The organism is Caulobacter sp. ALps2 (genome assembly GCF_058681635.1).
Genome location: NZ_CM178743.1, coordinates 4259507 through 4315857, shown reverse-complemented (window position 1 = coordinate 4315857; position 56351 = coordinate 4259507). Strand labels below are relative to the sequence as shown.

Sequence of the window (56351 nt, the reverse complement as noted above, 5' to 3'; positions counted from 1 at the left end):
AAGGGGTATGCTAGCAGGCGAGCATGGGTATCGGGACACCCTTCGTGATCGCGTTCGCGACGGCGCTGGCCGTGGCCGCGCCCGCCTGCGCGGAACTCATCCAGAAGCCGGCCATGTCGGTTTCGGCCCACGAAGGCCGTTTCGCCGGCTATTCGGCGGCGCTGCCGCTGGATCTTTCCACCGACACCGAGAAGGTCGCCCTGACGGTCAGATCCTCGGGCATGCTGGACAACCCGACCTACGACTTCGACCTGAACCTGTCGAAGAAGCCCGACGCCGACCGTGTGGGCGAGCGGTCCATGGCCCTGGGCGCCTCGTGGAACCAGGACGAGGCCAGGCTGCGCTCGTCGATGTCGAAGATGTTCGGCTTTGGTCTGCTGCCGCGCGCCAACTATGTCCGGGTGTCGATGGACATGGACGCCAGCCAGGCCATCGCCGTGCCGGGCAAGATCCCAGTGGCGCGCGCCAACATCCGCTCATCCCTGACCCTGGACGGCCGGCCGATCGGCTCGATCGCCTTCGGTGGCGGCTCCCAGGGCGAGGAGGGCGTCGACTTCAGCATCACGCGCCCGTTCGACATTCCCGCCGAGCTCACGGTCAGCTTGCGGGGCGTCAACAACGAGCGCGAGGCCTGGCGGCTGCAGGACGCCCGCGCCATGGTCAAGCTGGTGAAGGCGAGCTGGTAGCGTCCAGCTTCCGGTCCTTGCTCCCTTTGCCTCTTTTGGCCGTCACGGCGGCGAAGCGCTCCAGATACTCGGGGTGCTCGGTGCCCATCAGCCTGTCCCACCAGGTGAAATAGAGGCCATAGTTCCAACCCGCCTGGGCGTGGTGCAGGTCATGGTGGGTCACGGTCGTCACGAATGGAATCAGAGGGCGGCCGTCCTTGCGGGCGGGGAACAGCTCATAACCCGCGTGGCCGATCGTGTTGCGGACGATCTGGTGCAGCATGAACAGCCCCACGACTGGCCACTGGGTCGGGACCAGGATCATCCACAGCGGCACGAACACGCCGTTGATGAAGGCCTCGCCTAGGTCGAAGCTGTAGGCGGTGAACGGCGAGGGATTGTTCGAGCGGTGATGCCGCCGGTGGAAACGCCGGAACAGGCGGCGGTCGTGGATCAAGCGGTGGGTCCAGTAGAACCAGGCGTCGTGGGCGACGATCATCAGCGCCAGGCTGGTCCAGAACCACACCGGTCCCCAGCCTTTGGCGATGTAGGGGCCAGCCAGCCAGCCAGCGCGGAACAGGCCGAAGGTCAGCAGGCCCAGGGTCGAGAAGATCATGATCGAGCGGATCGAGGTCAGAAACTCGATCAGCAACTGGCGCGCGGCCGGGCGGCTGTCGCGAATCTTGCGGCCGGCCAGCGGGACCGCCAGCACCACCCACAGGGCCAGCCAGACGCCAACCGAGAAGATCACGTATCGGGTGACGTCGACCTGCATGGAGGCCAGCCAGTTGCGGGTGAAGGGGAGGAGGGCGTCGAGCACGTCGTTGGGCTCCAGGACGGTGAGAGACGCCTCCAGGGAAGCGGCCGGCGCCTCGACCGTCGCGCCGAACTCGAAATCAGGCCCGCTTGTCGGTTTTCGAGGAGGCTTCGCCGATTTCGACCAGCCGCAGGTGCGGGATCACCGGGGTGACGTCCTGGCGCCAGGCGGTCGGGGTGACGCCGGTGGCGGCGCGGAAGGCGCGGTTGAACGGACCCAGCGAGGCGAAGCCCAGGTCGTAGGCGATGGTCGAGACCGACTTCAGCGCTTGTTCGGGGTCGGAGAGCACGATCTTGGCGGCCGCGATCCGCCGGCCATTGACGTAGTCGGCGAAGTTGCGATGGCCCAGCGTGCCGTTGATCAGTTTGCGCAGACGATGCTCGGGCGCGCCGACCAGGGCCGCCAGCGCGCCGATCGACAGGTCCTCGCCGCGCCAGACCTCGTTCTCGTTCATGGCCTTGTCCAGGCGGGCCAGCACCAGGCGATCGGCGGGGGTGAGGTCGAGCGCCTCGGCGGGTTTGACGATCGGCGCTTCGCCGGCGGCCGGCGAGGCCTGGACAAGCACCGGCTCGGCGCGCAGCAGGGCCAAGGCCGAGCCTATGCCCAAGGCGGCCAGGGCCAAGGCCTGGACCAGGCTGGGCAGCACCGGCCCTTGCCGGAAGCCGAAGTCGCACAGGGTCTGGATGAACATGTAGCTCGCGGCGGCCCCGGCGATCGGCGCGCGCAGGTGGCGGCGGCGCTCGACCAGATCGATCCGCCAGCCACGCCAGGCCATCACCAGGATGTGGACGTGCAGCGCGATCGAGGTGGCCGCGAAGAACCACCACATCGCCGCGCGCAAGGGGATGTCGGGCAGGAAGGCGCCGCCCAGCCACTGGACGAACACGCCGGCGGGGATGGCGAAGCGCCAGGGTGGGATCTTCGCCTCGTCCTCGAACAACACCGAGCAGAACAGCCAGAAGACCGCTGCCTCCATGGCCCCGAGGCACCAGGTCACCAGGCTAAAGTGGCGATGCTGCGTGTAGTAAAGCTGGCTCTCGAGAGCGTGGGCGATGGCGCAGACCATCACCAGGACGCCAATCCAGCGTGTCGGCGTCATCTTGCGGCTGGCGGCCAGCGCGGCGCCGGTGGCGGCGAAGGCGCCGATCGCGATGCTGCGCGCCGCCAGTTCGAATTGGGCGGGATCGGTCATGGAACGATCATGAACGCCGGCGCGCGCGAGCCTCAACCCGCGCGGCTGGCCGGAACCTGAAAAGCCTCGCCTACTTCTTCTTGTAGGCCTTCACCGCGTCCATGGTCTGGGTGACGTGGCCGGCGAAGTTGCCGTCGGTGTACGACATCAGGATCTTGCCGTCCGGCGCGATCACGTAGGACGTACGGTTCGACCAGTCGGGCTTCACCATCATCGCCACGTCGTAGCTTTTGATCAGCGCCTTGTCGGCGGCGGCCACCGCGAACTTGTCGCGGCAATGCTCCTTGGAGAAGTCCTTGATGCGGTCGACATTGCCGGCCGTGACGCCGATCACCGTGGCGCCCAGCTTTTCGAATTCGGGCGTGGCCTCGGCGAACTCGTGAGCTTCGGCGGTGCAGCCCGAGGTGTAGGCGGCCGGGAAGAAGTACAGGACCACCGGGCCCTTCTTCAACGCCTTGGCCAGCTTGAAGTCGAAGTCCTTGCCGGCCAGCGCGGCCTTGGCGGTGAAGTCGGGCGCCTTGTCGCCGACCTTGAGGGCGGCCAGGGCGGGGGAGGCGGCGGCCACGGCGAGGGCGGCGGCGGCGATACCGGCGAGCAGACGGGACATCGGAAGCTCCAGGGGGAGGCGGTTAACGGTCACGCCTTGGATAACCCCATTCTCCCGTCTTCCAAACCGCTACCTTCGTCGTTACCTGCGTTGGGCCAAGCGGGGAGAAACACGTGACTGCGGATGAGACCCAGGTTCCGACCTTGGCCGAATGGGCCGGTGGTCCAGAGCGGTTGAAGGTGTTGTTCGAGGCCTTCTACGCCAAGGTCCCCAACGACCCGATGCTGGCTCCGGTCTTCGCCCACATGGACCCCGCCCATGCCGCCCATGTGGCTGCCTTCGTCGGCGAGGTGTTCGGCGGCCCCAAGGCCTATACCGAGACCGGCGGGGGCCATGCCGCGATGATCCGCAAACACATGGGCCGCCATCTGACGCAGGAGCAGCGGCGGGCCTGGGTGGCGCTGATGCTCGAAACCGCCGACGCCGTGGGCCTGCCCGACGATCCGGAGTTCCGCGCCGCCTTCGTGGGATATCTGGAGTGGGGCACGCGCCTGGCGGTGATCAATTCGGCCGAAGGCGTACCCGAGCCGGACGGCGAACCGCCCATGCCAGTCTGGGGATGGGGCCCGCCGGGAGGCCCCTGGCTGGGGTGACCGCGTTCGCCTGACTTGCCGCCCGGCGGCCTTTGGCCTAACCCTCCCGGCCTTGAATCTCTAAAGGACGGAGCGGGCTTCCATGAGCATCGCCTTCATTTTCCCCGGCCAGGGCAGCCAGTCGGTCGGCATGGGCGTCGATCTCGCCGAGGCCTTCGCCAGCGCCCGCGAGGTCTTCCAGGAAGTCGACGACGCCCTGGGTCAGAAGCTGTTCGCCCTGATGAAGGAAGGTCCCGAAGGCGACCTGACCCTGACCGAGAACGCCCAACCGGCCCTGATGGCCGTCAGCCTGGCCGTGACCCGGACCCTGGAGAAGGAGTTCGGCATCGGGATCGACAAGGCGGCTTTCGTCGCCGGTCACAGCCTGGGTGAATATTCGGCCCTGGCCGCCGCCGGCGCCATCAGCCTGGCCGACACCGCGCTTCTGCTGAAGCTGCGCGGCCAGGCCATGCAGCGCGCCGTGCCGGTGGGCGAGGGCGCGATGGCCTCCTTGATTGGTCCGAAGACGGATCTCGCCCTGGCTGAAGCCGCCGCCGCCGCCGGCTCGGAAGTCGGCGTCTGCGTCGTGGCCAACGACAACAACAACGGCAATGTCGTGATCTCCGGCTCGAAAGCGGCCGTCGACAAGGCCATCGAGAAGGCCAAGGAGCTGGGCGCGCGGGCCATTCCGCTGAACGTCTCGGCGCCGTTCCACTGCCCGCTGATGCGGCCGGCCGCCGACGAGATGGCCGAAGCCCTCTCGAAGACGACCATCATCGCCCCGCGCACGCCGCTGGTCGCCAACATCACCGCCGCCCCGGTCCACGACCCGGACGTCATCCGCAAGTTGCTGGTCGAGCAGGTCACTGGCCGTGTCCGCTGGCGCGAGAGCATGACCTGGCTGGCCACGGATGGCGGCGTCACGCGTTTCGCCGAAGCCGGCGCTGGCAAGGTGCTTTCGGGCATGGCCAAGCGCATCGCCCCGGACGCCGAGGCGACCCCGCTGAACACGCCCGCCGATCTCGAAGCCTTCGCCCAATCTCTCTGAGATAGAGCCGCTGTAACTAAAAGGAAGACCGACAAATGTTCGATCTGACCGGCAAGACCGCTCTCGTCACCGGCGCCACCGGCGGCATCGGCGGCGCCATCGCCAAGGCCCTGCATGAACAGGGCGCGCACGTGGTCCTCTCCGGCACCCGCGAATCGGCCCTCTCGGAACTGGCCGCCCAGTTCGGCGAACGCGTGTCGTTCGTCGCGGCGAATCTCTCCGACTCAGGCGCTGTCGACGGTCTGGTCGCCAAGGCCGAGGAAGCCGCCGGCGCGCCGCTGGACATCGTGATCGCCAATGCCGGCGTCACTCGCGACGGCCTGCTCGTCCGCATGAAGGACGAGGACTGGGAGACCGTGATCAAGGTCAATCTGGAAGGCTACTTCCGCCTGGCCCGCGCGGCCGCCAAGGGCATGATGAAGCGCCGCGCCGGTCGCATCATCGGCATCACCTCGGTCGTCGGCGTCACCGGCAACCCCGGCCAGACCAACTACGCGGCCTCCAAGGCTGGCATGATCGGCTTTTCCAAGGCCTTGGCCCAGGAACTGGCCAGCCGAGGCGTGACCGTGAACTGCGTGGCCCCCGGCTTCATCGCCAGCCCGATGACCGACGCCCTGAACGAGCAGCAGAAGGCCGGCATCCTGTCGACCATTCCCGCCGGCAAGCTGGGCGAGGGGAGCGATATCGCGGCTGCGTGCGTTTTCCTGGCCAGCGACCAGGCTGGCTACGTCACCGGCCAGACCTTGCACGTCAACGGCGGCATGGCCATGATCTAAAACCGCTGCTCGTTCCTTCGGTCTGCCGCTAGCAAGCCGAAAAGGAACGTGATAGGCGGAGCCCGACAATTCCTGCGAATAGCGTGGTCTTCGCCTCGCTGTTCATGGGCCGAAATTTTCTCAACGAGGGACTAACAGAATGTCCGACATTCTCGAGCGCGTGCGTAAGATCGTCATCGAACACCTGGATGCCGATCCCGAGAAGGTCACCGAGAAGGCTTCCTTCATCGACGACCTGGGCGCCGACAGCCTCGACAACGTCGAGCTGGTGATGGCGTTCGAAGAAGAGTTCGACATCGAAATCCCGGACGACGCCGCCGAGCACATCCAGACGGTTGGCGACGCCGTGAAGTTCATCACGGAAAAGACCGCCTAATAGGCGGTCGAGTTCGCTAGTCGAACCTGACCATTTCCGCCGCGTCGCACGGGCTCTTGCCATCGTGCGCGCGGCGGTTTTCGTTTGAGGCCCTAAATACTGGCCAGGGATTCGCGGCTGGCGCGCCTGGGGGTAACGCCCCAAATGCTACATCCCGCATCGAAGGTTTGGGAGTGATCCATGCGTAGAGTTGTCGTCACGGGTATCGGCCTGCTGACCCCTCTGGGCCACGGTGTTGACGTGACCTGGAAGAACATCCTCGCCGGCAAGTCCGGCGCCAACCGCATCACGGCCTTCGATCCGACGGACTATGCCTGCAAGGTCGCCTGCGAGGTTCCGCGCGTCGATGGCCGCGGCGGCGGCGGCCCGGACGTCGAGGGTTCGTTCGATCCCGACCAGACCATGAGCCCGCGCGACCAGAAGCGCGTGGACGACTTCATTCTCTACGGCATCGCGGCGGCCGACGAGGCCATCAAGGACTCGGGCTGGGTTCCCGAGACCGACGAGGACAAGTGGCGCACCGGCGTCATCCTGGGCTCGGGCATCGGCGGCCTGTCGACGATCGCCGACACCGCGCTCGAGCTGGAGGCCAAGGGCCCCCGCCGCGTCAGCCCGTTCTTCATCTCCTCGGCCCTGATCAATCTCATTTCGGGGCAGGTCTCGATCAAGTACGGCTTCAAGGGCCCCAACCACGCGGTCGTGACGGCCTGCGCCACCGGCGCCCACGCCATCGGCGACGCCATGCGCCTGATCAAGTACGGCGACGCCGACGTGATGGTGGCCGGCGGGGCCGAAGCGGCCATCTGCAAGGTCGGCATCGCCGGCTTCATCGCCTGCCGGGCCGTCTCCACCGACTGGAACGACACGCCCGAGAAGGCCTCGCGCCCCTATGACAAGGACCGCGACGGCTTCGTGATGGGCGAGGGCGCCGGCGCGCTGGTGCTGGAGGAGTACGAACACGCCAAGGCGCGCGGGGCCAAGATCTACGCCGAAGTCGTGGGCTACGGCCTGTCGGGCGACGCGCACCACATCACCGCCCCGTCGGAAGACGGCGAAGGCGGCGGCCGCGCCCTGGCCTCGGCCATGAAGGACGCGGGCCTGAAGCCCTCGGACATCGACTACATCAACGCCCACGGCACCTCGACCATGGCCGACGGCCTGGAAGCCGGCGCCGTCGAGCGCTTCCTGGGCGACCACGCCAAGAACGTCGTCATGTCCTCGACCAAGTCGATGACCGGCCACCTGCTGGGCGCGGCCGGCGCGATCGAGGGGATCTTCTCGATCCTGGCGATCCGTGACCAGATCGCCCCGCCGACCATCAACCTCGACAATCCCGATGTTCACGTCGCCATGAACCTGGCGCCGAACAAGGCCGTGCCGATGAAGATCGACGTGGCCGTGTCCAACAGCTTCGGCTTCGGCGGCACCAACGCCACGGTCGTGTTCAAGAAGGTCTCGTGAGCAAGAAGCCGTCGCCCCCCCGCAAAGCCCCCGCGCGCACCGGTCGCCGGGAAACCGCCTCGGTGGGACGGCGGCTGATCCGCGCCCTGTTCGGCGCCTTCACGACCCTGGTCGTGATCGGGATGGTCGCCATCCTGGGCGCGGCCTTCGTCTATAACGGTCCCGGTCCGGCCGCGAAGACCGGCGACAAGACGACCGTCATCCTGCGCAAGGGCGCCAGCCTGCCCGAGATCGCCTCCAGCCTGGAGCGCGGCGGGGTGATCCGCTCGTCGTCGATCTTCATGACCGCCGCCAAGGTCACCGGCGCGGCCCGCACGCTGAAGGCTGGCGAGTACGAGTTCGCCTCGCGCGCCTCGATGGCCCAGGTGCTGGACGTCGTCCGCCGCGGCCGCATCGTTCGCCATTGGATCACCATCCCCGAGGGCCGCACCTCGGACATGGTCATGGACATCCTCAACGCTTCCGACGTGCTGGTCGGCAGCGCCGCGACCCCGCCGGAGGGCGCCATCCTGCCCGAGACCTACGAGGTCCAGCGCGGTGAGGATCGCGCCGCCGTCCTGCAACGCATGATGGACGACCGCGACGACCTGCTGAACAAGCTCTGGGCCCAGCGCCAGCAAGGCCTGCCGTTCCAGACCAAGGAGGAGGCCGTCACCCTGGCCTCGATCGTCGAGAAGGAAACCGGTCTGGCCGCCGAGCGCCCCAAGGTCGCGGCGGTGTTCGTGAACCGCCTGCGCACCGGCATGCGGCTGGGCTCGGACCCGACGATCATCTACGGCATCTCGCGCGGTCGCCCGCTGGGCCGTGGCATCCGCCTGTCGGAGCTGCAGCGCCTGACGCCGTACAACACCTATCTGATCGACGGCCTGCCGCCGACGCCGATCGCCAATCCGGGCCGCGCGGCCCTGGCGGCGGTGCTGGATCCGCCCAAGACCGGCGACCTCTATTTCGTCGCGGACGGCACCGGCGGCCACGTGTTCGCCTCCACCCTGGAGCAGCACAACGCCAACGTCGCCAAGTGGCGCCAGATCGAGCGTGATCGCGCCGGCGAAGCTGTTCCGCTCGTGCCGGCCAAGCCGGCGGGGAACTAGGGCCATGCCAATCTCCGGGATGACGGGCTTCGCCCGGGTCGAAGGCGCTCACGGGGCCTGGACCTGGGCGGTCGAGGCGCGCAGCGTCAACGGCCGCAACCTCGAGACCCGCTTCCGTGGCCCGCCCGGCTTCGAGAGCCTGGAACGCGCCGCCCGGGAAGGCTCGCAAGGCCGCTTCCAGCGCGGCCAGCTGACTGTCAACGTCCAGGCCAAGCGCGCCGAGACCTCGGGCGAGACGCAGGTCAATGTCGCGACGCTGGAGCGCTATCTGCGGGCCGGCGATCCCTATGTCGCCACCGGCATGGTCGCCAAGCCCACGCTTGACGGCCTGCTGGCCCTGAAGGGCGTCATCGAGGCCCGCGAGGACGAGGACGACGCCGAGACCCGCGCCGCCGTCGAGGCCGCCATGGCCGCGTCGATCGCCCTGGCCCTGGACGGGTTGAAGACCGCCAGGCTGGAGGAGGGCGCGTCCCTGGATCCGGTGCTGAACGGCCTAGTCGACAAGATCGAGGACCTGACCGGCCAGGCCGAGCGCGAGGCCGGCGGCCAGCCGGCCGTGCTGAAGGAGCGCTTCGCCCGCCGCATGGCCGAACTGGTCGGCGAGGCGGCCAGCGAGGAGCGTATCGTCCAGGAAGCCGCCGCCCAGGCCGTGAAGGCGGACGTGCGCGAGGAACTGGACCGCCTGGCCAGCCACGTCGTGGCGGCGCGCGGTCTGCTGTCGGGCGAGGGCGCATCGGGCCGCCGGCTCGACTTCCTCTCCCAGGAATTCATGCGAGAATCCAATACCCTCTGCTCGAAATCGGCCCTGACCGCCCTGACCGCGATCGGTCTGGAGCTGAAAGCCGTGATCGAGCAGTTCCGCGAGCAGGTCCAGAACGTTGAATAAGCCCCATCACCCTCATCGCGGTCTGCTGCTGATGGTCGTCGCCCCGTCGGGCGTCGGCAAGACGTCGTTGACCCGCCGCCTGGTGGCCGACCACAACGACCTGCATTTATCGATCAGCTACACGACGCGCGAGCCGCGCCCGGGCGAGCACGACGGTCGCGACTATCACTTCACGACGCGTGAAGCGTTCCAGGAGATGATCGACCAGAACGCCTTCCTCGAGTGGGCCGAGGTCTACGGAAATTTCTACGGCAGCCCCAAGCCGCCGATCATGCAGGCCCTGGAACGGGGCGAGAGCGCGTTGTTCGACATCGACTTCCAGGGCGCCATGAAGGTCCACGCCCAGGCCGAACGGGACAGCGTGCTGGTCTACATCTTGCCGCCGTCGCTGGCCGAGATGAGCCGCCGCCTGCACGCGCGCAGCCAGGACAGCGAGGAGGTCATTCACCGCCGCCTCTCACGCGCCAAGGACGAGGTCGCCGCCTGGGAGCAGTTCGACTACGTCATTCTCAATGATGATTTCGACCGCGCCTACGCGGATCTGGCCCACATCTATCACGCCGAACGTCTCAAGCGGGCTCGCAACCCGTGGATCGGCAATCTGGTGGGCGATCTCCTCAAGGAAGAGATCTAGAACGCTAGCGGCGGGCCCAGAGCCCGCCGCCGCGGGCCTCGACGCTTAGAGCGCGCGACGGCCGAAGATCAGGTGGTACAGCGCCAAGATGACGACGGCGCCGATGGTGGCCACCAGCAGGCTGTAGAGGTTGAAGCCGGACACACCGGCGTTGCCGAACTGGTTGAACAGCCAGCCGCCGACGAACGCGCCGACGATGCCGAGCACGATATCCAGCAGAACGCCGCTGCCGGAACGGTTGACGAGCTTGCTGGCGATAAAGCCGGCGATCAGGCCCAGAAGGAGCCAGGCGAGAATGGACATCGTAGGGACTCCGTGAGCGGCCGCCCTGCGCGGCCTTGCCCAATCAAGTCCCGGATGGTCACGTTAGTTCCCCGAAGGGGCTAGCGTTTGATGCGTTCCTGCACCAAGGCGATCAGCTTCTCGGCCGGCGGCCGGCCGAACGCGATGAACAGGCCCGAGCCCAGAACGGCTCCGATCAGGAAGGTCAGGTCCATAACGCAAAAATCCCCTACGACATGGGGAACCTATTGCAGACGCTCCGTGGCCAAGCCAAGGCGACATCAGGGCGCTGCGACGATCGGTCGTTCAGGACACCCCCGTGCTTTCACGAGACCATGGGTGGCGCGATAATGGTCATCACACAGGTCAGGCCGCTCGGCGCGTAGTCGGTCTCCACCGAGCCAGCCAGATCACCCTTCAGGCTGGCGGCGATCAGGCGCGAGCCGAAGCCGGTGCGCTTGGGCGGCGAGACGGGGGGGCCGCCAGTCTCGCGCCAGGTCAGGATCAGGCGCGTGCGGCCGTCCAGATGCCAGGCCACCGCCACGCGGCCGGCCTCGGTCGACAGGGCCCCGTACTTGGAGGCGTTGGTGGCCAGTTCGTGGAAGATCATGGCCAGGGCCACCGCGGCGTTGGGCGCCAAGGGCAGGGGTGGGCCGTCCAGGGAGGTCTGGTTGGCGTAGGGCTGCAGGGTCTCGGCCAGGAGTTCCCCCAGGTCCGCGCCTTCCCAGTTGCGGCGGGTCAAGAGGTCGTGGGCCGTGGCCAGGGCGTGGATGCGGTCATTGAACTGGGTCAGGCCCGTCTCGCCGCCCTCCCGCAGGCTGTGGCGGGCCAGTGACTGCACCACGACCAGGGTGTTCTTCACCCGATGGTTCAGCTCATTGATCATCAGCTGCTGACGCTCCGCGGCCTGGCGAGCCTCGGCCTCGCGAGCCCGCAGGGTGTCGGCGGCGGCCTGCAGGGAGCCGCGCACCTCGGCGATCTCCTGCAGGTGCGAGGGGGCGGGATCCAGCGGCGCCCCGGCCGCCAGGGCCTCGGCCTCGCCGACCAGGCCGCGCACATCGCGCGAGATGGGCCGGGCGAAGGCGAGGGCGGCGATGACGCCCAGGGCGATCAACAGGGCCGCGGCCGCGACCGCCGGGCCCAGGGAAGCCAGGACGGTCCGGTTCAGCTCCTCGCGCGGCACCCCGACGATGAAGGTCCAGCCATAGGTCGGCGAGCGGCTGAAGGCCGACAGGGTCTGGACGCCGTCCAGGGTGTGGGTTCGCACGACGCCATCGTTGGCGCGGGCGATGGCCTTCCGCATGTCCGGGCTCGCGCGCCGGCCCAGCATCTTCTCCTGGTCACGCGAGCGGGCCACCAGGGCGGCGTCGCGATCGACGATGCTGGCGGTCCAGGTGTCGGGAAAGGCCTGACCGGTCATCAGGGCGTGGAAGGCGGCCGGGTGCTGCATATAGGCCAGGACCAGCAGCTTCCCCCTGACCAGGACCGGCACGTTGGTGCCGATCAGCGGGCCGGCCCCGTGGCGGGGGATCAGGTTGCTGACGTTGGACTTGCCCGTGGTCATCTCGCGCCACGACTTCGGCGTGACGGGAGCGATAGGCGTGCGCGCACCCGGCGGGATCCTGGTGTTGATCAGCTGCCGATCCATGGTCATCAGCACGATCCAGCCCTCGCGGCCCTTCACCGCCTCGCGGGCCTGCTTTTCGAAGGTCGCCAGGTCGCCCTCGGCCAGGGCGGGCGAGACCGCCAGACCCTGCAGCACGCTCTGGCCCTGGCCGATCTGACGATCGGCGGCCAGGGACAGGGCGCGGGTCATGGCGACAAGCTGGGTGGCGAAACGGCGCTGGCCTTCGCCATACTGCACGGCCACCAGGGCGCCCATCAGCAGGATAGCCGGGGCGGCCAGGGTCAAGGCCATGAAGAGAAGGCGCCGCGCGACCGTGGAAGGCGCCTTCGCCGCACTAATGGTGGTCACGTTCGCCCCGCTCAGCCCGAGGTTAGGCTGGAGAGCGCGAGGCTTAGCGTCAATAGCTTTTGACGCAAGAGATTACGCGTGTCGGCCCGCCAGCATCCAGATCGCCATGGCGATCATGAACAGGTTCTCTGTCAGGGATACGAAGCCCAGCGGAACGTTGCTGTCGCCGCCCACGCAGGCGCATTTGAGCTCACGTTTGTCGACATAGACGGCCTTGAAAACCGACACGGCGCCGATGCCGCCGATGAGGAGGCCCAGCGGCGCGGCGAACCAGGTCAGGACGCCGGCGGCCATCAGTACGCCCGCCGTCAACTCGGCGAACGGATAGACGTAGCCGTACGGGACCCAGCGACGGGCCAGGAGGTCGTAGTTCAGGAACATGGTCGAGAAGGTCTCGACGTCGCGCAGCTTCAGCATCGCCAGCAGGCTCATGGAGAAGGCCACGAACCATTCGGCCGCGCGAACGGTCAGCGGCGCGCCGAAGGCCGCCTGGCTGGCCGCCAGCGCGATCAGGGCGGCGACGGCGAAGACGACCAGCACCGGCGTATAGGTCAGGGCCTTGGGATCGCGGACCTTTTGCCCGAAATGCTCGCGCAGGTCGTCGTAGCCGCCGATCCGCGTGTCGTCGATGAAGGCCTGGGGAGTGGTCTTGACCCCATGCTCGGCCTTGAACGCGTCGGTCTCCTCGCGGGTCTTCAGCCAATGGTCTTCGACCGCGTAGCCCTTGGATTTCAGCAGGTGCAACGCCTTGAGGCCGTAGGGGCAGAGGTGCTCGGGCATGACCATGCGGTACAGCACGGCGGTCTTGCCTAAGCCGTTCTCGGTGGGACTCATCGCTTCACTCCTTGGCTCGCGGCTCTTGCTCGCGATGGGACCCTTCCCATGTAGGTTCCGTACCATGGTACGGAGTCAAGGCATGGCTGGCACGATCGCGAACTTGGCCCGCGAAGGGGGCGTCGGCGTCGAGACGGTGCGTTACTACCAGCGTCGCGGACTCCTTCGAACGCCCCGGAAGTCCGGCGGTTCGGCGATCTCGGGCGGGATCCGACGCTACGACGCCGAGGACGTTCGGCGCTTGCGGTTCATCCGCCAGGCCCAGGCGGCGGGTTTCACCCTTGAGCAGATTGGCGAGTTGCTCGAGCTGGACGCCGGCCAGGATCGCGCGCGGGCCAGGGCTCTGGCGGCGGAGCGGATCGCGGCCCTGGACGCCAAGATCGCCGAGCTGCGGGCGGCGAGGACGTCGCTGGCCAGGTTGGCGCGGGCCTGCGCGGCGTCCGAGGCTGGCCCGTGTCCGATCATCGAAGCCTTCGAGAGGGCCTAGACGAGAATAGCCAGGGCCGAGAAGCCGAGCAGGGCGCAGGCGATGGACAGGCGGACGATCATGGAAGCCTCCCTGGCGGTGTATCGCCAGGAAGCGCCGCGCCAGATGAACGTAAGCTGAAGCTTAGTCCAGCGTCGCCCGCGCCAGCGCCAGGAACCCCGCCAGGTCGATGACCTCGGCTCGGGCGTCGGGACTGATCCCGGCTTTCTCGCACAGCGCGCCGCCGCCCAGGCCCTTGAGGCTGGAGCGCAGCATCTTGCGGCGTTGGCCGAAGGCGGCGGCGGTGACGCGCTCCAGGGCGGCCACGAGGTCGGCGGGGGGCGGATCGGCCTTGGGAACCAGACGGACCACGGCCGAGGCGACCTTGGGCGGCGGGGTGAAGGCCTTGGCCGGCAGGTCCATGACCGTCTTGACGTCGCATAGCACCTGGGAGATCACGGCCAGGCGCCCGTAGGCGTCATCGTCCGTACCGGCGACGATCCGCTCGGCGACTTCCTTCTGGAACATCAGGGTCATCGACAGCGGCTTGAAGGGCCCGGTCAGCCAGTTGATCAGCAGCTGGGTGCCGACGTTGTAGGGCAGGTTTGACACCACGTGGGCCGGGACGTCGCCGGCGGCCTTGGCGCCGTCGACCTTCAGGGCGTCGCCCTCGACCAGCTCCAGGCGACCGTCGGCGGCCTCTGACAGCTCGGCCAGCAGGGGCAGGAAGCGGCTGTCCTTCTCGATCGCCACGACGCGGGCGCCGGTCTCCAGCAGGGCGCGGGTCAGGCCGCCGGGGCCAGGACCGACCTCGACCACGGTGTCGCCCTCATGGACGTCAGCCAGGCGGGCGATCTTGCGCGTGATGTTCAGGTCCAGCAGGAAGTGCTGGCCGAAGCTCTTGCGCGCCATCAGGTCGTGGCGCTCCAAGGCCTCGCGCAGGGGCGGCAGGTCGGCCAGGCTCATTGTCTCAATCTTTCAGGCGCCGCGACGGGCGGCGATGTCGGCCGCCAGCTTGATGGCGGCGATCAGGCTATCGGGACGGGCCAGGCCGCGTCCAGCGATGTCGAAGCCCGTGCCATGGTCGGGCGAGGTGCGCACGATCGGCAGGCCCAGGGTGATGTTCACGCCGCCCCAGAAGTCCAGCATCTTGACCGGGATCAGGGCCTGGTCGTGGTACATGCACAGCACCCCGTCGTATCGGACGCGGGCTTCCGGATGGAACAGGGTGTCGGCCGGGGCGGGGCCGAAGCAGTCGACGCCCAGGTCCCGCAGGGCGCGGACGGCCGGGCCGATGATCTCGATTTCCTCGCGGCCCAGCGCCCCGCCTTCGCCCGCGTGCGGGTTCAGGGCGGCGATGGCCAGCCGCGGCTGAGCGATGCCGAAGTCGCGGCGCAGGGCCTGGGCGGTGACGAGCCCGCTGTTGACGATGCTTTCGACGTCCAGCGCGCCCGGAACCTTGGCGATGGCGGTGTGGATGGTGACCAGCGTGGCGCGCAGGTCGCCGGCGGCCAGCATCATCACGGGCCCGCGCGCGCCCTCGAAGCGCTCGGCGGCGGTCAGCTCGGCCAGGAACTCGGTGTGGCCGGGAAACTTGAAGCCGGCCTCGTACAGCGGGGCCTTGGCGATCGGGGCGGTGACCAGGCCCGACACGGCGCCCGACAGCGCCAGGCCGACGCCGGTCTCGATCCAGCGAATCACCCGCGGCGCGTGGCTGGGCGACGGCTGACCGGCCACGACCGGGGAGAGCAGGGGGATGTCGATCACCGGCAGGGCGTCGGCGAACACGCCCGCGACGTCCTGCGGTCGGGTCACGGTGCGGACCTTGACCCCGCCGCCGGCCGAGGCCAGCAGCTGGGCGTCGCCGACCACGACGAACGGCGGACCGTCCTGGCGCAGGGCGGCCCAGGCCTTGGCGATGATCTCCGCGCCGACGCCGGCGGGATCACCGGCGCTGAGGGCGAGGGGACGCGTCACGTCTATCGGGTCTCGATGGTGGCCTGGTTGCGCAGGTCGCGCAGATAGCGCTTGGCGATCAGCGCCAGTTGCTGACCGCGCAGGCGGTTTTCGATCTGGTCGTGGTTCGGCGCGTTGGCGCCGCCCTGGCGCTTACCGCAGACGGCGATGAGGTGCATGCCCGCGTCGGTGCGGATCGGATCCGAGACCTGGCCGACGTCCAGCTTGTTGGCCGCCTCCTGGAAGGCGGGGGCCAGGTCGGTGATCTCGGCCTCGCCGAGGTCGCCAGCGACCAGGCCGTCCACCTTGCCCGCCGCCGTTTCCAGCGTCTCGCAACTGCTGATCTTGGGCTTGAGGTCGGTCAGCAGTTTGGTGGCGGCGTCGACCTGGGCCGGGGTAGCGTCGGCGGCCAACGGGGCGGCGACTTGCTTGAGGTCGACGATCGCGGTCTTCGAGCCAGCGCGCTTGTCCCGCAGGTAGATGATGTAGACGCCGTCCTTGACCTGGATCGGCTTGGACAGCTGGCCCGGGCGCAGCTGCTCCAGGGCGGCGTCGACCTCGGCCGGCATCTCGCCCTGGTTGACCCAACCCACGTCGCCGCCGTTGGCCGCGGTGGCCGAGCCCGAGAACTGACGGGCCACGGCCGCGAACGGCGCGCCCTGCTGCATCTGGCCGATCAACTGGTTGGCGCCATTGATGGCGACTTCCATGCCGCCGACGCGGCTGGCGTCCAGAAAGACCTCGCTGAGCTGGTACTGCGGTTTGGCGGCCGACTCGGCCAGGCGGCGCTGATAGGCCTTGATCTGGTCTTCGCCGATGCGCAGACGCGATCCGTAGCGGCCCTGGATCCAGGACTGCCAGCTCGAGTCAGCGCGCAGCTGGGCCCGCCAGGTGTCCAGGCCGATTCCCTGCTGCACCAACGACTGCTTCAGCTGGTCGGCGCTCATCCTGTTGGACTGGGCGATGTCGGCGATCTGCTCGTCGACTTCCTTGTCGGTCGAGATGATCGTGATCTTCTGCTGCTTCTCGACCCGGCGCAGCTCCTGCATCTGCAGGTGCTCGTCGACCAGCGAGCGCAGGGCTTCCTGCTCGATCTGCGGCAGGTTCTCCTGGGTCGGCTGCATGCCCGACGTCGCCATCAGCAGGCGCATGCGCTGCATCAGGTCGTAGCTGGAGACGATCTCGTCGTTGATGACGGCGGCGACGCTCTCCTGCAGCGGCTGCGGCGCGGTCGGCTGCGCCGGCGCGGCGGCCGGCGGGGCGTCGACCTGAGGCGGCGCGGCCTCCTGGGTCTGCGCGAAGGCGGGCAGGCCGAGGCTCGCCACGGTCAGGGCGAGAATGGACGCGGCGCCGGCCGCGAAAGTCGTCACGCTACGCGCAGACCGCATGGATAGTGTCGTTCCTCTAGACCGGGTCCGCCCCCTTGCGGAAGCGCGGTCGATTATCATGTTTTAAGGGGCGGCGATCGCCGGTTCGGCGATTTCCTTTCGGCCGTCGCCCCCAAGACACGCCCGTCTGACATGCGGGTTCGCCCCGCACGCCCCCCAGGCGCGGTCACTCAGTACCCTGTATCACCTAATGTGGCGAGCGTTAGGCGGAACACGATTGTACGGTCAGGCTGCAGCCGCAGACCGGTGGCCGTCGAGGCGTATCGGTCTTCCTGTTGGTAGATCACGTCGATGCGAATGCAGTCGTCCTGGTAGGCCACGCCGACATCGCGGCGACGCCAGACATCCTCGACCATGTCGCGCTGGCCAAAGGCGGTCAGCGAGACTTTCTTGGTCAACTTCAGTTCGCCGCGGGCTTCGAAGCTCTCTTGGCGCGCGCCGTTGGCGTCCAGTTCGTCCTTCAGATAGCGCACCGAACCCCAACCGCGCTTCGTGGAGGCGTCGACGCCCGTTTCGATCCGGTGGATCTCCTGGGTCTGGGCGTCGAGACGGGTGCGGACAAAGGCGTTGACGCCACGGATCGGCGTGACCGTGGCGGTCACGATCCAGTCCGACGACTTGCTCTGCAGACCGGTGCGGGCCGGCAGCAGCGGGTCGAATTCCGAACGGAAGCTGCGGCCGATCAGGATGCTGCCGCCACGACCGTCTGGACGGCTGTAGGTGGCGCGGCCGCCGACGTTCAGGCGCTGGCCGCCCTCATAGAGGTCGAAGCCCGGCGACTTGTTGGCCTGGAACAGGTTGGTCTCGTCGAACTCCAGCGTCGCGCTGTCCTCGTTGTAGAGGTAGGTCGTCGTCCCGTTGCGGGCGACGACGGTTGGCACGCGCGAGCTGTCCGAACCGACAGCGATCTGGGCCAGGGGTTCCAGCACCACGCTGCCGCCGTTCGCCAGGGGTTTGTAGAAGGGCAGGCTGAAATCGACGCCGCCCACGCCCAGGGTGCGCGTGTAGGTGTCCTTGTCGTCGTCGCCCAGCGCGGCGGCCGCGGCGGAGACATAGGTCTTGATCGAATAGGCGTCACCGCGCGCCTGGGCGAACGGCGAGATCTTCAGGCCGTTGCCGACGATGGCGCTGGTGCGCCAGTCGGCCTTGAAGCTGGCGCGGCTGGAATCGACGCCGTCCTGGCCCTTATAGGCGCCCAGATAGTAGGGAGCCTCGCCGTACTGCGACTCGGAACGGTTCAGCATGACGCCGGTGCCCTGCAGGCGCAGGCGGCCGCCCAGCACGGGGCTGTCGGGCTCCCAGCGCGCCTCGACCAGCGGACCGATCAACGGGAAGGCGCCGCTGTTCTCGAAGGCGTTGGCCGTGCCGGCGGAATTGAGGCCGACGACCCGCAGGCCCTGGACCGAGACGGCCGAGACCGAGAACCACGACCGCGCGTCCTGGCGCGTGGCGTACAGTTGCGAGACCAGACGGTGGTCGTCGCTCGTGAACAGGCCACGCTGCGCGTAGACGTCGTTGACCTTGTACTTGTCGAACAACAGGGCGTCCGAGACGCGCTCGGCCGCGAAGCCCCACTTCCACTTCGTGTCGATGTCGAACTTGCCGTTCGCCAGGATGTAGCTGCGGAAGGTCGACTTGCCGAACCGGTCGCCGCGGATATCGAAGTCCTTGTCGTAGGTGAAGCCGCTGCGCGCCTCGAGAATCCCCGAGTAGAAGCGCTTGCGGTAGTTCACGTTGACGAACGGGTTCACCTGGCTGTTGATCTGCGGCGAGACGATCACGTCCGACGAAGGCGAGATCACGTACAGATAGGGCTGGTTGTACGAGACGCCCCGGCCCTTGGAGAAGTCGATCTTGGGCGCCAGGAAGCCGGAGCTGCGCTTGGCTGACGGATCCGGGTGCCAGAACAGCGGCATGTACAGGATCGGCGCGCCCCACAGGCGGATGGTGGCGTTCTTGTAGTAGACCAGCTGCTTCTGCTTATCCTGGACGATCTTGTCCGCCGAGACGGACCAGGTCGGGGTCGGTTTTTCGGCGCAGACCTCGCAAGGCGTGTAGATCGCCTTGTTCAGTTCCTGGATGTTCTCGTTGCGGCGCACGGCCGTGACCGAGGCGATCTTGATGTTCTGGTCCAGGCGCGCGGCGAAGTTCTGGGCGAAGCCGGCCTTGAAGTCCTTGTCGACTTCCATGTGGTCGGCGAACTCGGCCGTGCCGTCCGGATTGAGCAGCTGTACGTGGCCGTCGGCGGTCACCGAGCCGGTCTTGGCGTCGTAGATCACCTGGTCGGCGCGCAGGGTGCGGCCCTGGTAGCGCGCCTGCACCGAACCCTGGGCCGTCATGATCTGGTTCTTGTCGTCCCGGATCAGGAGGTCGGACTCCAGGTAATAGCCTTCGTCGCCCAGTCCATCGCCCAAGGTGTTTGGCGGCGCGGTCGGGACCACCGGTGTCGGCGGGATGTTGACCAGGCTCTGCTGGGCTTGGGCCGCGCAGGCGAACGCCAGCCACGTCGCGCCGCTCAGCAGCAGCTTACGGCAGACGGACGAGGCGCGGACGCGCGTTTCAGTCATGGTCATCCCTGGAAACAATGACTCACCCATCTTCCGTATAGCAAAGCAAAGTGAAGCCCGCCAAAAGCGCGACGGTCGGCGGCGTCCATGCGGCGATGAACGGGGCCAGAACGTCCGCCTTGCCCAACGTGCTGCACAGCTCGTTCAAGAAAAAGAATCCGAAGCCCAGCGCGACGCCCGAGCCGGCCAGGGCCGCCAGGCCGCCCAAGCGCATCAGGCGTAGCGAGAAGGCCGCGGCCAACACCGACATGGCCGCGAACAGCAGCGGCGTGGCCAGGTCCTGCTGCAGGCGCAGCTTGAACGGCGCGGCCGAGAAGCCCGCGTCCTCGGTGCGCTCGATCGTGGCCGGCAGGCGCCACAGCGCCACCGCCGACGGCGTGTTGAAGCGCTCGGACGCCGTCCGGTCGTCGAGGTTCGACGGGATCGACAGGCTGTCGGAGCGGATCGCCCCGGCGCCGGGCGTGGCCTCGCGCACGCCGCTCAGGCGCCAGAAGCCTGGCTCCAGCCGCGCTTCCTTGGCCTCGATCCGGCGGGTGAAATCCATGACGCCCTTGTTGTTCAGGGCATAGACGAACAGCGACACGCCCTTCAGGCGCACCGAGCCGTCGACCATCTCGCGGGCCCGGGCGCGGATGACGATCTGGGTCTTGTCGTCGCCCTGGCGCAGCCAAGTCCCCTTGGGCGCTTCCTTCAGATAGCCGTTCATCACGGCGTCGCGCTCGCTCTCGTACTTCGCCGTCATGGCCGTCGTCAGCGGATTGAGCAGGGTGATGGTCAGGAGGCCGATCACGAACGACGACGAGGCCGCCGGCATGATGAACCGCCAGGCCGAGACGCCGGCCGCGCGCATGGCGATCAGCTCGCTACGCCGGTTCAGCTCGACGAAGGCCCACATGGTGCCGAACAGGAACACGAACGGGGCCAGCACCAGGATGGTCGCCGGGGCCTGCAGGAAGGTCAGATACAGCAGCTGGAAGAAGGTCGCGTCCGCCCGCGTGCCGACATTGCGGGCGATGTCGACGAAGGCGATCAGCATCACCATCGCGCCCAGCACCGCCAAGGCGCCGATCAGCGCGCTCATGGTGCGTTTGAGGACGTAACGTTCCAGCATGCCCATGGTCAGCATCAGGCGGCTCCCGTCCAAAGCGGGGACGTCTTGGCCAGCTTGGCCTGACGACGGACCGAGACCTTCTGGCGGAAGATCTGGGCAAGGCCCCACCAGGTGGCGGTCAGCGGCACCATGTACTGCAGCACGTTCAGCCAGGCGCCGTCCTCGCAGGCCGCCTGCACGCCGAAGCCGACGATACGCACGACGCCCGCGGCCGCGCCGACGGCGGCGATCCGCTTGCCATAGCCCATCCGGCTGAACGATCCGCCCAGCACCGCCGCCAGCGCCATGGTCATCAGGGCGATGCTGTATAGCGGCCCGGCGAAGCGTGAATGACCTTCGGCCAGCATCTTGCCCTTGTTCCGCTGCTCCCATTCCTGGGTCATGTCCGGAAAGAACAGCTCGTGCGGATAGCGGTCGGCGATCTTGTAGTGCAGCAGCTCGTCGGAGCGGAACAGGCTGGACAGGTCGAAGGTGTACTCGTCGAACGAGGTGTACTGCAGCACGCCCTGACGCGAGAACTGCTGGTTGGAGCCATGGCGCATGATCAGCACCGGCTGGCCCTTGCGGGTGGCGATCTCGGCCTCGCGCGACGAATAGGTCGAGGCCGCGCCGTTGGGCAGTTCCTGGTGGATGAACAGGTTCTGGATCTTGTTGTCGCGGTCGATCGACTGGGCATAGACCGTCAGGCCCGGGCCGGGCTCGGTGAACTGGCCGGGCTGGACCAGGGTCGAGGCGACGTCGGTCTTGATCTCGAAGGCCGTCTCGCGGATCTGGCGGGCGCTCCAGGGCTGCAGCCACAGGCCCGAGATCAGCGAGATCAGGGCCGCGAACACCGCCAGGCGCATGGCCGGCGAGATGACGCTCCAGCGACTCATGCCGCCAGCGAAGCAGACGACGATTTCCTGCTCGGTGTGCAGTCGGTTCAGCGCCACGAGCGCGGCCACGAACAGGGCCAGCGGCATCATGATGCTGAACAGCTGGGGCAGGGCCAGCAGGATGATCTTCAGGAACACCAGCGCGCTCTGACGCTGTTCCACCAGCACGTCGAATTCCGACAGGCTGCGCGCCAGCAGGGCAAGCGCCACCAGGGCCGCGGTCGCCAGAAGCGTCGGACCCAGCAACTGGCGGAAAAGATAGCGTTCTATGAGGCGCATGAAGGGGCGTTCGGGGCGGATGGATTCGTGGGACGAACCCCGAAGATGGGTCGTTCTACACGGGGGCTTCGCGTCGGCACAACCAGGGACCTGACTTGACTGTGCCGAGTGGGGCCCAACGGAGCCTTTTCTATGGCGCGGCATTGGACTATGCCGCCTAGTTCGAGATGAGCGGCAGCGCGTCGTGACGCGCCATTTAGAAGTCGCCCAGATGCAGGAGCGCGGCATGCGTATCGAGTTCGTCCCCGTCGACACCCAGGCCGGCGCAACGGCCGCCCTCGCGGTCCTGGCCCATGAGGGCGCGGCCCTCTCGCCGGAAGCCAAGGCGGCCAACGAGGCCACCGGCGGCGCCCTGGCGCGCGCCATCGCCGGCGGTCGCTTCACCGGCGCCAAGGGTCAGACCCTGGACGTCGTCGCCCCGCACGGCCTGGAAGCCGCCCGCCTGGTGCTGGTCGGCGTCGACGGTTCGGGCGCGGTGGAGCCGGAAGCGGTCGAAACCGCCGCCGCCTCGGCCTACCAGGCCGTGAAGGGCTCGGGGGTCACCGAACTGGTCCTGAAGCTGGGCGCCGACGCCGAGAGCGCCGCCCGCGCCGCCTTCGGGGCCCGCCTGGCCGCCTACCGCTTCGACAAGTACCGCACCACCGAGAAGGCCGAGAAGAAGCCGTCGGTCCAGGTGGTCAAGGTCGCCGCGGCCGACCCGGTCAAGGCCCAGAAGGCCTATGAGCCGCTGTCCGCGCTCGCCGACGCCATCGTGTTCAGCCGCGACCTGGTCTCCGAGCCGGCCAACATCCTGCATCCGGAAGAATTCGCCGCCCGCGCCAAGAGCCTCGAGAGCCTGGGCCTTGAGGTCGAGGTCCTGGGCGAGGCCCAGATGGCGGAGCTGGGGATGGGCAGCCTGCTGGGCGTGGGCCAGGGCAGTCGCCGCGAGAGCCAGCTGGTCGTCATGAAGTGGCTGGGCGGCGCCGACAAGTCGAGCCAGCCGATCGCCTTCGTCGGCAAGGGCGTCACCTTCGACACCGGCGGCATCTCGATCAAGCCGGCCGACGGCATGGAAGACATGAAGTGGGACATGGGCGGCGCGGCCGCCGTGACCGGCGTCATGCACGCCCTGGCCGGCCGCAAGGCCAAGGTCAACGCCATCGGCATCCTGGGTCTGGTGGAGAACATGCCCGACGGCAACGCCCAGCGCCCGGGCGACGTGGTCACCTCGATGTCGGGCCAGACCATCGAGGTCATCAACACCGACGCCGAAGGCCGCCTCGTGCTGGCCGACGCGCTCTGGTACTGCCAGGAGCGCTTCAAGCCCCAGTTCATGATCGACCTGGCCACCCTGACCGGCGCGATCATCATTTCGCTTGGTCACGACTACGCTGGTTTGTTCAGCAATAACGATGGTTTGTCGGAGAAACTTCTCAGCGCCGGCAAGGCCGAGCGCGAGCCGCTGTGGCGCCTGCCGTTGCCGGCTTCGTACGAGAAGCAGATCGAAAGCCCGATCGCCGACATGAAGAACATCGGCGGCCGTCCCGCCGGCTCGATCACCGCTGGCCTGTTCCTGCAGAAGTTCGTCAACGGCACGCCGTGGGCGCACCTCGACATCGCTTCGGTGGCCTGGAAGAAGCCCTCGACGGACCCGACCGTGCCGGACGGCGCGGCCGGCTACGGCGTGCGTCTGCTGAACCGCCTGGTCGCCGACGCCTACGAAAGCTGATCATGACGACGGCTCTCTGCGAGGTCTGGTTCTACCACCTCGAGCGCTCGCCGCTCGAGGCGGTGCTGCCCGAGCTGCTGGAGAAGACGCTCGGCAGGGGCTGGAAGGCGCTGGTGCGCGGGGGCGATCCGCGTCGCATCGAGGCGCTGGACCAGCACCTGTGGACCTATCGCGAGGACAGCTTCCTGCCGCACGGCCTGGCCTCCGAGCCGATGGCCGAGCGGCAGCCGGTGCTGCTGACCGGCGAGGACGGGAACCCCAACGCCGGGGATGCGCTGTTCCTGATCGACGGGGCAGAACCTGGTGATCTTTCAGGGGTTTCGCGCTGTATCCTGCTGTTTGACGGCAGGGACGAGCAAGCGCTGTCGCAGGCGCGCGGACGCTGGTCGGTGTTCAAGAAAGCCGGGCATCCGGTGTCCTACTGGCGCCAGGGCGCCGAACGCGGTTGGGAGAAGCAGGCATGAAGCGCGTACTGTCCGCCCTGATGCTGGGTCTGGTCCTGGCCTCGTGCTCCAGCGCGCCCGAGCCGGCCCCGCCACCGCCGCCGGCTACTCCGACCGCGCCGCCGGCCATCGCCCTGCCGGCCAAGCCGCCGGTTTCGGACGTGGAAAAGGACCAGTGCGGCCTGAAGGATGCTCGGGCTTTCGTCGGCAAGCCGCGCACCAGCCTGCCGGCCCCGGTCGACCCGTCGCGCTGGCGCGTGGCCTGCACGACCTGTCCGGTGACCATGGATTTCCGCGCCGACCGCCTGAACATTCTGTTCAACGCCGACACCGGCATCGTTCAGGAAGTCAAATGCGGCTGAGCCTGGCCGCTTCAATGCTGAGCCGGACTAGCAGGCTCGGAAAGCAAAGGTGAGACCCGCGTTCCGCCAAGCTCTTCTGGCTTCCGTGCGTTTGAGATGAAATAACTCAATCGCCGGAGATTCCCGCCCGGCCGGTTCAGAGCATGGTCGACCAACCGACGATCGGACCCAGGACCCGCGACGACTTGGCGACCACGCTTCTCATGGCGTTGGGCGTCGCGTTCGGCTTCGCATTTCTCGCCTATCTCTGCGTCGAGGTCCCCAGGGCCTATCACCACGTCACGCCGATCTGGCTGTCGAACGGCTTCCTGGCCGCCTGCCTTCTGTCCTCGCCCTCGCGCCGCTGGCCCGCCTTGCTGGTGGGCGGAGGGCTGGGCGCCTTGTGGGCCGGCGCCCATGCCGGCGACAGCCCATTCGTCAACGTCGTCCTGGTCAGCCTGAACCTCGCCGAGGGCTTCCTGGCCGCCTACGCCGTGCGTCGGGTGACGGGAGCGTCGATCGACCTCGGCCGGCCGCGCGACATGATGGCGTTCGTCCTGCTGGGCGGCTTCATGGCGCCGGCGGCGGCGGGGTCGGTCGCCGCGTCGATCCATACCCTGCTGCGGGGCGGCGACCTTTTCCAGAACGTCGTCGGCTGGGTGCTGAACGACATCCTGGGCATGCTGACCATCGGGCCCTGCCTGCTGGTGTTCTTCAGGGCCGGGCTCTATCTGCGCGAGCGGCCGATGACCCGCGACGGCGTCATGTCGATCGTGATCTGCTGCCTGATGACGGTCGTGGTCTTCGCCCAGGGCAAGTATCCGCTGCTGTTCCTGGTGCCGCCGGTCATGCTGTTCGTCGCCTGGCGGCAGGAGGTGCTGGGCGCGGCGCTGAGCGCGGTCTTGGTGGCCGCCATCGCCCTGGTTCTGACCATCGCCGGCCGAGGACCGATCCACCTGATCCCGTCGGGAACGGACACCCAGTCGACAGTGCTGCAGCTGTTCCTGGCCGTTTCGATCTTCGTCAGCCTGCCGGTCGCGGCGTTCCAGCGCCAGCGCCGCGCCTTCCTGGCCCATATCGAGGAGGCGCGAGCCGAGGCCGAGCGCAGCGAAGCCCGCTACCGCCTGCTGGCCGAGAGCGCGCTGGACATCATCGCCCACAGCGACCTGCACGGGCAGATGACCTACATCTCGCCGGCCGCCCGGACCATCCTGGGCTACGAGCCCGAGGAGCTGCTGGGCGCGCGATATCTGAAGATCCTGCACGAGGATGACCGGGCCGCGATCCGCCGGGTCGTCGAGATCCAGCGCGACTGCCCGGACGGCGTCACCGCGCCGCCGGCCGAGACGGTCGAGTACCGCGCCTTCCGCGAGGACGGCCGGATGATCTGGCTGGAGTCGCGCCCGACCCTGGCCTGCGACCCGGTCACCGGCGCGCCGACCGGCATCACCGACATCATCCGTGACATCACCACCCGCAAGACGCTGGAGATGGACCTGCGCGCCGCCCGGACCGAGGCCGAGACCGCCGCCGCCGTGAAGGGCGAGTTCCTGGCCAATATGAGCCACGAACTGCGCACGCCCCTGACCGCCGTGATCGGCTTCGCCAACCTGCTGGCCGACGAGCCCGCGCTGAGCATGCGCGGCAAGCGTTATGTCGACCGCATCACCACGGGCGGCCGGACCCTGCTGGCGACGATCAACGACATCCTGGATTTCTCGCGCCTGGAGCAGGGGCGCATCACCCTGAACCCGCGCACCGTGGCGATCACCGGCCTGGTGGCCGAGGTGCTGGAGATGCTGGCCCCCGACGCGGCCGACAAGCGCCTGGTGCTGCGTTCGGTGGGCGACGACACCGCCCCGCCGGAGCTGTTCATCGACCCCGAGCGGGTGCGGCAGGTGCTGCTGAACCTGATGGGCAACGCCGTGAAGTTCACCGAGGTCGGCGAGGTTCGCCTGGAGACCGAATACGACATCCAGACTGGCCGCCTGCGGATGAGCGTCACCGACACCGGACCCGGTGTCGCGGCGGCCGACCAGGCGCTGATCTTCGCCCGTTTCGCCCAGATCGACGCGGCGCTGAACCGCGAGCACGGCGGCACGGGCCTGGGCCTGGCGATTTCGCGCGGGCTGGTCGAGCTGATGGGCGGCGACATCGGCGTCGAGAGCACGCTGGGGCAGGGCGCGCGCTTCTGGTTCGAGATCCCGGCCCAGACCGGGCCGTCGCACGACGCCGCCGATGACGACATGGAGGGCGAGGCCGAGCTACCCCTGCCGCCGCCGGGCGTGCGGGTGCTGGTGGTCGACGACAACGCCGGCAACCGCGAACTGGTCCGCTCGGTGCTGGAGGCGGTCGGGGTCGAGGTGGCCGAGGCCGTCGATGGCGAGGAAGGCGTCGCCGCGGCGGCCGCCACGCCGTTCGACGCCATCCTGATGGACCTGCGCATGCCCCGGCTGGACGGCGTCTCGGCGGCCCAGCGGATCCGCGCCGAAGCGGGACCCAGCGCCAGCTCGCCAATCATCGCCTTCTCGGCCGACGTCCGCTCGGGGCCGCTGGACCCGGTGTTCGACGGGGCGACGCCGAAGCCGCTGACCGTGGCGTCACTGCTCTCCACCCTTTCGACCGCCCTGACCGGAACGTCTTCCGAGCCCGCCTAGACAACGTTGTCATTCTAAGTCAGAAATTGGTCATACCAGTAAGCGTCGCCCGACCAAGGAGGCGACCTCTGACGGGAGGCCTCCTATGAAGTCCTGGCTCGCGCTCAGCGCCGCGCTCGCGCTCGTGACCACCGCTCCCGCCCAGGCCGAGGGCTGGCTGCGGGCCAAGGACGCCCGCATCGTCGACGAGGCCGGCCAGCCGGTGATCCTGCGCGGCATGGGCCTGGGCGGCTGGATGCTGCAGGAGGGCTACATGCTGCGCCTGTCCAAGCTGGGCCAGCAGCACGTCATCCAAGGCAAGATCGCCGACCTGGTCGGTCCCGCGCGCCAGCAGGCGATCCACAAGGCCTGGCTCGACAACCACACCACCAAGGCCGACATCGACGCCATGGCCGCCTGGGGCTTCAACTCCGTGCGCCTGCCGATGCACTACGACCTGTTGACCTTGGCCGTGGACCAGGAGCCCAAGCACGGCGTCGACACCTGGAAGGAGGACGGTTTCAGGCGCATCGACGACCTGCTGGCCTGGAGCAAGGCCAACGGGGTCTACCTGATCCTCGACCTGCACGCCGCGCCGAACGGGCAGGGCAATGACCTGCCGATCGCCGACCGCGATCCGGCCAAGCCCTCGCTGTGGGACAGCCCCGAGGCCCGCCGCAAGACCATCGAACTCTGGAAGAAACTGGCCGCCCGCTACAAGGACGAGCCGATGATCGGGGCCTACGACCTGCTCAACGAGCCCAACTGGGACTTCGACGGGTCTGGGAACAAGAACGGCTGCGAGGACGAGAAGCAGGAGAAGCTGTGGAGCTTCTACCGGGAGGCCACGGCGGCCATCCGCGCGATCGACCCGCGCCACATGATCATCATCGAGGGCAACTGCTGGGGCAACAACTACAAGGGCATGCCAAGGCCCTGGGACGCCAACATGGCGCTCAGCTTCCACAAGTACTGGAACGTCAATGACGACGCCTCGATCGCGCGGCACCTGAAGCTGCGCGACGAGACCGGCCTGCCGCTGTGGCTGGGCGAGAGCGGCGAGAACTCCAACGTCTGGTTCGCCGACGCCATCCGCCTGGTGGAGAAGCACGAGATTGGCTGGGCCTTCTGGCCGCTGAAGAAGATCGGCTTCAACCAGCCGCTCGAGATCAAGGTCGACCCGGCCTATGACGAGGTGGTCACCACCCTGGCGGGCGAAGCCAAGACCCCGGTCGCCGCCGATGAGGCCTATCAGGTGCTGATGAAGGTCGCCTCGCACGACGTCCGTTTCGAGAACAACGAGGCCCATCCCGACGTCATCGACGCCATGTTCCGCCAGCCGCATGACGCCTCGACACGGCCGTTCAGGAAACACGTGGTTGGGGCCAAGGGCGCGACCATCCCGGCCTGGCGGTACGACCTGGGCGTCATCGGCGCGGCCTATGCCGATGCCGACGCGGCCAACTACCACGTCTCGACCGGCGGGCGGCGCGCGTCGTGGAACAAGGGGCGGACGGGCCGCAACGACGGCGTCGATCTGGAGCGGGCGGCCGATGGGTCGCTGAAGGTCACCGACTTCGTGGCGGGCGAGTGGCTGCGCTACACGGTCTCGGCGACGGCGGGGCGTTATGCGGTCAGCGTGGTGGGCGAGGGGCCGATGACGGTCGCGATCAACGGCGGGCCGGCGGTGAACAGCGGCGCGGTGGTGACGCTGCAGGCCGGGACAAACACGCTGGTCCTGAAATCGACGGGCGCGGCGAGTGTGACGGCGATCAGGCTGACGCCGGCGAAATAGCTACTTCCGCTTGCCGACGCCGGGGAACATCGCCACGCCGTCTTCGAAGACGCCGAGATAGCCCAGCTCGCCCAGCAGCGGCGTCAGGTCCTCGACCAGGTCGCCGGAGTGCGGCAGGCGGGCGGGGCGGCCGGCCTGGTCGTGCAGACGATAGACCGTCCACATCTTGCCCTTGGGCGCGGGCGCGCCGGGCTGGATGAACTTGGCTTCCCAGCCGACCAAGGCCGGGACGCGACCGACCTGAACGTCGAACGGACGATCTCGGAACGCCAGGTCCATCTCGATCCGCATGGCCTCGCCGATGCGGTCGTTCACCCACTCGGCGAACGCCTCGAGGACGACGGACGAGGAGAGGCCCTCGGGGTTCGCCACGACGTGGTTGCGGGGATGGGCGGGACTGCTCATGGGGGCGACCATGCGCCCGCAGGTGTCGCGGAAGCCCTAAACGACATGGTTTAGGACACGTTCACCCTAAACCCCGCCGATCAATGGCCACGTTTAAGCCTCGGCTTCCGCCAGTTCCTCGGCCAAGCCCATCCAGGCGACTTCGGCGTCTTCCAGCTTGGCCTTGGCGTTGTCGCGCCGCTTTGTCAGTTCGGCGACCTTGCCCGGGGATTTCACATAGAGGTCCGGATCCGCCAGCTGAGCGTCCAGCTCGGCGAGGTTGCGCGTGCAGCGGGTCATGACCTGCTCGGCGGCCTCGACCTTGCGGCGCAGAGGCTCGACGGCGGCCTTTTTCTTGGCGGGAGTCGCCGCCGGCTCCGGTTCGCGCGCGACCTGGGTCGGCTTCACGGCCTGCTTGGCGCGGTCCAGCACGAACTTGGCGTAGTCGTCCATGTCGCCGTCGAACGGCTTCACCGTGCCGTCGGCGGCCAGCCACAGGCGGTCGGCGACCAGCTCCATCAGCGAGCGGTCGTGGGTGATCAGGATGACCGCGCCGTTGTAGTCGTTCAGCGCGTCCAGCAGGGCGCGGCGGCTGTCGATGTCCAGGTGGTTGGTCGGTTCGTCGAGGATCAGCATGTGCGGCGCGTCCATCGCCACCATGTTGAGCAGCAGGCGGGCGCGCTCGCCGCCCGACAGGTTGGCGACCGTGGTCTCCTGCTTCTCGAAGCCCAGGCCGAACTGGGCCAGTTTCGAACGACGCGAGCTTTCCGAGGCGTCAGGCATCGCCCGGCGGATGATCTCCAGCGGGGTGTCCACCGGATCCATCGCCTCGATCTGGTGCTGGTGGAACCAGCCGACCTTCATCTTCTTGTCGCGGTGCAGCTCGCCCTTCTGAACGGTCAGGGCCCCGGCGATCATCTTGGCGAAGGTCGACTTGCCCGCGCCGTTGACGCCCAGCAGGCCGATACGGTCGTCCAGGTCCATGCGCAGGTTGAGGTTCTTGAGGATCGGGCGATCGGCCTCATAACCCACGTTCGCCTTTTCCAGGCGAATGAGCGGCGGCGCCAGCGGGCGCGGCGGCGAGGGCAGGGTGAAGGGCGCGACGCGCTCTTCGATCGTGGTGGCCACCGGCTCCATCTTGGCCAGGCGCTTCATGCGGGACTGCGCTTGCGCCGCTTTGGAGGCCTTGGCCTTGAAGCGGTCGACGAAGGCCTGCAGGTGCGCGCGCTCGGCGTCCTGCTTGGCCTTGGCCGACAGTTGCAGGCGGGCCTTCTCGGCGCGGCGCTTCTCGAAGTCGTCGTAGCCGCCGGTGTAGAGCTCCAGCTTGCCGCCGGCCAGGTGCAGCATGTGCGTACAGCTGTTGTTGAGCAGCTCGCGGTCGTGGCTGACGATCAGGGCGGTATGCGGGTACTTCTGCAGCCTCGCTTCCAGCCACAGGGCGCCTTCCAGGTCGAGATAGTTGGTCGGTTCGTCCAGCAGCAGCATGTCGGGCTCGGCGAACAGCGCCGCCGCCAGGGCCACGCGCATCCGCCAGCCGCCCGAGAACTCGCTCATCGGCCGGGCCAGGTCGTCTTGCGTGAAACCCAGACCCACCAGGATTTCCGACGCCTTGGCCGGGGCGGCGTCGGAATCGATCTCGATCAGGCGAGCCCAGATCTCGCCCATCTCCTCGGGATTGGCCGTCTCCAGCCGGGTCAGCAGGTCGTGGCGCTCCTCGTCGGCCTCCAGCACGGTGTCCAGCAGGGTGAAGGGCGTGGCCGGGTGCTCCTGGTCCACCGAGCCGATCCGCGCGGCCTTGGGCAGGCTGATCTCGTCGTCGCCGGCGTGCAGCTGGCCCAGGATCAGCTTGAACAAGGTCGACTTGCCCACGCCGTTGCGCCCGATCAGGCCGACCTTGGCGCCCGGCGGCAGGCTGACGCTGGCGTGGTCGAAGAACTTCCGACCCCAGGCGTTGAAGGTCAGGTCACGGATCTGAAGCATTTTATGAAGGTTACGCGGCGGGGTTGGCGGGGAGGAGGCGCACGGCTATAAGCCCGCAACCTCCCAATCCACAACTTTTCTGTGAGATCACTCCGTGACCGAACGCACCTTCTCGATCATCAAGCCGGACGCCACCCGTCGCAACCTGACCGGCGCCGTCAACGCCGTGATCGAGGCCGCCGGCCTGCGCATCGTCGCTCAGCGTCGCGTGAAGCTGACCGAAGCCCAAGCCAAGAAGTTCTACGAAGTGCACGCCGAGCGTCCGTTCTACGGCGAACTCGTGGCCCAGATGACCGCCGAGCCGGTGGTCGTGCAGGTGCTGGAAGGCGACAACGCCGTCGCCAAGTACCGCGAAGTCATGGGCGCCACCAACCCGGCCAACGCCGACGAAGGCACCATCCGCAAGCAATTCGCCCTGTCGATCGGCGAAAACTCGGTCCACGGCTCGGACAGCCTGGAGAACGCGGGCATCGAAATCGCCCAGTTCTTCACCGCTGAAGACATCGTCGGCTGATTTCAGCCTGACTTTTCTGATGGCTGAGAACGGCCGGATCGGTGACGATCCGGCCGTTCTCTTTTGTCGCGGGGCGTTCGGTGAAGCACTACGAGCGAGGCGAGGTGGCGCTGGCGGTCACGCTGTCGGGCGTGGCGGGCTATGTCGACGCGATCGGCTTCCTGAAGCTGGGCGGATTCTTCGTCTCGTTCATGAGCGGCAATTCCACGCGGCTGGGCGTGGGGCTGGCGACGGGGAATGGCGCGGCCGTCCTGACGGTCCTGGCCCTGGTGATCTCCTTCGTGGCCGGCGTGGTTCTGGGCGCGCTGACGGCGCGAGCGCTCGGTGAAGCGCGCCGGTCACCGGTATTGGTGCTCGAGGCGCTGTTGCTGGCGGCGGGCGCGGGCCTGCTGGCGTTCGGCTTCGACACCGCCGGCGTGACGGCCGTCGCCATGGCGATGGGAGCCGAGAACGCCGTCTTCCAGCGGAACGGCGACGTGGCGGTGGGGCTGACCTACATGACGGGAGCCCTGGTCAAGGCCGGTCAGCGGATCGCCGGCGCCCTGGTCGGCGGTGAACCCTCGGACTGGCCGCGCTATGTGCTGCTGTGGACCGGTCTCGCGGCCGGCGGAGCGCTGGGCGCTCTGACCTATGTGACGATCGGCGCCGCCGCCTTGTGGGGCGCCGTCGCCGTGGTCGTGGGCGGCGCGGTTTGGGCCGAGCGGCGCTGGCGTTCGGCTTGAACCCTCGTTCGCGGGGGTGAATTCAACGCCGCGGCGGGTGGCGAGGTCGCGCCCTAAAGCGCCGCGCGCAGGCGCTGGCCGCGCTTGAAACCCATGATGACCAGGCCGACGGCCAGGATCAGGCCCAACACGATGCCGCTGGCCAGCGCCGGATTGCTGCCGAACATCTGCAGATTGCGCGCGGCCAGATAGCCGGGGGCCAATAGCGAGATGACCCACAGCGGAGCCGACAGGATGTTGGCGACCTGGAAGCTCCAGGGGCGCGAGCGCGAGATGCCGGCCAGGATCGGGATGAACGGGCGGGCCGGACCCAGATAACGCGCGGCGGCGATGGCCAGCACGCCGTGGCGGCGGGTCAGCAGTTTGGCGCGGGCCAACAGGCGGCGCTTGCCCGCGAAGAGGAAGCGCGCGGCGCGGCGGCCGCCCAGGCCTCGGCCCATCAGATAGGAGAGGGCGTCACCGGCGGCCGCGCCGGCGCTGCACCACAGGATCGCTTCGACCGGATGCAGCACGCCCTGGGCGATCAGCGCCCCGGCGGCCAGCATCACGCCCAGGATCGGGATCAGCAGGCCGACGAACAGCAGGGCTTCCAGCAGCGTGAAGGCGAACAGGATCGCGCCGGCGAAACCGGCGTTGTCGGCGGCGACTCGAAAGAGATCGGCGATCCAGGTGTCCATGACGTGCATCATGGCGACACATAGTGACGAAGTTCTGACCCGTTAGGCTTTACGGGCTGTTACGGCCTGCGACACGCCGTCTCAGACACGCTCGCTGACGAATGTGGCCAGGGTGGCGGCGTAGAGCTTGTGCTCCTGCTCCAGCACCCGAGCCGACAGCGTGTGGTCGTCGTCGCCAGGCAGGATCGGCACGCGGGCCTGGCCCAGGATCGGACCCTCGTCGACGCCGGCCGTCACCAAGTGGACCGTGCAGCCGGCCTCCGCGTCACCCGCGGCGATGGCGCGGGCGTGGGTGTCCAGACCGGGATAGGCGGGCAGCAGGGACGGGTGGATGTTCAGCATCCGGCCTTCCCAGGCGTCGACGAGGAACGAGGTGAGGATGCGCATGTAGCCGGCCAGGGCGATGACCTGGATGCCACGCTCGCGCAGGGCCGCGTCGATGGCCCGCTCGTGGGCCTCGCGGTCCTTGCCGAAGGGCTTCTGGTCGACGCAGAGGGCTTCGATCCCGGCCTCCGCCGCCGTGGCCAGGCCGCCGGCGTCGGGCTTGTTGGCCAGGACCAGGGCGATCTCGAACGGGCAGTCAGGATCGCGCGCGGCGGCGACGAGCGCTTCCATGTTCGAGCCGCGCCCGGAGATCAGGACAGCAACTTTTGTTCGTTGGGTCATGCATCCCCCAATCCTTCTCCGCCCCGCGGGAGGGGGAGACCTAAGCCTTGACCAGCTGGCCGCAGATGAAGGCGTCCTCGCCGGCGTTCAGCAGGGCGGCCAGGACCGGTTCGGCGTCGGCCTGCGCGGTGATGATGATAAAGCCCACGCCACAATTGAACGTGCGGCGCATCTCATGCTCGGAAATGCCGCCGACCTGGGCCAGCCATTCGAACACGGGCGGCTGGGCCCAGGCGTTCCATTCGAACTCGGCGGCCAGGCCTTCGGCGATGGCGCGCGGCGGGTTCTCGATCAAGCCGCCGCCGGTGATGTGGGCGCCGCCTTTCACTCGCCCCGACTGAAGGAGGGGCAGCAGCGACTTCACATAGATCCGGGTCGGAGCCATCAGGGCTTCCGCCAGCGTCTTGCCGTCTTCGAACGGGCAGGGAGCGTCCCAGGCGAGGCCCGAGCGTTCGACCACGCGACGCACCAGCGAATAGCCGTTCGAGTGCGGACCCGACGAGCCCAGGCCGATGATGATGTCGCCGGCGCGTTGCTTGTCCAGCTTGGGCAGGACGCCATCGCGCTCGACCGCGCCGACCGAGAAGCCAGCCAGGTCATACTCGCCGTCGCTGTACATGCCCGGCATTTCGGCCGTCTCGCCACCCACCAGGGCCGCGCCGGCCAGCTTGCAGCCGTCGGCGATGCCGGCGACCACGCTCTTGGCGGTCTCGATGTCCAGCTTGCCGGTGGCGAAGTAGTCCAGGAACATCAGCGGCTCGGCGCCTTGCGCCAAGAGGTCGTTGACGCACATGGCCACCAGGTCGATGCCGACCGTGGCGTGCATGCCCGCGTCGATGGCGATGCGCAGCTTGGTGCCGACGCCGTCGGTCGTGGTGACCAGCAGGGCGTCCTCGTAGCCGGCCGCCTTCAGGTCGAACAGGGCGCCGAAGCCGCCCAGGCTGGCTTCCGCGCCGGGGCGGCGGGTGGCCTTGGCCAGGGGTTTGATGGCGTCCACGAGCGCATTGCCCGCATCGATGTCGACACCCGCCTGGGCGTAGGTAAGGCCGTTGGGCAGATCGCTCATGGTCGCTCTGGCGCTCGCTCTTTCGTCTATCGGAGGGCGACAAGACCCTTCGAACACGCGGAAAATTTGCTTTCCCGGTACGCGGAGCGCGTCTTGACGCTTGCAGACTCGGGGGTGCGCGAGGCTATTAGCAGCCGATGAAGCCGATCACCACCACCGCCGAGCTGGCGGCGTTCTGTAATGCACTCGCGGGCGAGCCTTTCGTCGCTGTGGACACTGAGTTCATGCGCGAGACGACCTACTGGCCAAAGCTGTGCCTGATCCAGGTCGCGTCGCCCACGCACGAAGCCGTCATCGATCCTCTCGCCGAGGGTATCGACCTGGAGCCGCTGCTGGCCGTCATGCGCGATACGAGCATCCTCAAGGTGTTCCACGCCGCGCGTCAGGACGTCGAGATCTTCAACAATCTCAAGGCTATGCCGCGCCCGCTGTTCGACACCCAGGTCGCCGGCATGGCGGCGGGTTTCGGCGAGCAGATCGCCTATGACGCCCTTGTCCGCCAGATGCTGCGCATCGAACTGGACAAGTCCAGCCGGTTCACCGACTGGGCCCGCCGGCCGTTGACCGACGCCCAGCTGACCTACGCCCTGGCCGACGTCACGCACCTGGCGGCGCTGTTCCCGATCCTGCGCGAGCGACTCGAAACCAGCGGGCGACTCGCCTGGGTGGAAGAAGAGATGACCGCGATCTCGGATCCGGCCGCCTATGACGTCGATCCGGAAAAGGCCTGGCGTCGCCTGCGTCCGCGCAAGACGGCGCCGAAATATCTGGCCGTGTTCAAGGCCGTCGCCGCCTGGCGCGAGCGCACCGCCCAGAACCGCGACCAGCCGCGTGGGCGCATCCTGAAGGACGAGGCCATCGACGAGCTGGCGACCCAGGCGCCGACCAGCCTGGAAGCCCTGAACAACCTGCGGGGCGTGCCCAAGGGCTTCGGCGGCAGCAAGTTCGGTCCCGACCTTCTGGCGGCGATCAAGGCCGCCCTGGCCGATCCGGAAGGTTACGCCCCGGTCGTCGACAAGCCCGGTCCGCCGCCGCCCCAGAACGCCGGCGCCGTGGTCGAGCTGCTCAAGGTGCTGCTGAAAGCCCGCGCCGAGGAAGCCGGCGTCGCCTCCAAGCTGATCGCCACGGTCTCGGACCTGGAGAAGATCGCCGCCGACGACAACGCCACCACGCCGGCCCTGACCGGCTGGCGCCGCGACGCCTTCGGGGCCGACGCCCTGAAGATCAAGCGCGGCGAGCTGGCCCTGGTGCTGGACGGCGCCAAGGTCCGCGTGGTCGAAGTGCGGCGCGCGCCCAAGGCTGAATAGGCCCAAGGCTGAGTCGGCCAAGACTGACCAGGCAAACGGCGCCGCTACCTTTTCGGGAAGCGGCGCCATGACCTTAAGGGATGTAGGGCTTTTGCTCCCCATATCGGGTCCTGTACAAGGCCGCGCATAGGTTTGCCGGCGTACAAGACGCCGCGTCCGGTCTTCACGGAGACTGGACGCGCCGAGTAGGGGATTTGCGTTGAGTGCTTTCTGGGAGACTCTGGCGGTCGCGTACCGCCCCGCGGCGGTGTCGCGCCGCAAGCAGGTTCCCCTCCGGCTCTTCGTCGTCCTGGTGCTGGCGGCCCTGGCCCTGGTCAAGCCCGGCCTGGATTTCATCCTCCTCTGGTCGGCCGTCTACGTCGTGGCGCAGGTCGCCGAGGTGCTGGCGCTCAACCACTTCCTCGGACAGCCCGACCCACGCCGCGCTGTGGTGCTGAACCTGGCCGCCGACGTCGCCTTGGCCTTCGTGTTCGGCTGGCTAGCCATTCCAGTCTGGGCCACCGGCACGCCCGTCGGCGCGGCCGGGGCCATCCTGCTGCTGTCGGGCTCGATCATCACCGCGCTGATGGGGGCGGAGGGCTGCCTGGCGGCCTTCGTCGCCTCCGGCGTTCCGCACGTCAGCTATCTGGTCATCACGCCGCTGGCCGCGGGCGCCGCTCGTGACCCGATCATGCCGTTCTTCCTGGCGGGCGTCGGTCTCTTCTGCCTGACCCTGGCCATGGTGTTCCTGTGGTCGCAGCGGACCCTGGCCGCCGAGCGCGCCGCTCGCCGGGCCGCCGAGGCCCAGACCGCCGCCAAGTCGGCCTTCATCGCCATGGTCAGCCATGAGCTGCGCACCCCGATCAACGCCATCCTGAACGGCGCAGAGGCCCTGGAGCGCGACAAGTCCGACGCCTCGCTGATCGCCGACGCCGGTCTGATGATGCGCGCGCTGCTGAACGACCTCTTGGACCTCTCCAAGATCGAGGCCGGGCGGATGGGCGTCGAGATCGTCGACCACGACCTGCGGACCCTGGTGGGCGACACCGTGGGCTTCTGGCGCCAGACGGCCGAGGCCAAGGGCGTACGCCTGGTGCTCAATGGGGCCGAGGATCTGCCGCGGTGGGTGCGCGGCGATCCGATGCGCGTGCGCCAGGTGCTGAACAACCTGCTCAGCAACGCCATCAAGTTCACCGCCGAGGGCGCGGTGACGGTCGGGGTGCGGGTGGATGCGCAGCCTCAGCGCATGGTCTCGATCGAGGTGCGAGACACCGGACCGGGCCTGGGCGAGGACCAGATCGAGCGGCTGTTCAGCCCCTATGAGCAGGCCGGCGCCGACACCGCGCGGGCGTTCGGCGGGACGGGCCTGGGCCTGTCGATCAGCCGGGACCTGACGCGGTTGATGGGTGGGGAGCTCACAGCCGCCAATGCCGAGGGGGGCGGGGCGCGCTTCACAGTGCGCCTGCCCGCGCCGGAAGGGGCCGAGCCGCCCGCGTCCGAGCCTGACGAGGCGCTCGCGCTCCGTGGCGAGGCTCCGCTGATCCTGGTGGTCGACGACCACGACATCAATCGCCGGGCCCTGCGCCAGATGCTGGAGGCCTTCGGCGCCCAGGTCGAGACCGCCGAGGACGCCTCGAGCGCCCTGGCCCTGGCCGAGCGCCGGGTGTTCGACGCCATCCTGATGGACGTGCGCATGCCCGGTGTAGACGGTCTGGAAGCCACCCGCCGCCTGCGCGCCAGCCGCGCCAATCGCGCCACCCCGGTCATCGCCGTCACCGGCGCGGTCTCGCCCGAGGAAGTCGCCGCCTGCCGCGAGGCGGGCATGACCGGCTGGGTCGAGAAGCCGGTGAACGCCCGTGACCTTTACGCGGCGCTATTCGGCTGAGAATTTCGCATTTTCGCCCCACATCGCGGGCGATCCTGCTTAGAAGTCTTCCAGGTGATTCAAGGTTCTATCGGTAGTGTCCGACGTCGGGGTCCTCAGCAAGAAGCGGCATGTTCAGTGGCTCATCGCCGGGGGCGTCCTGCTGGTCATCGTCGGCGCGGTCCTGCTGCCGCGCGCCCGGGACAAGGCGCCCAAGACCGGCGCCGAGGCCACCGCGCAACAGGCCGCCAAGCTGCCCGAAGCCCCCGCCGACTGGCGCGGGACCATCGATTACAGGGCGCTGAACGCCCGCGTCGACGCGATGATGTCGGATCCTTCCATGGAAGGCCTGGCCGTCGCCGTGGTCGAGAAGGGGCGGCTGTCGTTCGTGAAGGGTTATGGCGTCACCGCCGGCCAGCACGGCGAGCCGGTCAGCTCCCACACCGTGTTCCGCTGGGCCTCGCTGTCCAAGACCATCGCCGGCACGCTGTCGGCCCGCTTGGCGGCGGACGGGACCTTCTCGCTGTCGGACCCGCTGGGGATCTTCGACACCAGTCTGCGCCTGCCCGGCGACGCCCAGAACAGCCTGACGATCGAACAGCTGTTGTCGCAGCGCACGGGCCTGGGCAAGAACGCCTATGACGGCCAGCTGGAGGACGGCCAGGACCCGGCCAAGATCCGAGGCGCCCTGGGATCGCTGAAGACGGTCTGCCCGCCGGGGACGTGCCATACCTACCAGAACATCGCCTACGACACGATCAGCGAGATCATCCGCGCCCGCACCGGCGCGCCCTATGCCGACACGGTGAGACGGCGCATCTTCCAGCCGCTGGGCATGACCGGGGCCACCATCGGCATGGCGAGCCTGACCTCGGCCGCGCACTGGGCTCGGCCGCATCGCCACGGCCATGAGCTGAAGCTGTCGGAGGCCTATTACCGCGTGCCCGCCGCGGCCGGGGTCAACTCGACGATCGTCGACCTGGCCGCGTGGATGCAGGCCCAGATGGGCCTGCGACCCGACGTTCTGCCGCCAGCCGTGCTGGACGAGGCCCAGCGCGCCCGCGTCGGCACCGGCCGGCCCTATGGCCGCCTGAACATCGCCCGCGAGCTGAAGTCGCCCGGCTACGGCCTGGGCATGCGCAGCTTCGACTACAAGGGCCACCACCTGATCGGCCACAGCGGCGGCGTCTCGGGCTACCGCTCGACCATGATGTTCGACCCGGCCACCAAGACCGGCATCGTCATGCTGTGGAACAGCGACGCCAACCTGCCTTTCCGGTTCCAAGCCGAGTTCTTCGACCGCGCCTACCGGCTGCCGTTCAAGGATTATCTGGATCTGGACAGCGGCGCGCCGCCCACGACCAGCGCCGCCGAGGTGTCCGGATAACGGCCGCGAGCGTTTGGCGCGTGGGCGCCGTGGCGGGATCACGCTTGGCGGCACTGGCCGTTTCGCCCTCCGCAACCGCGACCTTGGGGCGCGGTGAGGCTTGAAGTGGGTCCGGGAGGCGAATGGGCGCGGTCGCCTCGGCGCTTTAGGCCTGTGGAGGCGTCGATGCGCGATCATCGCGCTTTGAATTGATAGGGCTCTAAGGCTGGCGTTCTCCCTCCGCCCGCGCTAGCAGACCCGCCATGATCCGCCTCGACAACATCTCCAAGCAGAACGGCCACCAACTCCTGTTCATCGAAGCCTCGATGGGCGTCCAGAAGGGTGAAAAGGCCGGCCTCGTCGGCCCGAACGGCGCCGGCAAGACGACGCTGTTCCGTATGATCACCGGTCAGGAGCAGCCCGACGACGGGCTGGTCGTGATCGATCCCGGCATGAAGATCGGCTATTTCAGCCAGGACGTCGGCGAGATGTCGGGCCAGAGCGCGGTCGCCGCGGTGATGGACGGTGTGGGTCCTGTCAGCGCGCTGGCCGCCGAGATGGCCACGCTCGAGGCGGCCATGGTCGATCCGGACCAGGCCGACCAACTGGACACCATCATGGAGCGCTATGGCGAGGTGCTGGAGCGCTTCCAGGAACTGGACGGCTATGCGCTGGAAGCGCGCGCGCGCGAGGTGCTGGCCGGCCTGAGCTTCAGTCAGGAGCGCATGGACGGCGACGTCGGCCAGCTGTCTGGCGGCTGGAAGATGCGCGTGGCCCTGGCCCGCATCCTGCTGATGCGGCCCGACGGCATGCTGCTGGACGAACCCTCCAACCACCTGGACCTGGAAAGCCTGATCTGGCTGGAGGCCTTCCTCAAGAACTACGACGGCGCCCTGCTGATGACGTCGCACGACCGCGCCTTCATGAACCGCATCATCGGCAAGGTGGTGGAGATCGACGGCGGCCAGCTCATCACCTATTCGGGCGATCTGGACTTCTACGACCAGCAGCGCGCGCTGGGCGAGGCGCAACGCCAGGCGCAGTACGAGCGCCAGCAGGCCATGCTGGCCAAGGAAATCAAGTTCATCGAGAAGTTCAAGGCGCGCGCCTCGCACGCCGCCCAGGTCCAGAGCCGGGTCAAGAAGCTCGACAAGATCGACCGCGTCGAGGCCCCGCGCCGCCGCCAGGCGGTGCAGTTCGAGTTCCAGACGCCGGCGCGGTCGGGCGAAGACGTGATCAGCCTGCGCAACGTCCATAAGGGCTATGGCGACAAGCCGATCTATGACGGCCTGGACTTCCTGGTGCGCCGCAAGGAACGCTGGTGCGTCCTGGGCGCCAACGGCGCCGGCAAGTCGACGCTGCTGAAGCTGGTGGCCGGCGACACCAAGCCAGACCAGGGCGCGGTCCACATCGGGGCCAGCGTCAAGATGGGTTATTTCGCCCAGCACTCCATGGACCTGCTGGAGGGCGAAGAGACGATCTTCGAGTCTCTGGAGCGCTCTTTCCCGCAGGCGGGGCAGGGGAGCTTGCGCACCCTGGCGGGGTGTTTCGGCTTCTCCGGCGACGATGTCGAAAAGCCCTGCCGCGTACTGTCCGGCGGCGAAAAGGCGCGCCTGGTCATGGCCAAGATGTTGTTTGATCCGCCGAACCTGCTGGTGCTCGACGAGCCGACCAACCACCTCGACATGGCGACCAAGGAGATGCTTGTCGCCGCCCTGGCGGACTTCGAGGGCACCATGCTCTTCGTCTCGCACGACCGCCACTTCCTGGGGGCCCTGTCGAACCGCGTGCTGGAGCTGACGCCCGAGGGCGTCCATCAATACGGCGGCGGCTATACGGAATATGTCGCCCGCACGGGCCAGGAAGCGCCAGGACTGCACCCGGGAGGGTAGTGGCGCCGAACGGACTTGGCCGTCGCCTAATTCCCTCTCTCGCCGAGAGGGGGAATTAGGCGCCTTGGCTTAGTGATGCCCGAACTGGGCCAGCGCGCCGCCGGCGGCCAGGCCCAGGGCGCAGAAGACGCCAAGGTGAAAGACCACGCCGATGGCGACGGTGCGGCGGACCGACCAGGTGGTTTCCTGGGCGAAGACGCGGCCGATTTCCGATTGCAGGCCGCGGGCGCCGCTGGTGACGGGCGCGTCGTGATCGTTGGCGACATGCAGGCTGGGACGCTTGCCAGCCTCGACGCGTTCAGCGGGCTTGCCAGCCAAGGGGGCGATGGCGTCCAGGTAGTCGTACTTACGCTGCAACATCACTGACCTCCTGTTATTTCGTTGGAGGGACGATGCGCGTAGCAAAGCTAACAAACCATGCTCGAAGAACATCGTTTGTCTGCGGCAACTTGTCATTTTCCCCGTATTGGGGAAGTTCAGGCTCGGTTAAGTATGTTGTTCAGGTCGTCTATACCTGAAACTATCCGGTAATAATCTTGGATTTGAGGCCCAGGTGTTGCGCTGCCGTGTTGGCGCGCTTGCTGGTCTGTTCGCCCAGGAGGAGATCGGCGAACCCGGGCTCGGCGGCCAGGATCAGATTGTGCTTGTCCAGGTTCAGGCGCGAGTGGGCCAGGAGGCTTGGGCTGCGGCCCGAGAGATCGCAGGCCAGGCGCATGGTGGCCCCCAGGGCGCGCGCCCGCTTCAGCTGGGCGGGACTTAGCAGGCGCTCCAGGGTCTGGAGTTCCGGCGGGTGGAAGTTGGTGGCGTGGCGGGCGTGGGCGGCCACGGCCAGGAAGCAGCGCTCGGTATGGGTCTGGCCGGCGATCGGGGCGCGCAGCACCTGTTCGAACACCAGATCGGCGCGATGGTCGGGGTGCAGACGCGCGCCGACGTCCGACAGGCGGCAGGCGGCCGCGACCAGGATCCCGTCACGCTCGCCAAACAGCGAGGGCAGGGTGCGGAAGGCCGGGGTGATCCAGGCGTCGAGGGCCGCGCCCAGGTCGTCGGCGACGCCTTGGCGCGCGCCCAGGGCGGTGCAGCCTTCGATCAGCGGGTCCAGACCCCGGATGCGCGGGGGCATGGCCTCGAACAGCAGGCCCTCGCGCACGCCATAGGCCGAGATCTCGATGCGCTTCAGCTGCAGCTGCTCGATCAGGGTCTCCAGCACCACGGCGGCGTAGGGCAGGGTCTCCGAGCGCTTCTTGCTCATGCCCTCGATGCGTTCGAGCGAGCTCCTGGACTGATGCGCCACCAGCCGGGCGGCCTCCAGGGCCTCGCCGGCCGGGATCTCGTACTGGTGGACGACGTGCAGGGGGTAGCCCGACAGCCGCATGTGCAGCAAAGCCAGGTTGCGCCAGGCGCCGCCCACGGCGTGGAAGGTGTCGGTCTTGTAGTCGGCGGCCACGGCCGAGATGCGCTCGCGGGCCAGGCGGCGGGCGCGCTCGGCGTCGAAGCCGCCCTGAGGGCCCCCATGCGTCCCGTTATGCGGCGTGGCCAGGCTGAACGGGCCCAGCGGCAGGGTCACGCCCTGGCCGGCGCCGGTGGCGTTCAGGCGGACCAGCTCCAGGCTGGCGCCGCCCAGGTCGCCGACCACGCCCTCGGCGTCGGGCGCCCCGGCCAGCACGCCGACCGCGGCGTAGTGGGCCTCTTCCTCGCCGGTCAGCACACGGACGGAAAAGCCGGTCTCGGCCTTCACGCGGGCGATGAAGTCGGGGCCGTCCAGCGCGTCGCGGGCGGCGGCGGTGGCGACGGCGAAGGTCTCGGCCGGATTGACCGCTTCCAGCACGGCGCGGAAGCGTTTGAGGGCCTGCAGGGTCTGGAGGACGCCGTCGGGCGCCAGGCGGCCGGTCTTGGCCAGGTCGCGGCCCAGGCCCGCCAGGACCTTCTCGTTGAAGACGGTCCAGATGGCGCGGCCTTCCAGCCGGTACACCACCAGGCGGACCGAGTTGGAACCGATATCGATCACGGCCGCGTCGCGCGGCGCCTGGAATGGCATGGGTCCGGTTTAGCCTATTCGCGGGTCAGGGGAAGCGGGGCCAAGGGTATAAATGTCCATTTCCCTTGGAGAAGAACACGCGGAAAGGCTTGTCGGAAAACGGGTCTGAATATCATCCGGGTCGTATTGCCGGCCTAGGGATTGATCCGGCAGGCCACGGTGCGCCAGCCGTGGTCGGTCTTGCGGTGATAGCAGGTGCCGTAGGTCACCTGGCGGCCGTCGGCGCGCGTCCCGCCCTTGGTCAGGGCCCAGGGCTTGGGGCCGAGCAGGATCATGTCCGTGGTGTCGGCCCGCCGGCCACACAGCCCCCACCAGCGGATGTGGTAGCCGCCGGCGATCCCCGGCCCATAGGCCTCGCCCTTCAGCTGGGCCTCGCGCTCCACCCCGGGCGGGACGCCGAAGCGGTCGACGCCGGGACGGGCGGGCAGGGCCTGGAGCGCGCAGATCTCGGCCCGCCGCTCGCCCGTCGGCCCGCAGGCTGTCAGCAGCAGCAGCGGCGGCAGGACGAGCCCGAGACGTCTCACCGCCAAATGGCTACCTTTTCCGCTTGGGGCCCACGTGGTCGAAGGCGCGCGGCATGTCGGTGGTCTTGTGGCCGCGGCCCGACAGGCTGGGATTGGTCATGAAGTAGTCGTGGGCCGAGAAGGCGCCCTTGGTCTTCCAGGCCGGGTCGCGGGCGTAGTCGCCCTCGCTGTCCAGCTTCCAGCTCTGGGCCTCGTCATTGAGGTTGGCGACCATGATCTGGTCCAGCACCTGCTGGTGCACGGTCGGGTTCTCGACCGGGACCAGGCTCTCGACCCGGCGGTCCAGGTTGCGCGGCATCCAGTCGGCCGAGCTGATGAAGAGCCGCGTCTGGGCGCTGGGCATCGGCCCGCCATTAGCGAAGGCGATGATGCGCGCGTGCTCCAGGAAGCGGCCGACGATCGACTTGACCCGGATGTTCTCCGACAGGCCCGCGATCCCCGGACGCAGGCAGCAGATGCCACGCACCACCAGGTCGATCTGCACGCCCGCCTGGCTGGCGGCGTAGAGGGCGTCGATCACCTGCGGGTCGACGACCGAGTTCATCTTGGCCCAGATGCCGGCCGGCTTGCCGGCGCGCGCGGCGTCGGCCTCGGCCTCGATCATCCGCAGCAGGTCGGGCTTCAGCGTCTGGGGCGAGAACGACAGCTTCTCCAGCCGCCCGGGCTGGGCGTAGCCGGTGATGAAGTTGAACAGCTTGCCCCCGTCGCGCCCCAGGGCCGGGTCGCAGGTGAACAGGCTCAGGTCGGTGTAAACCCGCGCCGTCTGCGGGTGATAGTTGCCGGTGCCGAAGTGGCAGTAGGTGCGCAAGCTCTGGTCGGCCTCGCGGCGCACCACCACCGACAGCTTGGCGTGGGTCTTCCAGTCGACGAAGCCGAACACCACGTGCACGCCGGCCCGTTCCAGATCTCGAGCCCACTTCAAGTTATTTTCTTCGTCAAACCTGGCCTTGATCTCGACCAGGGCCGTGACGTTCTTGCCGTTGTCGGCCGCCTCGATCAGGGCCGCCACGATCGGGCTGTCCTTGGAGGTGCGGTACAGGGTCTGCTTGATCGCCAGCACGTTCGGATCGCGCGCGGCCTGGCGCACGAACTGCACCACCACGTCGAAGCTCTCGAACGGGTGGTGAACCAGGATGTCCTTCTCGCGGATCGCCGCGAAGCAGTCGCCGCCGTGGTCGCGGATGCGCTCGGGGAAACGGGCGTTGAAGGGCGGGAACTTCAGGTCCGGACGGTCGGGCGGGATCAGCTCCGACATCTGGGCCAAACCCAGCTTGCCGTCGACCAGCACCACGTCTTCCGGCTCGGCGCGCAGGCCCTCGACGATGAACTCGCGCAGGTCCGGCGGCATGGTGGTCTGGATCTTGACCCGCACCACGCGGCCCAGGCGGCGCTTCTTCAGCCGCGCCTCGAACTCGCGCACCAGGTCCTCGGCCTCTTCCTCGATCTCCAGATCGCTGTCGCGGATCAGGCGGAACAGGCCCCGGCCCTCGACCTCGTAGCCGGGGAACAGGTGCTCCAGGAACAGGATGATCAGGCTTTCCAGCGCCACGATCTTGCGCTGGCGCTTCCGGCCGCGCGTGACGACCGAGGAGAGCTCCCAGAACCGCCGCACCTGCGACGGGATCGGGGCCAGGGCGTACAGGTGCTTGTCGTCCGAGATCCGGCGCAGCTTCAGGGCCAGGCAGAAGCCCAGGTTCGGGATGAACGGGAACGGGTGGGCCGGGTCGATGGCCAGCGGCGTCATCACCGGGAAGATCTGGTTGAGGAAGATGTCCTCGGCCAGCTCGCGGTCGTCGCCCTCGATGTCCCGGGCGTCCAGCAGCTTCAGTCCCTCGTCCGACAGCTCGGTGCGGACCTGGCGCCAGATCTTCTGCTGCTCGGCCATCAGCTCATAGGCCGCGGCATTCAGGCGGGTCAGCTGCTCGCCGGGGGTGAGGCCGTCCTGGCTGACCACCCGCACGCCCTCGCGCACCTGGCCCTTCAGGCCGGCCACGCGGACCATGTAGAACTCGTCGAGATTGTTGGCGCTGATCGACAGGAACCTCAAGCGCTCCAGCAGCGGGTGGCGCGGATTGGCGCTCTCCTCCAGGACCCGCTGGTTGAACGCCAGCCACGACAGCTCGCGATTGAAGAACCGCTCGGGCGAAGCCATCAGCTCGCCGTCGAGCACCAGACCCTTGGGATCTTCGGTGGACGGAACATTGGCGGCTTGCGGCAAACTGGGCGGCATGGTCACGGCGTCGGTCATGAGGTCACTGTAGGCGGAGTGTGTTCCGCCATGGTGAACGAGACAAGTGACGGCGCGAAGACATCTTCGGAACCCTTCCACTCTTCAATCAACATCCGCCGTCATCCCGCGCTTTATGCGCGGGACCCATGGATCAGCTTGCACGTGAGAGGGGCTTTCCGCTCCGCACCTGCGGCGGAACAATGGGTCCCGCGCATAAAGCGCGGGATGACGGGTAGGGGCGTGGGAACTCGGAGCCTAGAGCCCTTCCTCGCCCTCGAAATCCCCCAGCACTTCCCGCGCCAGGGCCTTGTTCAGCTCGCGCCGCTGCTGGGCCGCCGCCTCGTCCAGCAGGTCGGCCGCCGCGATCGCCTCGGCCGCCGAGCGGGGCAGGCGCGAGAGCAGATAGGGATAGAGGTCCGGATCCGGCTTCAAGAGCCTTTGCGCGAAGGCCCGCCGCAGCACCGCCTCCAGCACCACGTCGTCGGGGGCCTCGATCGTGGCCACGGACAGGGCGTTCAGCCGCGAGCGCAGGTCGGGCACCGAGGTCTCCCAGGCCAGCGGCGCGAAGCGGCCGGTCAGCAGCACGGTCCCGCCGTCGACCCCGGCCATGTTGAGGATGTGGAACAGCGCCTCGTCGCTGACGGCGGCGCTGTCTCCGCGCCGATCCGCGTCCTCGACCAGCACAGCCCGGCCGCGCAGGGCCGACAGGTCGACCGGCGCCGCGTCGGGATCGGCCGCCTCGATGACCACCGCTCCGGCCTCGCGCGCCCAGGCGCGGGCCAGATGGGTCTTGCCGCTGCCGGACGGCCCGACCAGGGCCAGCCGCCCTTCAGGCCAGTCGGGCCAGGCGTCCAGCCGCGCCATGGCCTCGCCATTGGCGGGGGAGACGGCGAAGTCGTCCCGGCCATAGGTCGGCGCGGCGGTCAGCGGCAGTCTGAACTGGGTCGACAATCCCAAGGGCCCGGCGTGGTGAAGGTGCGGTCAAGCATATAGGCGCGCTCGGCGGGGAGGGCGAGGCGGCGGGGCTGGGGATAGTGGGGATTAGGTGGCCCGAGATGTGGATGGCACTGGGCCTACGTAGGTGAGATGGGAGTCGAGATAGCTCTTGGCTAGCAGCGCGTTCAGTCCGAGGCGATCACCCAGTTTTAGGGGAGAATTTTTGGAAATCTTTATGATGACGGTTTCATCTATTCCAAATTTTGCTCGATATACGTTTATCTTCTTGTGCGTGCCCGTGTTGTCCGAAAATTTCTTTGTATCTTCCATTTCGCAAAGTGCGCGGAGTTTTATGGGGCGTGAAAACCAGCCAGCTTTCCCCAACTCGACAACTTCAAACATTGTCATTTCCAATTCACGTGTGATTGAGCGGGTGGCGGTAGCTCGGCGGGTCCATAGTGCTTACGGAGATCGTTCCGGGCCGAACAAAACGCGTGACATCTCTTCGGGTTGAACCCCGGCGGGCTCCTGGGCCACGTCGAGACGCATTGCATGAAGTAGCTTCATTAGCGCCGTTCGACCTTCGCTTGTTGATGTCGTAGCGCCGTTCCCTTCGAACACGGCAAGCGCCTGAACCACAGGCTTGGAGCCGTAGATGCAAATCCGCGTCTTGGCGTTGGCGACTAGACTCAGGTCCTCGGCATTTCTCTTTTGAGCAAGACCGGAAAATCCCTTGAAGTAGTCCGCATATGCCTGTGCGCGCTGCAAGACCAGTTGCTTACGGGTTTCGAGGTTGCGGCCAAAAATGAACTGAAGCGCGGCGCCTATCACAACGCCGAGCAAAGGGAGCAGAGCGAATAAGACCGGTTGCATCCTATCCTCTTGGGTTGAGATGCGTAGATGAACTCACGCAAGCGTAGCTGTGGATGCATGAAGAGTCAGCGACATTCGGCGATTACCTTCTCCCCTTGCGGGAGAAGGTGGCGCGGAGCGCCGGATGAGGGGTTGAAGGCGAGGGCCGCCGCGACGGCGGTTCAGCGGGTAGGGCGGTCGGCGACAGAGCGACCCCTCATCCGACCGCCTTCGGCGGCCGCCTTCTCCCGCAAGAGGAGAAGGGTTACCTGAGAGAGATGGAACTCTCCCCCGACCTCCTCGCCTGGCGCGCCGACCTCACCAAGCCGCCCGGCCCGCTAAACGGCATCGCCCGCGCCACGCAGCAGCGGATCAACCGCCTCATTCCCGAGAAGGTCCACGCCGCTATCACGGCCGCCATCGAGGGGATGACGCGGGCCTTGCTGGTCGGGTCGGACTTCACGACGGGGTCGCCGATGATCGGCCTGACCCTCGACGAGCGCCGCGCGCGGGCGGCCAAGGCCATCGACGGGTGGAAGAAGGCGGCGGCGGCCGAGGGCGGGGTCACCGGGGCCGGTGGCTTCCTGCTGGCGGCGGCCGACTTCCCGCTGTTGATGAGCTTCAAGATCAAGCTGCTGTTCGAGATCGCCGCGATCTTCGGCCATGACGGGACGCAGCTGCCCGAGCGGCTGTTCATCCTGCACGTCTTCGAGCTGGCCTTCTCGGACGCCCAGCACCGGGCCGGGGTGTTCGCGGCGCTGGAGGACTGGGAGGCGCGGGCGCATCCCCAGCATCTGGACGACTTCGACTGGCGGGCCTTCCAGCAGCAGTACCGCGACCACATCGACCTGGCGAAACTGGCCCAGTTCATCCCCGTGGTCGGCGCGCCGCTGGGGGCGATCGTCAACTGGCGGCTGGTGGAGCGGCTGGGGCATACGGCGGTGATGGCGTATCGGATGCGGGCGGAGCAGGGGGCGAACGCAGCGACGGGGACGGGGATAGTGAACCCTCTCTCATAGAGAGAGGGAGGGGCCCGCGCCGAAGGCGTGGGAGGGTGAGAGGTTTCACCGCGGGCCGGTAGAAACCTGGATCTTTCCGCCGCGCGTTTCGTCACTGCCTTGTCCGGAGAGGGTGTAACCTCTCACCCTCCCATGCTCCGCATGGGCCCCTCCCTCTCTCTATGAGAGAGGGTTTTCATGGGGCGATCACGGGCGTTGGTGCGGCGCTATCCTCGGAGTTCGCGAGATCGAACGCAGCGAAATCAACGCCTTGTCGATTTTACGCGGCCCTGAATGATCCGCGTTCAGAACCGCCGCACAATCATAGCCATCCCCGTCGCGGGGGAGGGCGTTTGGATCCGGCCCAAAACGGCGGCGGGGGTAGGTTGAGCGGGGTCGCTGCGCGGTCCCCGGCTGGCTCGCCAGGTCGCGTCGCTTACTCTTTAGGAGCGCACGCGAGTGACGGACCGTCCGGGATCAAGGCCGAGCAGCGGATCGACAGGGCGGTGATCGTACAAGCCGCCTATCGTGGATCGCCGAGCTGGAGACGGATTGAGCCGATCCAGTTGGTCCACGCCCGTCCGGGGGCTCTTGGGGACCCGAGCTGAAATACGCTCACGCCTCCCGTCCTCACGGAAAAAACAGCCTGGCGGAGCGGTCAGCGAGCCGAAACACAAACAACCTCACGGTCTCCGGGTTCGCCCGGCCGCTCCGTCGCCTCCCCAATCCACTCGCGGCCCTTCGGGCGCGAGGGCGCTGAAACACGTTCCCTCCCGTTGGCGGATGGGGGAGGGGCAGGGGTGGGGGTGACTACGGCGTTGGATGCCGCGCACGGCCGCCGGCTCAGCAGATCACCCCCATCCCCGACCCTTCCCCCATCAAGGGGGAAGGGGGAATCAGAGATCCAGGTCCGCCGTCGCGAACTCGGCGTTCTCCTGGATGAACCGGAAGCGCAGCTCGGGCTTGCGGCCCATCAGGGTCTCGACCAGCTCTTCCACGGTCTCCTCGTGGCGCGGCAGGGTCACGCGGGCCAGGGTGCGCTTCTTGGGGTCCATGGTGGTCTCCTTCAGCTGGGAGGCCATCATCTCGCCCAGGCCCTTGAAGCGGCCGATCTCGGGCTTCTTGCCCTTGAACACCGTGGCCAGCAGCTCGTCCTTGTGAGCGTCGTCGCGGGCGTATTCGCTCTTGCCGCCGTGGGCGATGCGGTACAGCGGCGGCAGGGCCAGGTACAGGTGCCCCTGGCGGATCACGTCCGGCATGGTGCGGTAGAAGAAGGTGATGAGCAGGCTGGCGATGTGGGCGCCGTCGACGTCGGCGTCGGTCATGATGATGATGCGGTCGTAACGGAGGTCTTCCTCGCGATACTTGTTCCCGCCCTGGGCCCCCAGGGCCAGCATCAGGTCCGACAGTTCCTTGTTGGCGGTGAACTTCTCGCCGCTGGCCGAGGCCACGTTCAGGATCTTGCCGCGCAGGGGCAGGATGGCCTGGTACTTGCGGTCGCGGGCCTGCTTGGCGGAACCGCCGGCCGAGTCGCCTTCGACGATGAACAGCTCGGCCCCGTCGACCGCGCCGCCGGCGCAGTCGGCCAGCTTGCCGGGCAGGCGCAGCTTGCGGGTCGCGGAAGCGCGAGTAACTTCCTTGTCCTTGCGGCGCTTGAGGCGCTCCTCGGCCCGCTCGATGACGAATTCCAGCAGGGCCTGGGCGTTCTTGGGGCTGGAGGTCAGCCACAGGTCGAACGGGTCGCGCAGGGCCGCCTCGACGAAGCGTTGGGCCTCGGTCGTGGACAGCTTTTCCTTGGTCTGGCCCTGGAATTCCGGGTTCTTGATGAACACCGAGATCAGGGCGCCGGCCTGGGCGACGACGTCGTCGGCGGTGATGATCGCGCCGCGCTTCTCGCCCTTGAGCTCGGCATAGGCCTTCAGGCCCCGCGTCAGGGCGGCGCGGAAGCCGCTCTCGTGGGTGCCGCCTTCGGGGGTCGGAACCGTGTTGCAGTACGACTGCATGAAGCCGTCGTGCTCGCCGAAGCCCTGGGGCGTCCAGCTGACGGCCCACTCGACCGCGCCGGCCTCGCCCTGGCGCTCGATGCGGCCCGAGAAGCTGTCGGGCGTGATCGTGGTCAGGCCCTTGGTGCGCTCGGCCAGGAAGTCGGCCAGGCCGTTGGGGAAGTGGAACGTGGCCTCGGGCGGGGTCTGATCGTGGATACGAGAGGGATCGCAGGACCATTTGATCTGCACGCCGCGGAACAGATAGGCCTTGGAGCGGGCCATCCGGTACAGGCGAGCGGGCTTGAAGTTGGTGCCTTCGCCGAAGATCTCGTCGTCGGGCTTGAAGCGCACCATGGTGCCCTTCTTGCGCGACGGGGAGAGCTGCTCGATCGGGCCCAGCGGCTTGCCGCGCGAGAAGACTTGGCAGTGCTCGAAGCCGTCGCGCCAGACGGTGACCTCGACGCGCTCGGACAGGGCGTTGACGACGGAGGCGCCGACGCCGTGCAGACCGCCGGAGGTCTCATAGGCCTTGCCGGTGAACTTACCGCCGGCGTGCAGGACGGTCATGATGACCTCCAGCGCCGACTTGCCGGGGTACTTGGGGTGCGGGTCCACGGGCATGCCGCGGCCGTCGTCCTTGACCGACAGGAAGCCGTCGGCGTCCAGCTTGACCTCGATGGTCTTGGCGAAGCCGGCCACGGCCTCGTCCATCGAGTTGTCCAGCACTTCGGCGAACAGGTGGTGCAGGGCCCGCTCGTCGGTGCCGCCGATGTACATGCCGGGGCGCTTGCGGACGGGCTCCAGCCCTTCCAGCACCTCGATGTCGGCGGCCGAGTACTCGCCCGGAGCCGAGGCCTTGCCGGGCGGCGGAGGCGGCGGGGCCTTGCTCGACGGCGGGGGCGGCGGCATCGGACGCGGCGTCGGCTCGACGTGCGGCTCCACGCTGGCCTGGAACGGCGCGGCGGGGACGGGCGCCAGGGCGTCGTCGTCGCCAAACAGGGAGGGGGTCTTATCGGAGGACATCAGGAGGAGTCTTAGGCGATTCGAACGCGGGGGCCTCGTATGAGCCCGCCGACTTCCCCTGAAAAGAGAAATCCGCCCCCAGCGAACTGGGGGCGGATCAGCGGCCTAGCGATAAGCGGGCGGATAACCGCTGCCGTCGGTGGCGGCGTAGCGGTCCCGCAGCTGGGTCTGGCGGCTGTCCCGCGGCTGCTCGACCCCGCCGACGAAGACGTTCAGCGGCCAGTTGGTCGTCTCCAGCGGATCGCCGTTCCAGACCACGACGTCGGCGAGCTTGCCCACGTCCAGCGAGCCGATCCTGCCGTCCTGGCCCCAGATCCTGGCCGGGGTCAGGGTCACGGCGGCCAGGCCGGCCGCGTAGGGCAGGCCGTTGGCCACCGCGAGGCCGGCGTTCAGCCGCTCCTGGCGCAGGTTGTTGAAGTCCCGCGAGCCATTGATCGCCACCGTGACCCCGGCGGCGTTCAGGCGGGCGGCGTTGTCGAGCCGCGCGCCCAGGGCCTCGAAGCTGTCGGGCAGGTCGGCCTGCGGATCGACGATGACCGGCACGCCGGCCTTGGCGATCTCCGGAGCGACCATCCAGCCTTCTTCGACGCCTTCGAGGACGACGCGGATCTTCTCCTCGGCCGCCAGCTTCAGGGCCTGGCGGATGTCGGCGGCGCGGGAGACGCGGATCAGCAGCGGCGTCTTGCCCTGTACGACCGGGATCAGGGCCGCCAGATCCAGGCGCGAGAGCCCGAAGTCGCGGGTCGCGCCCTGCTCGAAGGCCGCGCGACGGCTGGCGAAGGCCCGGGCGTCCTCCAGGGCCGAGCGGATCAGGACCAGGTCGGCGCCGCGCGAGCCGCCGGCGGCCCTGGCCCCGCTCTCGCCCAGCGAGACGGTGACGGCCAGCTTGGAGGCCTCGACGATGTCGCTGGCCCCGGCCTTGAGGCGAATGAACGCGGCCTGGCCGCCGAACAGCGGCGGGTCGCCGTCGCCCGTGTGGCCGGCGGTCATCTCCTCGACCACGCCGTCGTCGGCATGCTCGTGAGCGCCGCCGCCGGTCCCCGACAGCACCGGCACGACGGCCGAGCTGGTGACGCCGCCGTCGCGGGCCAGGCCGATCATCGGCGAGGCCGGATTGACGCCGTAGCTGATGTCGAAGGCGGCGCTGAGCGCGCTGCCGGTGCCGTCGTCGCGGGTCTCACGCACCCCGCTGACCTCGGACGCGCCGAGGTTCGACGAGGGGGCGACCAGACCGGGCGTGACGACCCCGCCCTTGGCGTCGATCACCTTGGCGCCGGCCGGAACGGCCACGCCGGCGCCGACGGCGGCGATCTTGCCGTCCTTGATCACCAGGGTCCCGTTCGGGATCGCGGCGCTGGAGACGGGCTCGATACGGGCGTTGACGATGGCGACCGTCTGGGCGGTCGCGGGAAGTGCCAGGGCGCATGCGGCGCTGGCCAGAAGCAGTGACCGGATCATCAGTTGAACGCTCCCTGGCCGGGCTGGCCGAGCTCGAAATCGGATTTGGGCTGGAAGCGCTTGTCCTGGCGGTCATAGATCAGCGCGCCGTCGATGAAGACCTTCTCGGCCTGGGCGTAGACGCTGAACGGGTCGCGGCTCCACACCACCAGGTCGGCGGCCTTGCCGGGCTCGATCGAGCCGGTCTTGTCGCCGATGCCCATGGCCTTGGCCGGGTTGGCGGTGATCCACTTGATCGCCTCGGCCCGGCTGATGCCATAGCCCAGCTTGTTGCCGGCGGTCATGGCGATGGCGGCTTCCTGGTTCAGCCGCTGGGTCATGATCGGATCGTCGGAGTGGATGACGACGCAGGCGCCGTTCTTCCACAGGATGGCGGCGTTGGCGTCGATGCCGTCCAGGCTTTCCATCTTGAAGCCGGTCCACGACGCCCAGGTCGCCGAGCAGATGCCTTCCTTGGCGAGGAGAGGCGCGATCTTGTAGCTCTCCACCGCGTGGTGGAACATCGTGATCTTGTAGCCGAACTCCTTGGCGATATCGATCATCACCGCTTCCTCGTCGGCGCGGTAGCAGTGGTTCTGGACCAGGATGTCGCCCTTCAGGACGCCGGCCAGGGTCTCCAGCTGCAGGTCGCGTTTCGGCGCGTCGGCCTTCTCGCCCTTCTGCTGCTTGGCGCGATAATCGTCCCACTTGCGGGTGTAGTCGGCGGCGTCGATCCAGGCCTTGCGATAGCCGAAGACGTTGCCCATCGCCGTCGACGGAGAGCGGCTCTTGCCGCCATAGACGCGCTTTGGGTTCTCGCCGCAGGCCATCTTCAGGCCGTAGGGGGCGTCGGGGAACTTCATGCCCTGCATGGTCAGGGCCGGGACGTTCTTCAGCGTCACCGAACGGCCGCCGAACAGGTTGGCCGAGCCGGGGAGGATCTGCAGCGTGGTGACGCCGCCGGCGCGAGCCCGGTTGAAGCCGGGGTCCTGCGGCCAGACCGAATGCTCGGCCCAGACCTGGGCGGTGTTCGGGTCGGTGGCCTCGTTGCCGTCCGAGCGGGCCTGGACGCCGGGCGAGGGATAGACGCCCAGGTGGCTGTGGGCGTCGATGATGCCAGGGGTGATCCACTTGCCCTTGGCGTCGATCACCGCGACATCGGCCGGGATGGGGGTGTCGGGACCGCCGACGGACGAGATCTTGCCGCCCGAGACGAAGACGACGCCGTTCTCGATCTGCTGGCCAGTCGCCGTCAGGATCGTGGCGCCGACGAAGGCCGTGGCGCGCGAGGGCAGCGGGACATAGGTCGACGGGAAGCCCGTAGAGGCCTGGCCGTCCATTCCCTTGGGCAGCGGCTTGGCCTCGGCCTTTTCCGCCGGCTTGCCAGCTCCTTGGGCGGCAGGCTTGGCGGAACCGGTCGTCCCGGTCGTCGCGCAGGCCGAAAGGCCCAGCGCCAAGAGGCTCGCGGCGGCGGCCGCGTTACGCCATCTGATCATGAAAAACCCCGACTCTCGAAGAGGCGGGAAGGACAGACGAAAAGAACCGCGCTATCAAGTCGAACAGCGTCCGACGGACGCATTTACGGCAAAATTGTTGCGCGGCACGCTGTGGCTGCGCGCCTATCGGAGGTCGTCCATGCGCCGTCTGCTCGCCTGTCTCGCCATGATCGTGCTGACCGCTTGCAGCGCGCCGACCTCCGGAACCGGAACGCCGCCTGCCCAGTCGCCGCGCACCCCGGTGGCGGAGGGCGGCATGTGCGGCGGCTTCGCGGGCTTCCAGTGCCAGTCGGGCCTGACCTGCCAGATGCAAACTGGCAGTTGCAAGACCATCGCTGACGCGGCGGGGACCTGCCGCAAGAAGCCGGACATGTGCCCGATGATCTACAAGCCGGTCTGCGGCTGCGACGGCAAGACCTATGGCAATGCCTGTCAAGCGGCCGGGGCAGGCGTCAGCGTCGCCTCTGAAGGCGAGTGCAAGGCCTAGGGGATGCGGCTGAGCTTGGGCCGGTAGGACCAACTCTCGACCTCGACCTGCTCGACCAGGGCGGCGGCCTTGCCTAGCAGGGCGGGGCGGTTGGCCAGGTCCGCCCAGGTCTGGCGTGGGATTAGCGCCAGGTATGAGCCCCCTGCGCCGCCGCTGACCGTGCGGTACCAGGCGGCTTGGCCTTTCGGCTCGCGGCTCAGCGCCGTCTCGAAGGCCGCGACGTTCCTCGGAGCGACTGTCACGGCGAAGGCGTCCAGCGCAGCGGTCGGTTTGCGGTTCTCCAGTGTCCGGGTCGTGCTGACCTCGGGCCACAGTTCCAGCGTCAAATAGGTCCGCGCCTTGGCGAACGGCAGCACCTTGGCCGCCATGTCCGCGCCGTCGCCGGCCGGATCGACGCGCTGGTCCATGGTCGCGAACGGAATGCCGAAGGTCCCGTCGATAAACAGTCCGGTGCGGGGGCCGCTGGTCACGTACCAGCCGTACCAGGGCAGCGGATCCTTGTGCTCGGCGTGCCAGGCCAGATGCGCGGCATAGCCGGCCTCGAAGGCGTCCTCCTTCCCGCGATCGATGTCATAGGCGAACAGGAATGCGGCTTGGGCGATAAGGAGCAGAGAGGTCATGCGCCAGACCTAGCGGCGAACGGCGTTCGGGAATATTTCGAACGAAGAGCGACATTCTTTCGGATTGCGAAATCATGCGGCACGCGGACCTGCGCCGGGCGGCGGTGTTCCACGCGGTGGCGGCGGCCGGCGGCATCGCCGCGGCCAGTCCGCGCCTGGGCAAGTCGCCGCCGGCGATCCATCATGATCTCAAGCGTTTCGAGGCCGAGATCGGCCGGCCGCTGTTCGAGCGGGCGGGCAGGGCATTGCGGCTGACGGCGGCGGGGCAGGCGCTGTTCGAGAGCGTCGGCAGAGCCCTGGACGAGGTCGAACGCACCCGGATGCGGCTGGCCCAGGAGGATCCGGCCTTGCGGCCGCTGCGGATCGCCACCGTCTCGGCGTTCGGCCGCTATCGCCTGGCGCCGCGCCTGATGGCCGGGCTGCCCAAGGACCGTCCGCTGGATCTGACCTTCGGCGCGCACGAGACGGTGCTGGCGGCGGTGGCGAGCGGCGCGGCCGATCTGGCCGTCACCTATCGCCCGGTCACCGCC

The 56351-nt window shown here is 68.1% G+C and carries 51 protein-coding genes and 2 pseudogenes (1 of these 53 cut by a window edge); 25 read left to right on the top strand and 28 right to left on the bottom strand.

The window, feature by feature from the left end; translation table 11 throughout:
- Positions 1-23: 23 nt before the first annotated feature.
- Positions 24-686 (top strand): hypothetical protein, encoded by a 663-nt coding sequence (locus ACW173_RS20400; protein WP_492081890.1) that lies wholly within the window; start codon positions 24-26, stop codon positions 684-686.
- Here ACW173_RS20400 and ACW173_RS20395 read toward each other — a convergent pair.
- From ACW173_RS20395 to ACW173_RS20385, 3 genes are all read right to left on the bottom strand, one after another.
- Positions 661-1485 carry a sterol desaturase family protein gene (locus ACW173_RS20395; RefSeq protein WP_492081889.1) on the bottom strand — a complete coding sequence of 275 codons (825 nt, stop codon included), beginning with the start codon at positions 1483-1485 and terminating at the stop codon, positions 661-663. The two genes, ACW173_RS20400 and ACW173_RS20395, sit on opposite strands and share 26 nt — an antisense overlap.
- Before the next feature lie 76 nt (positions 1486-1561).
- A complete protein-coding gene (locus ACW173_RS20390) occupies positions 1562-2674 on the bottom strand; it encodes a helix-turn-helix domain-containing protein (RefSeq protein WP_492081888.1) in 1113 nt (370 codons plus the stop codon).
- Positions 2675-2744: 70 nt separating this feature from the next.
- Complete coding sequence (locus ACW173_RS20385; protein WP_492081887.1) at positions 2745-3281, bottom strand: peroxiredoxin; 537 nt, start codon at positions 3279-3281, stop codon at positions 2745-2747.
- Positions 3282-3394: 113 nt separating this feature from the next.
- On the opposite strand from ACW173_RS20385, the gene ACW173_RS20380 reads away from it, so the two are divergent.
- The 8 genes from ACW173_RS20380 to gmk all read left to right on the top strand — a co-directional run bounded on the left by ACW173_RS20380 (position 3395) and on the right by gmk (position 10125).
- On the top strand, positions 3395-3874 hold the full coding sequence (locus tag ACW173_RS20380) for a group II truncated hemoglobin (protein WP_492081886.1): 480 nt from the start codon (positions 3395-3397) through the stop codon (positions 3872-3874).
- A gap of 82 nt (positions 3875-3956) precedes the next feature.
- The gene (gene fabD / locus ACW173_RS20375) at positions 3957-4901 is read left to right on the top strand and encodes an ACP S-malonyltransferase (protein ID WP_492081885.1); all 945 of its coding nucleotides are present in this window, start codon (positions 3957-3959) and stop codon (positions 4899-4901) included.
- Between the two features lie 35 nt (positions 4902-4936).
- Entirely contained in the window at positions 4937-5677 is a 741-nt protein-coding gene (gene fabG, locus ACW173_RS20370) for a 3-oxoacyl-[acyl-carrier-protein] reductase (protein ID WP_492081884.1), read from the top strand.
- A gap of 139 nt (positions 5678-5816) precedes the next feature.
- Positions 5817-6053, top strand: a complete 237-nt coding sequence (locus tag ACW173_RS20365; protein WP_004615098.1) for an acyl carrier protein — start codon at positions 5817-5819, stop codon at positions 6051-6053.
- 180 nt (positions 6054-6233) lie between these two features.
- Complete coding sequence (gene fabF / locus ACW173_RS20360) at positions 6234-7514, top strand: beta-ketoacyl-ACP synthase II (protein WP_492081883.1); 1281 nt, start codon at positions 6234-6236, stop codon at positions 7512-7514.
- Positions 7511-8605 carry an endolytic transglycosylase MltG gene (gene mltG / locus ACW173_RS20355; protein ID WP_492081882.1) on the top strand — a complete coding sequence of 365 codons (1095 nt, stop codon included), beginning with the start codon at positions 7511-7513 and terminating at the stop codon, positions 8603-8605. Before fabF ends, mltG begins: the two co-directional genes overlap by 4 nt.
- A 4-nt stretch (positions 8606-8609) precedes the next feature.
- Positions 8610-9491, top strand: a complete 882-nt coding sequence (locus ACW173_RS20350; RefSeq protein ID WP_492081881.1) for a YicC/YloC family endoribonuclease — start codon at positions 8610-8612, stop codon at positions 9489-9491.
- On the top strand, positions 9484-10125 hold the full coding sequence (gene gmk, locus ACW173_RS20345; RefSeq protein WP_492081880.1) for a guanylate kinase: 642 nt from the start codon (positions 9484-9486) through the stop codon (positions 10123-10125). The genes ACW173_RS20350 and gmk overlap by 8 nt, the downstream gene beginning before the upstream one ends.
- A 45-nt stretch (positions 10126-10170) precedes the next feature.
- On the opposite strand, the gene ACW173_RS20340 is transcribed toward gmk, so the two are convergent.
- From ACW173_RS20340 to ACW173_RS20330, 3 genes are all read right to left on the bottom strand, one after another.
- Positions 10171-10428, bottom strand: coding sequence for a GlsB/YeaQ/YmgE family stress response membrane protein (locus ACW173_RS20340; RefSeq protein ID WP_125157860.1), 258 nt, complete (start codon positions 10426-10428; stop codon positions 10171-10173).
- Positions 10429-10732: 304 nt separating this feature from the next.
- Positions 10733-12382: a sensor histidine kinase gene (locus ACW173_RS20335; protein ID WP_492081879.1), complete on the bottom strand. Its 1650-nt coding sequence runs from the start codon at positions 12380-12382 to the stop codon at positions 10733-10735.
- 72 nt (positions 12383-12454) lie between these two features.
- Positions 12455-13216 carry a MauE/DoxX family redox-associated membrane protein gene (locus tag ACW173_RS20330; protein ID WP_492081878.1) on the bottom strand — a complete coding sequence of 254 codons (762 nt, stop codon included), beginning with the start codon at positions 13214-13216 and terminating at the stop codon, positions 12455-12457.
- Positions 13217-13298: 82 nt separating this feature from the next.
- Here ACW173_RS20330 and ACW173_RS20325 point away from each other — a divergent pair, with 82 nt between their 5' ends.
- Positions 13299-13703: a MerR family DNA-binding protein gene (locus ACW173_RS20325; RefSeq protein ID WP_492081877.1), complete on the top strand. Its 405-nt coding sequence runs from the start codon at positions 13299-13301 to the stop codon at positions 13701-13703.
- Between the two features lie 123 nt (positions 13704-13826).
- Here ACW173_RS20325 and rsmA read toward each other — a convergent pair whose 3' ends face one another.
- The 6 genes from rsmA to lptF form a co-directional block, all read right to left on the bottom strand.
- Positions 13827-14648, bottom strand: coding sequence for a 16S rRNA (adenine(1518)-N(6)/adenine(1519)-N(6))-dimethyltransferase RsmA (rsmA, locus tag ACW173_RS20320; protein ID WP_492081876.1), 822 nt, complete (start codon positions 14646-14648; stop codon positions 13827-13829).
- A gap of 12 nt (positions 14649-14660) precedes the next feature.
- Complete coding sequence (pdxA, locus tag ACW173_RS20315; RefSeq protein WP_492081875.1) at positions 14661-15659, bottom strand: 4-hydroxythreonine-4-phosphate dehydrogenase PdxA; 999 nt, start codon at positions 15657-15659, stop codon at positions 14661-14663.
- A 2-nt stretch (positions 15660-15661) separates the two neighbouring features.
- On the bottom strand, positions 15662-17026 hold the full coding sequence (locus tag ACW173_RS20310; protein WP_492081874.1) for a peptidylprolyl isomerase: 1365 nt from the start codon (positions 17024-17026) through the stop codon (positions 15662-15664).
- A 170-nt stretch (positions 17027-17196) separates the two neighbouring features.
- Positions 17197-19623 carry an LPS-assembly protein LptD gene (locus ACW173_RS20305; protein WP_492081873.1) on the bottom strand — a complete coding sequence of 809 codons (2427 nt, stop codon included), beginning with the start codon at positions 19621-19623 and terminating at the stop codon, positions 17197-17199.
- The gene (gene lptG, locus ACW173_RS20300; RefSeq protein WP_492086029.1) at positions 19616-20722 is read right to left on the bottom strand and encodes an LPS export ABC transporter permease LptG; all 1107 of its coding nucleotides are present in this window, start codon (positions 20720-20722) and stop codon (positions 19616-19618) included. Before lptG ends, ACW173_RS20305 begins: the two co-directional genes overlap by 8 nt.
- Complete coding sequence (gene lptF, locus ACW173_RS20295) at positions 20719-21858, bottom strand: LPS export ABC transporter permease LptF (protein ID WP_492081872.1); 1140 nt, start codon at positions 21856-21858, stop codon at positions 20719-20721. Before lptF ends, lptG begins: the two co-directional genes overlap by 4 nt.
- Before the next feature lie 226 nt (positions 21859-22084).
- On the opposite strand from lptF, the gene ACW173_RS20290 reads away from it, so the two are divergent.
- The 5 genes from ACW173_RS20290 to ACW173_RS20270 all read left to right on the top strand — a co-directional run bounded on the left by ACW173_RS20290 (position 22085) and on the right by ACW173_RS20270 (position 28781).
- A complete protein-coding gene (locus ACW173_RS20290) occupies positions 22085-23566 on the top strand; it encodes a leucyl aminopeptidase (protein ID WP_492081871.1) in 1482 nt (493 codons plus the stop codon).
- A gap of 2 nt (positions 23567-23568) precedes the next feature.
- Positions 23569-24030: a DNA polymerase III subunit chi gene (locus ACW173_RS20285; protein ID WP_492081870.1), complete on the top strand. Its 462-nt coding sequence runs from the start codon at positions 23569-23571 to the stop codon at positions 24028-24030.
- Positions 24027-24371: a peptidase inhibitor I78 gene (locus tag ACW173_RS20280; protein ID WP_492081869.1), complete on the top strand. Its 345-nt coding sequence runs from the start codon at positions 24027-24029 to the stop codon at positions 24369-24371. The genes ACW173_RS20285 and ACW173_RS20280 overlap by 4 nt, the downstream gene beginning before the upstream one ends.
- Positions 24372-24514: 143 nt before the next feature.
- Positions 24515-27007, top strand: coding sequence for an MASE1 domain-containing protein (locus ACW173_RS20275; RefSeq protein ID WP_492081868.1), 2493 nt, complete (start codon positions 24515-24517; stop codon positions 27005-27007).
- Between the two features lie 85 nt (positions 27008-27092).
- Positions 27093-28781 carry a cellulase family glycosylhydrolase gene (locus ACW173_RS20270; RefSeq protein WP_492081867.1) on the top strand — a complete coding sequence of 563 codons (1689 nt, stop codon included), beginning with the start codon at positions 27093-27095 and terminating at the stop codon, positions 28779-28781.
- Here ACW173_RS20270 and ACW173_RS20265 read toward each other — a convergent pair whose 3' ends face one another.
- Positions 28782-29186, bottom strand: a complete 405-nt coding sequence (locus tag ACW173_RS20265; RefSeq protein WP_492081866.1) for a hypothetical protein — start codon at positions 29184-29186, stop codon at positions 28782-28784.
- 93 nt (positions 29187-29279) lie between these two features.
- Complete coding sequence (locus ACW173_RS20260; RefSeq protein ID WP_492081865.1) at positions 29280-31145, bottom strand: ABC-F family ATP-binding cassette domain-containing protein; 1866 nt, start codon at positions 31143-31145, stop codon at positions 29280-29282.
- A 94-nt stretch (positions 31146-31239) separates the two neighbouring features.
- Here ACW173_RS20260 and ndk point away from each other — a divergent pair, with 94 nt between their 5' ends.
- On the top strand, positions 31240-31659 hold the full coding sequence (gene ndk, locus ACW173_RS20255) for a nucleoside-diphosphate kinase (protein WP_492081864.1): 420 nt from the start codon (positions 31240-31242) through the stop codon (positions 31657-31659).
- A 9-nt stretch (positions 31660-31668) separates the two neighbouring features.
- Here ndk and ACW173_RS20250 read toward each other — a convergent pair.
- Positions 31669-31898, bottom strand: a pseudogene (locus ACW173_RS20250) (hypothetical protein); the annotation flags it as partial.
- On the opposite strand from ACW173_RS20250, the gene ACW173_RS20245 reads away from it, so the two are divergent.
- The gene (locus ACW173_RS20245; RefSeq protein ID WP_492086028.1) at positions 31791-32381 is read left to right on the top strand and encodes a YoaK family protein; all 591 of its coding nucleotides are present in this window, start codon (positions 31791-31793) and stop codon (positions 32379-32381) included. The pseudogene ACW173_RS20250 and the gene ACW173_RS20245 sit on opposite strands and share 108 nt — an antisense overlap.
- A 53-nt stretch (positions 32382-32434) precedes the next feature.
- On the opposite strand, the gene ACW173_RS20240 is transcribed toward ACW173_RS20245, so the two are convergent.
- The 3 genes from ACW173_RS20240 to purM all read right to left on the bottom strand — a co-directional run bounded on the left by ACW173_RS20240 (position 32435) and on the right by purM (position 34790).
- A complete protein-coding gene (locus tag ACW173_RS20240) occupies positions 32435-33058 on the bottom strand; it encodes a DedA family protein (protein ID WP_492081863.1) in 624 nt (207 codons plus the stop codon).
- A gap of 81 nt (positions 33059-33139) precedes the next feature.
- Positions 33140-33724 carry a phosphoribosylglycinamide formyltransferase gene (gene purN / locus ACW173_RS20235; RefSeq protein WP_492081862.1) on the bottom strand — a complete coding sequence of 195 codons (585 nt, stop codon included), beginning with the start codon at positions 33722-33724 and terminating at the stop codon, positions 33140-33142.
- A 40-nt stretch (positions 33725-33764) separates the two neighbouring features.
- The gene (gene purM, locus ACW173_RS20230; protein ID WP_492081861.1) at positions 33765-34790 is read right to left on the bottom strand and encodes a phosphoribosylformylglycinamidine cyclo-ligase; all 1026 of its coding nucleotides are present in this window, start codon (positions 34788-34790) and stop codon (positions 33765-33767) included.
- Between the two features lie 137 nt (positions 34791-34927).
- Here purM and rnd point away from each other — a divergent pair, with 137 nt between their 5' ends.
- The 4 genes from rnd (at position 34928) to ACW173_RS20210 (ending at position 41198) form a co-directional block, all read left to right on the top strand.
- Complete coding sequence (rnd, locus tag ACW173_RS20225) at positions 34928-36097, top strand: ribonuclease D (protein ID WP_492081860.1); 1170 nt, start codon at positions 34928-34930, stop codon at positions 36095-36097.
- A gap of 199 nt (positions 36098-36296) precedes the next feature.
- A complete protein-coding gene (locus tag ACW173_RS20220; RefSeq protein WP_492081859.1) occupies positions 36297-37961 on the top strand; it encodes an ATP-binding protein in 1665 nt (554 codons plus the stop codon).
- A gap of 76 nt (positions 37962-38037) precedes the next feature.
- Positions 38038-39327, top strand: coding sequence for a serine hydrolase domain-containing protein (locus tag ACW173_RS20215; RefSeq protein WP_492081858.1), 1290 nt, complete (start codon positions 38038-38040; stop codon positions 39325-39327).
- 242 nt (positions 39328-39569) lie between these two features.
- Positions 39570-41198, top strand: coding sequence for an ABC-F family ATP-binding cassette domain-containing protein (locus tag ACW173_RS20210; RefSeq protein WP_492081857.1), 1629 nt, complete (start codon positions 39570-39572; stop codon positions 41196-41198).
- A 69-nt stretch (positions 41199-41267) separates the two neighbouring features.
- On the opposite strand, the gene ACW173_RS20205 is transcribed toward ACW173_RS20210, so the two are convergent.
- From ACW173_RS20205 to ACW173_RS20190, 4 genes are all read right to left on the bottom strand, one after another.
- Positions 41268-41561 (bottom strand): hypothetical protein, encoded by a 294-nt coding sequence (locus tag ACW173_RS20205; RefSeq protein WP_492081856.1) that lies wholly within the window; start codon positions 41559-41561, stop codon positions 41268-41270.
- A gap of 157 nt (positions 41562-41718) precedes the next feature.
- Positions 41719-43233: a Ppx/GppA phosphatase family protein gene (locus ACW173_RS20200; protein WP_492081855.1), complete on the bottom strand. Its 1515-nt coding sequence runs from the start codon at positions 43231-43233 to the stop codon at positions 41719-41721.
- Positions 43234-43367: 134 nt separating this feature from the next.
- On the bottom strand, positions 43368-43757 hold the full coding sequence (locus ACW173_RS20195; protein ID WP_492081854.1) for a hypothetical protein: 390 nt from the start codon (positions 43755-43757) through the stop codon (positions 43368-43370).
- Between the two features lie 10 nt (positions 43758-43767).
- Entirely contained in the window at positions 43768-45987 is a 2220-nt protein-coding gene (locus tag ACW173_RS20190; RefSeq protein ID WP_492086027.1) for an RNA degradosome polyphosphate kinase, read from the bottom strand.
- A gap of 146 nt (positions 45988-46133) precedes the next feature.
- Here ACW173_RS20190 and ACW173_RS20185 point away from each other — a divergent pair.
- A pseudogene (locus ACW173_RS20185) lies at positions 46134-46217 on the top strand (hypothetical protein); the annotation flags it as partial.
- 25 nt (positions 46218-46242) lie between these two features.
- Here the strand turns inward: ACW173_RS20185 and hdaA are convergent.
- Entirely contained in the window at positions 46243-46938 is a 696-nt protein-coding gene (hdaA, locus tag ACW173_RS20180) for a DnaA regulatory inactivator HdaA (RefSeq protein ID WP_492081853.1), read from the bottom strand.
- Positions 46939-47385: 447 nt separating this feature from the next.
- A complete protein-coding gene (locus tag ACW173_RS20175; RefSeq protein ID WP_492081852.1) occupies positions 47386-47796 on the bottom strand; it encodes a hypothetical protein in 411 nt (136 codons plus the stop codon).
- A gap of 257 nt (positions 47797-48053) precedes the next feature.
- On the opposite strand from ACW173_RS20175, the gene ACW173_RS20170 reads away from it, so the two are divergent.
- Positions 48054-48794: an EcsC family protein gene (locus tag ACW173_RS20170; protein ID WP_492081851.1), complete on the top strand. Its 741-nt coding sequence runs from the start codon at positions 48054-48056 to the stop codon at positions 48792-48794.
- An 875-nt stretch (positions 48795-49669) separates the two neighbouring features.
- Here ACW173_RS20170 and parE read toward each other — a convergent pair.
- The 3 genes from parE to ACW173_RS20155 all read right to left on the bottom strand — a co-directional run bounded on the left by parE (position 49670) and on the right by ACW173_RS20155 (position 54714).
- Positions 49670-51784 (bottom strand): DNA topoisomerase IV subunit B, encoded by a 2115-nt coding sequence (parE, locus tag ACW173_RS20165; RefSeq protein ID WP_492086026.1) that lies wholly within the window; start codon positions 51782-51784, stop codon positions 49670-49672.
- A gap of 102 nt (positions 51785-51886) precedes the next feature.
- Entirely contained in the window at positions 51887-53239 is a 1353-nt protein-coding gene (locus tag ACW173_RS20160; RefSeq protein WP_492081850.1) for an amidohydrolase family protein, read from the bottom strand.
- Positions 53239-54714: an amidohydrolase gene (locus tag ACW173_RS20155; RefSeq protein WP_492081849.1), complete on the bottom strand. Its 1476-nt coding sequence runs from the start codon at positions 54712-54714 to the stop codon at positions 53239-53241. Before ACW173_RS20155 ends, ACW173_RS20160 begins: the two co-directional genes overlap by 1 nt.
- A gap of 139 nt (positions 54715-54853) precedes the next feature.
- Between ACW173_RS20155 and ACW173_RS20150 the strand changes: the two genes are divergently transcribed.
- Positions 54854-55201, top strand: a complete 348-nt coding sequence (locus ACW173_RS20150) for a Kazal-type serine protease inhibitor family protein (RefSeq protein WP_492081848.1) — start codon at positions 54854-54856, stop codon at positions 55199-55201.
- Here ACW173_RS20150 and ACW173_RS20145 read toward each other — a convergent pair.
- Positions 55198-55821, bottom strand: coding sequence for a hypothetical protein (locus ACW173_RS20145; RefSeq protein ID WP_492081847.1), 624 nt, complete (start codon positions 55819-55821; stop codon positions 55198-55200). The genes ACW173_RS20150 and ACW173_RS20145 overlap by 4 nt on opposite strands.
- A gap of 74 nt (positions 55822-55895) precedes the next feature.
- Between ACW173_RS20145 and ACW173_RS20140 the strand changes: the two genes are divergently transcribed.
- Positions 55896-56351: the 5' portion of a LysR family transcriptional regulator gene (locus ACW173_RS20140; protein WP_492081846.1), read on the top strand. 420 nt of this gene lie beyond the right edge of the window; 456 of the gene's 876 nt are visible here — the first part of the coding sequence; the start codon lies at positions 55896-55898; its stop codon lies off the right edge, out of view.

Excerpts from the sequence above, each read along its gene's own strand:
- ACW173_RS20265 (WP_492081866.1), bottom strand. The coding sequence starts at position 29,186 with ATGAGCAGTCCCGCCCATCCCCGCAACCACGTCGTGGCGAACCCCGAG.
- ACW173_RS20325 (WP_492081877.1), top strand. The coding sequence starts at position 13,299 with ATGGCTGGCACGATCGCGAACTTGGCCCGCGAAGGGGGCGTCGGCGTC.
- ACW173_RS20270 (WP_492081867.1), top strand. The coding sequence starts at position 27,093 with ATGAAGTCCTGGCTCGCGCTCAGCGCCGCGCTCGCGCTCGTGACCACC.
- purM (WP_492081861.1), bottom strand. The coding sequence starts at position 34,790 with ATGAGCGATCTGCCCAACGGCCTTACCTACGCCCAGGCGGGTGTCGAC.
- ACW173_RS20400 (WP_492081890.1), top strand. The coding sequence starts at position 24 with ATGGGTATCGGGACACCCTTCGTGATCGCGTTCGCGACGGCGCTGGCC.
- ACW173_RS20170 (WP_492081851.1), top strand. The coding sequence starts at position 48,054 with ATGGAACTCTCCCCCGACCTCCTCGCCTGGCGCGCCGACCTCACCAAG.
- ACW173_RS20240 (WP_492081863.1), bottom strand. The coding sequence starts at position 33,058 with ATGGACACCTGGATCGCCGATCTCTTTCGAGTCGCCGCCGACAACGCC.
- ACW173_RS20310 (WP_492081874.1), bottom strand. The coding sequence starts at position 17,026 with ATGCGGTCTGCGCGTAGCGTGACGACTTTCGCGGCCGGCGCCGCGTCC.
- ACW173_RS20350 (WP_492081881.1), top strand. The coding sequence starts at position 8,610 with ATGCCAATCTCCGGGATGACGGGCTTCGCCCGGGTCGAAGGCGCTCAC.
- fabF (WP_492081883.1), top strand. The coding sequence starts at position 6,234 with ATGCGTAGAGTTGTCGTCACGGGTATCGGCCTGCTGACCCCTCTGGGC.
- ACW173_RS20390 (WP_492081888.1), bottom strand. The coding sequence starts at position 2,674 with ATGACCGATCCCGCCCAATTCGAACTGGCGGCGCGCAGCATCGCGATC.
- ACW173_RS20145 (WP_492081847.1), bottom strand. The coding sequence starts at position 55,821 with ATGACCTCTCTGCTCCTTATCGCCCAAGCCGCATTCCTGTTCGCCTAT.
- ACW173_RS20305 (WP_492081873.1), bottom strand. The coding sequence starts at position 19,623 with ATGGGTGAGTCATTGTTTCCAGGGATGACCATGACTGAAACGCGCGTC.
- ACW173_RS20155 (WP_492081849.1), bottom strand. The coding sequence starts at position 54,714 with ATGATCAGATGGCGTAACGCGGCCGCCGCCGCGAGCCTCTTGGCGCTG.
- rsmA (WP_492081876.1), bottom strand. The coding sequence starts at position 14,648 with ATGAGCCTGGCCGACCTGCCGCCCCTGCGCGAGGCCTTGGAGCGCCAC.
- ACW173_RS20150 (WP_492081848.1), top strand. The coding sequence starts at position 54,854 with ATGCGCCGTCTGCTCGCCTGTCTCGCCATGATCGTGCTGACCGCTTGC.
- ACW173_RS20330 (WP_492081878.1), bottom strand. The coding sequence starts at position 13,216 with ATGAGTCCCACCGAGAACGGCTTAGGCAAGACCGCCGTGCTGTACCGC.
- ACW173_RS20280 (WP_492081869.1), top strand. The coding sequence starts at position 24,027 with ATGAAGCGCGTACTGTCCGCCCTGATGCTGGGTCTGGTCCTGGCCTCG.
- ACW173_RS20275 (WP_492081868.1), top strand. The coding sequence starts at position 24,515 with ATGGTCGACCAACCGACGATCGGACCCAGGACCCGCGACGACTTGGCG.
- ACW173_RS20200 (WP_492081855.1), bottom strand. The coding sequence starts at position 43,233 with ATGCCATTCCAGGCGCCGCGCGACGCGGCCGTGATCGATATCGGTTCC.
- fabG (WP_492081884.1), top strand. The coding sequence starts at position 4,937 with ATGTTCGATCTGACCGGCAAGACCGCTCTCGTCACCGGCGCCACCGGC.
- ACW173_RS20210 (WP_492081857.1), top strand. The coding sequence starts at position 39,570 with ATGATCCGCCTCGACAACATCTCCAAGCAGAACGGCCACCAACTCCTG.
- ACW173_RS20260 (WP_492081865.1), bottom strand. The coding sequence starts at position 31,145 with ATGCTTCAGATCCGTGACCTGACCTTCAACGCCTGGGGTCGGAAGTTC.
- fabD (WP_492081885.1), top strand. The coding sequence starts at position 3,957 with ATGAGCATCGCCTTCATTTTCCCCGGCCAGGGCAGCCAGTCGGTCGGC.
- lptF (WP_492081872.1), bottom strand. The coding sequence starts at position 21,858 with ATGCGCCTCATAGAACGCTATCTTTTCCGCCAGTTGCTGGGTCCGACG.
- ACW173_RS20190 (WP_492086027.1), bottom strand. The coding sequence starts at position 45,987 with ATGCCGCCCAGTTTGCCGCAAGCCGCCAATGTTCCGTCCACCGAAGAT.
- ACW173_RS20385 (WP_492081887.1), bottom strand. The coding sequence starts at position 3,281 with ATGTCCCGTCTGCTCGCCGGTATCGCCGCCGCCGCCCTCGCCGTGGCC.
- ACW173_RS20285 (WP_492081870.1), top strand. The coding sequence starts at position 23,569 with ATGACGACGGCTCTCTGCGAGGTCTGGTTCTACCACCTCGAGCGCTCG.
- ACW173_RS20175 (WP_492081852.1), bottom strand. The coding sequence starts at position 47,796 with ATGCAACCGGTCTTATTCGCTCTGCTCCCTTTGCTCGGCGTTGTGATA.
- ACW173_RS20365 (WP_004615098.1), top strand. The coding sequence starts at position 5,817 with ATGTCCGACATTCTCGAGCGCGTGCGTAAGATCGTCATCGAACACCTG.
- ACW173_RS20340 (WP_125157860.1), bottom strand. The coding sequence starts at position 10,428 with ATGTCCATTCTCGCCTGGCTCCTTCTGGGCCTGATCGCCGGCTTTATC.
- rnd (WP_492081860.1), top strand. The coding sequence starts at position 34,928 with ATGAAGCCGATCACCACCACCGCCGAGCTGGCGGCGTTCTGTAATGCA.
- purN (WP_492081862.1), bottom strand. The coding sequence starts at position 33,724 with ATGACCCAACGAACAAAAGTTGCTGTCCTGATCTCCGGGCGCGGCTCG.
- ACW173_RS20160 (WP_492081850.1), bottom strand. The coding sequence starts at position 53,239 with ATGATCCGGTCACTGCTTCTGGCCAGCGCCGCATGCGCCCTGGCACTT.
- ACW173_RS20290 (WP_492081871.1), top strand. The coding sequence starts at position 22,085 with ATGCGTATCGAGTTCGTCCCCGTCGACACCCAGGCCGGCGCAACGGCC.